This is a genomic window from Citrobacter sp. RHB20-C16 (assembly GCF_013890155.1).
In the GTDB taxonomy this organism is placed as follows: domain Bacteria; phylum Pseudomonadota; class Gammaproteobacteria; order Enterobacterales; family Enterobacteriaceae; genus Citrobacter_A; species Citrobacter_A amalonaticus.
The window spans coordinates 4,833,452-4,885,668 of record NZ_CP057630.1 but is presented as its reverse complement, the minus strand read 5'-3'; the positions used below and the strand labels follow the sequence as shown (position 1 = coordinate 4,885,668).

Sequence of the window (52,217 nt, the reverse complement as noted above, 5' to 3'; positions counted from 1 at the left end):
GGCGGACTCCACTCGAACAAAAGTCGATAAATGACAAAGGCTGAAACATTCATGATTGTTGACGCACGTCGGCTAGACCCTATGCAAAGGGTGACGTGCGAATTGCTATCTGCAATTTTAACCCGATCAGGATCCTTTGAAACGATCGGGACCGCGGATCATAGCGTAAACTGCGCAAGAGATCTTCTGTTTCTCACAGATTCTTCCCGATTTATCCACAGGCCTTCACAGGACCGGATAAGTGTAAACGATCCTGGAGAAGTGCTGCACGATTTCGCCCGCATATTGGAAAAATTAATGAGTAAAGACGCTATACTGCTAAAACGATCTCATAAAGATCCCGAGCGATCCTTGCGCTTTGTTCATCAGCCCGTATAATCTTTCCCCCGTCGCGCGATGCCCGTAACACGGTGTCAACGCTGCCTGTTTTTCACGCGAAAACGTGCGGAAATACGCGGGAAATAAGGAAAGAGAATTGACTCCGGAGTGTACAATTATTACAATCCGGCCTCTTTAATCACCCACGCTGAGGCGTTAGTCGTTCGAAACTCGTTCGGGTATACGCAAAAGTCAGTGAATTTATTCAAGTTTAGGTAGAAATCGCCATGAAACGCACTTTTCAACCGTCTGTACTGAAGCGCAACCGTTCTCACGGCTTCCGTGCTCGTATGGCTACTAAAAATGGTCGTCAGGTTCTGGCACGTCGTCGTGCTAAAGGCCGCGCTCGTCTGACCGTTTCCAAGTAATAAAGCTAACCCCTGAGTGGTTAAGCTCGCATTTCCCAGGGAGTTACGTTTGTTAACTCCCGCTCATTTCACTTTCGTCTTCCAGCAGCCACAACGGGCTGGCACGCCGCAAATCACCATCCTCGGCCGCCTGAATTCGCTGGGGCATCCCCGTATCGGTCTTACTGTCGCCAAGAAAAACGTTCGACGCGCGCATGAACGCAATCGGATTAAACGTCTGACGCGTGAAAGCTTTCGTCTGCGTCAACACGAATTGCCAGCAATGGACTTCGTAGTGGTGGCGAAAAAAGGGGTTGCCGACCTCGATAACCGTGCTCTCTCGGAAGCGTTGGAAAAATTATGGCGCCGCCATTGTCGCCTGGCTCGCGGGTCCTGATAGCCCTTATTCGGGTCTATCAACGCCTGATCAGTCCGCTGCTTGGGCCGCATTGCCGTTTCACTCCAACGTGTTCAAGCTACGGAATTGAGGCATTGCGCAGGTTTGGAGTGATAAAAGGCAGTTGGTTGACGGTGAAACGCGTATTAAAATGCCACCCTTTACACCCTGGTGGTGACGATCCCGTCCCGCCCGGACCATTTGATACCAGAGAACACTAACGATGGATTCGCAACGCAATCTTTTAGTCATCGCTTTGCTGTTCGTGTCTTTCATGATCTGGCAAGCCTGGGAGCAGGATAAAAATCCGCAACCTCAGACCCAACAGACCACGCAGACAACGACCACCGCAGCGGGTAGCGCCGCCGACCAGGGCGTACCGGCCAGTGGCCAGGGGAAACTGATTACGGTTAAGACTGACGTGCTTGATCTGACCATTAACACCCGTGGTGGTGATGTGGAACAGGCCCTGCTGCCAGCTTACCCGAAAGAACTCGGTTCCAGCGAACCGTTCCAACTGCTGGAAACCACGCCGCAGTTTATCTATCAGGCTCAGAGCGGTCTGACAGGTCGTGACGGCCCGGACAACCCGGCTAACGGCCCACGTCCGCTGTACAACGTCGAAAAAGACGCCTTTGTACTGGCTGATGGTCAGAACGAACTGCAGATCCCGATGACCTATACGGATGCCTCGGGTAACACCTTTACCAAAACGTTTGTCCTCAAACGTGGCGACTATGCGGTTAACGTTAACTATAGCGTGCAGAACGCCAGCGAGAAACCGCTGGAGATCTCCACCTTTGGTCAGCTGAAGCAATCCATCAATCTGCCGTCTCATCGCGACACCGGAAGCAGCAACTTCGCGCTGCATACTTTCCGTGGCGCTGCGTATTCCACGCCAGATGAGAAGTATGAAAAATACAAATTCGACACCATCGCGGATAACGAAAACCTGAACGTCAATGCGAAAGACGGTTGGGTGGCGATGCTGCAACAGTATTTTGCAACGGCATGGGTGCCACGTAACGACGGTACCAATAACTTCTATACCGCGAACCTGGGTAACGGCATTGCCGCTATCGGCTATAAATCTCAGCCGGTACTGGTTCAGCCGGGTCAGTCTGGCGCGATGACCAGCACCCTGTGGGTTGGCCCGGAAATTCAGGACAAAATGGCGGCCGTTGCACCGCACCTGGATCTGACCGTGGATTACGGTTGGTTGTGGTTCATCTCTCAGCCGCTGTTCAAACTGCTGAAATGGATCCATAGCTTTGTCGGTAACTGGGGCTTCTCCATTATCATCATCACCTTTATCGTTCGTGGCATCATGTACCCGCTGACTAAAGCGCAGTACACCTCCATGGCGAAGATGCGTATGCTGCAGCCGAAGATTCAGGCAATGCGTGAGCGTCTGGGCGATGACAAACAGCGTCAGAGCCAGGAAATGATGGCCCTGTACAAAGCTGAGAAGGTTAACCCGCTGGGCGGCTGCTTCCCGCTGATCATCCAGATGCCTATCTTCCTGGCGTTGTACTACATGCTGATGGGCTCCGTGGAACTGCGTCATGCGCCGTTCGCCCTGTGGATCCATGACTTGTCTGCACAGGACCCGTACTACATCCTGCCGATCCTGATGGGCGTAACGATGTTCTTCATCCAGAAGATGTCGCCGACCACCGTGACCGACCCGATGCAGCAGAAGATCATGACCTTTATGCCGGTCATCTTTACCGTGTTCTTCTTGTGGTTCCCGTCAGGTCTGGTGCTGTACTATATCGTCAGCAACCTGGTGACGATCATCCAGCAGCAGCTGATTTACCGTGGTCTGGAAAAACGTGGCCTGCATAGCCGCGAGAAGAAAAAGTCCTGATACTCTTCATTCTTCAAGCCGCAGGTGCGTTGGCTGCATTTGCTTGCCCCAGTCACTTACTTCAGTAAGCTCCTGGGGCTCACAAACTTGCCGCCTTCCTGCAACTTGAATTATTTCGAGTATTCACGTTAAAGTTAATGCCAGAGAAGGCGGTCATTAGACCGCCTTTTTTACATTTACGAAGAGACATATCATGAGCCATAACGACACTATCGTCGCCCAGGCAACCCCACCGGGACGCGGTGGTGTGGGTATTCTGCGCATTTCCGGCCTGAAGGCGCGTGAGGTGGCCGAAGCTGTTCTGGGCAAGCTGCCCAAACCCCGTTACGCCGACTATCTGCCGTTTAAAGATGCCGACGGTACCGCGCTGGACCAGGGGATCGCCCTGTGGTTTCCCGGCCCGAACTCGTTTACAGGTGAGGATGTGCTGGAACTTCAGGGACACGGCGGCCCGGTCATTCTCGACCTGCTGTTAAAACGCATCCTGACGCTGCCCGGCCTACGCATTGCCCGCCCCGGCGAGTTCTCTGAGCGCGCGTTTCTCAACGATAAACTCGACTTAGCCCAGGCCGAAGCGATTGCCGACCTGATTGATGCCAGTTCTGAGCAGGCGGCTCGTTCAGCGTTGAACTCATTGCAGGGAGCGTTTTCCACCCGCGTAAACCATCTGGTGGAAGCACTCACTCACCTGCGCATCTACGTAGAAGCGGCCATCGACTTTCCGGATGAAGAGATCGACTTCCTGTCCGATGGCAAAATTGAAGCGCAATTGAATGGCGTGATTGCCGATCTCGATGCCGTTCGCGCTGAAGCGCGTCAGGGCAGCCTGCTGCGTGAAGGGATGAAGGTGGTCATTGCCGGACGCCCTAACGCCGGTAAATCAAGCCTCCTGAATGCGCTGGCGGGCCGTGAGGCGGCCATTGTCACCGACATCGCCGGTACCACGCGCGATGTGCTGCGTGAGCACATCCATATCGATGGTATGCCGCTGCACATTATCGATACCGCCGGTCTGCGTGAGGCCAGCGACGAAGTGGAGCGTATCGGTATCGAACGGGCCTGGCAGGAAATTGAGCAAGCGGATCGCGTGTTGTTTATGGTCGATGGCACTACCACGGATGCCGTTGACCCGGCTGACATCTGGCCGGACTTTATCGCCCGTTTACCGTCAAAACTGCCCATTACCGTGGTACGGAACAAAGCGGATATCACCGGCGAACCGCTGGGCATCAGCGAGGTGAATGGTCACTCACTGGTTCGTCTTTCGGCGCGCACCGGTGAAGGCGTGGATGTACTGCGCAACCATCTCAAACAGAGCATGGGTTTTGATACCAACATGGAAGGAGGCTTCCTGGCCCGTCGTCGTCACTTACAGGCGCTGGCCGACGCCGCTGAGCATCTCCAGCAGGGCAAGGCCCAACTGTTAGGTGCATGGGCCGGTGAGCTACTGGCTGAAGAGCTCCGTCTGGCGCAGCAAAGCTTAAGTGAGATCACCGGTGAGTTTACCTCCGACGATCTGCTGGGAAGAATTTTCTCCAGCTTCTGTATCGGTAAGTAATCCCGTAGCCCTGAATTAACTGACGGTTAATTCAGGGCATTATCGTTTTATAAGAGGGTCTCTTTTTATGGAACATAAACGTTTACTTGACTGTAGTGCTTCTGATTTCGTGTGCATGGATAAAACGGCGCTGCTGTACGCAATCCGCGCCAGTGAAGGCCGCGTCCTGGTCAGTGAAACCATCGCCATTACCCAACCATTGCTCAATAACGTCACTAATGCCGAACTTGCCGCGTCGCAGGGGGCGGACATTCTGCTGATCAACATGTTCGATAGCGAAGCACCGCTAATCCAGGGAATGCCTGCCGGTACTGCACCTGATCAGACGTTGCATGAACTGCAGCGCCTGACCGGACGCATCATAGGCGTCAACCTTGAGGCCGTCGATCCTGAATTTGCCAGTGCGCATGATGACATCTGGAAGATGAAACCAGGCCGTGCCGCAACCGCAGAGAATGCTCGCAAACTGGTAGAAATGGGAGCGAAGATCCTGGTACTGACGGGAAATCCCAACAACGGCGTTAGCAATCTCGCTCTGGGAAAAGCGGTGAAAACGATTCGTGAGGCCGTTGGCGACAAGGCCATTATCATCACCGGTAAAATGCACGGCGCAGGGATTGTGCGGGAAAGCGGCAGCGCAATTATCAGTGAAAGTGACGTCGCCGCCTTTGCCGGACAGGGCGCAGATATCGTGCTTATTCCAGCACCAGGAACAGTACCGGGTATGAGCCAGCAAAAAGTAGAGTCGCTGATCGCGTGTGCACACGCGCACGGTGCGCTGGCAATGACGGCAATCGGCACCTCTCAGGAGGGCGCAGACGTCAGTACAATTCGCCAGATAGCCCTGATGAGTAAAATGGCAGGGGCGGATCTCCATCATATTGGCGATACTGGCTATATGGGAATGGCGTTGCCGGAAAATATACTGGCCTACAGCGTGGCGATTCGTGGCGTCAGACATACTTATACACGTATTGCCCGTTCGGTAAATCGCTAGCGGAATATTGTATTTTCTTGAATGATCCTTAATTAATTAAATGTTAATTTAACTGTGATTTTTATCACAGTTAAATTATTCTCTCATAGACAAATATTTTCATTGCCATAATGTAGCATTGTGTCTACAGAGGATAACTCAATCATGATTATCTTACATGCATACATCATTTCAAAATGGTTTAATGTTGACAATAAAATTGTCAATCATCACCCTTAAATTTCCCTGCCTTTATTTTGCCAGAACATAGGCTATTCGTAGTCTGTTCATTTGGCACATCTCAAACATAGCTCAATTTCTCATTGTGGTTGCATATCGCAACGCCACGTATGCCTGTTCGTTTTTTAAAACGAAAATACAGTCATGACTGGAATAAATGAGAGATGAATTATGCCGGGTATATTTATACCCGCGTGCAGACGTATTGAGTCAATACAGTGAAATAAATTAAAGGATTATGTCATGGATAACTTTAAACATTTACCAGAACCCTTCCGTATTCGTGTTATTGAACCGGTAAAACGTACAACGAGAGAACATCGGAATAACGCAATTATTAAATCCGGGATGAACCCTTTCCTGCTGGATAGTGAAGATGTCTTTATTGATCTGCTAACCGACAGCGGTACTGGCGCAGTGACACAGAATATGCAAGCAGCCATGCTACGTGGGGATGAAGCCTACAGCGGCAGCCGTAGCTATTATGCGTTATCTGAAGCAGTGAAAAACATTTTTGGTTATCAATATACAATTCCAACGCACCAGGGCCGCGGTGCAGAACAAATTTATATTCCGGTTCTCATCAAAAAACGTGAGCAGGAAAAAGGGTTAGACAGAAGTAAGATGGCGGTTTTCTCCAACTACTTCTTCGATACCACTCAGGGACACAGCCAAATCAACGGCTGCGCCGTGCGTAACGTGTACATCAAAGAGGCATTTGATACTGGTGTTCGTTATGACTTTAAGGGAAATTTCGATCTCGATGGATTAGAGCGCGGCATTCAGGAAGTCGGCCCCAACAACGTTCCGTATATTGTGGCGACCATTACCAGTAACTCTGCAGGCGGGCAACCGGTTTCATTAGCCAACCTGAAGGCCATGTATAATATCGCTAAAAAATATGACATTCCGGTAGTCATGGACTCCGCGCGCTTTGCCGAGAATGCGTATTTTATCCAGAAACGCGAAGCAGAATACCGGGACTGGAGCATCGAAGAAATTACCCGCGAGACTTACAAATATGCCGATATGTTGGCAATGTCCGCGAAAAAAGATGCGATGGTGCCAATGGGCGGCTTACTGTGCATTAAAGACGACACCTATTTTGACGTCTATACCGAGTGCAGAACCCTGTGCGTCGTACAGGAAGGCTTCCCGACATACGGTGGTCTGGAAGGCGGGGCAATGGAGCGTCTTGCGGTGGGTCTGGTGGATGGTATGAACCAGGACTGGCTGGCCTATCGTATCGCGCAAGTGCAATATTTAGTCGATGGCCTCGAGGCGATTGGCGTCACTTGCCAACAAGCTGGCGGCCACGCGGCCTTTGTCGATGCGGGTAAATTATTGCCGCACATTCCGGCAGAACAGTTCCCGGCTCAGGCTCTCGCTTGCGAACTCTATAAAGTGGCCGGTATCCGCGCCGTTGAGATTGGTTCATTCTTATTAGGCAGAGATCCTAAAACCGGTAAGCAATTACCTTGCCCGGCCGAGCTTCTGCGTCTAACCATCCCAAGAGCAACGTATACGCAATCTCATATGGACTTCATTATTGAAGCCTTTGAACACGTCAAAGAAAACGCGATGAATATTAAAGGGTTGACCTTCACCTACGAACCGAAAGTATTACGTCACTTCACCGCTAAACTGAAAGAAGTTTAATTATAAGCATCAGGGGGGTTATACGATGTAACCCCCCAGCGATAAATCCACTTCCTTTATATTGTTGCATAATTAAAACCTTATAGGTTCACTATAATTAATGAGGCATCATGGAAGAAAATTCGAATGCTAAACACTCCTCCTTTTGGGGGATTATGGTCATAGCCGGTACGGTGATTGGTGGGGGGATGTTTGCTCTCCCCGTTGATTTGTCCGGCGCGTGGTTTTTTTGGGGGGCGTTTATTTTAATAATCGCCTGGTTTTCAATGATGCATTCCGGACTCCTGTTATTAGAGGCAAATTTAAATTACCCCGTTGGATCCAGTTTTAATACCATTACTAAAGATCTTATTGGCAACAAATGGAACATTGTGAGTGGATTTACCGTTGCCTTTGTTCTCTACATTCTCACGTATGCCTATATTTCTGCTAATGGCGCCATCATTAGCGAAACGATCTCCATGAATATGGGATATCGCGTTAACCCCCGAATTGTCGGAATCTGTACTGCCATTTTTGTCGCCAGCGTGTTGTGGATCAGTTCACTGGCAGCCAGTCGAATTACCTCCTTGTTCCTCGGGATTAAAATCATCTCTTTTATTATCGTTTTTGGGTCATTCTTCTTCCAGGTCGATTTTTCTATACTGCGGGATACGGCAGGCCAGGCTCAAAACAACGTCTCTTACTTCCCCTATATTTTTATGGCATTACCGGTATGCCTGGCTTCATTTGGCTTTCACGGAAACATTCCCAGTCTGATCATCTGCTATGGCAAAAGAAAAGATAAATTAATTAAAAGCATTGTCTTTGGTTCTTTGCTGGCACTGGTGATTTATCTGTTCTGGTTGTATTGCACCATGGGTAACATTACACGGGAAAGCTTCAGTGAGATCATTGCGTCGGGCGGTAATGTTGATTCATTAGTAAAATCATTTCTCGGCACCAGGCAAACCGGAATCATCGAATTTTGTCTGCTGGTTTTTTCAAACCTGGCCGTCGCCAGTTCCTTTTTTGGCGTGACTCTGGGGCTATTTGATTATCTTGCGGATCTGTTCAAATTCGACAATTCGGCAATGGGACGTTTTAAAACCGTCTTGTTAACCTTCCTGCCTCCGGCGCTTTTATACTTAATCTTCCCGAACGGTTTTATCTATGGCATCGGCGGTGCAGGGCTGTGCGCAACGATATGGGCCGTGATCATCCCTGCGGTACTGGCCCTGAAAGCCCGCCAGAAGTTCCCCAATAAAATGTTTACCGTCTGGGGCGGTGTCTTTATCCCGACTATCGTGATCCTGTTCGGCGTAGCGGTTATTGTTTGCTGGTTCGGCAACGTCTTCAACCTGTTACCCCGATTCAGTTAAATTGCTGTTCCTCCATGCTGACATGCCGCCTCATTCAGGGCGGCATGTCAGTCAGGAATTCACTGTTGTCCAAATGGCAATTCGCCTTCTTCCCTGGGAGACCATCAAACAACCTCTCCTGACGCAAAAACAGCCAATCCGTACCAGGAAATGTAAATGCGCGTAAGGGAGGCTGATTCATTCGTACTTTTTGGCTATTTACTCTGTCTATAAACCGAGTAAATGTTACTCTCGTCATTATCACCGACCATTAATCATGGAGAGAAAAATGGCGACCCATTTTGCCAGAGGGATCCTGACGGAAGGACACTTGATTTCGATGCGCCTACCGTCATCCTGCCATCATGAAGCACGAAGACTCCCCACACATCGCCAGACCCGTTTTCTGGCATCCCGAGGACTTCTCGCCGAGCTGATGTTTATGCTGTATGGCACACTCGATTTACCGGAAATCGTATACAAAGCCAAAGGCAAACCGGTATTTCGCGATAAAAATTTACCCAGCTTTTCCATCGCCTATGCCGGTAATATGGTCGGTGTTGCGCTGACAACCGAAGGGGAATGCGGACTGGATATGGAACTCCAGCGCGCCCCCCGTGGATTTATTAGCCCCCATACCGCCGACGTCCCGACCTTCTCCAGCAACGAAAGCCTGTGGATCAGCAAGCAAAACGATCCGGACGAAGCGCGCGCACAGATGATCACCTTACGCCAGAGCGTCCTGAAACTGACGGGTGACGTCCGCAACAACGATCCGCATGAGCTGCAATTGCTGCCAGTCTCCGGGCGTCTGAAATGTGCCCGTGTTGCTCAGATTGAGGCTATTTGCGATGCCGAAGACCTGCTGGTGTGGTCGGTTGCGGTTACGCCAGCCATTGATAAACTTCAACTTTGGGAGTTTGATGTTAAGCAGGGCTGGAAAAGCCTGCCTGATATCCAGACCCGCGCGAATGCGCCGATGGGTCGTCTGATGCGATTCGCGCAATTATCTGCCGCGACGTCTTATACGCACAACTGATGGAGTTACCATGTCTGAAACGTTGAATGTTGTTACGTTACTGGGAAGCCTGCGCAAAGGTTCGTTTAACGGTATGGTTGCCCGTACGCTGCCGAAAATCGCCCCGGCGGGTATGAAAGTCAGTGCGTTACCGTCTATCGGTGATATCCCGCTTTACGATGCTGACGTGCAGCAGGAAGAGGGGTTTCCGGCAAGCGTCGACGCGCTGGCTGAACAAATTCGCCAGGCTGATGGCGTGGTTATCGTTACGCCGGAATATAACTATTCGGTACCGGGTGGTCTGAAGAACGCCATCGACTGGCTGTCACGCCTGCCCGATCAGCCGCTTTCAGGCAAACCGGTGCTCATCCAGACCAGCTCGATGGGGGCGATTGGCGGCGCGCGCTGCCAGTATCATCTGCGTCAGATCCTGGTTTTCCTGGATGCCATGGTCATGAACAAGCCGGAATTTATGGGTGGCGTGATACAGAACAAAGTAGACCCGCAGACGGGTGAAGTGATTGACCAGAGTACGCTGGACCATCTAACCGGCCAGCTCACCGCGTTTGGTGACTACATCGAGCGCGTGAAGGCGTAAGCCAGAAACAAAAAACCCGGTAGCGTGATGCTTACCGGGTTTTTTTATGTCCTGACGGACTTAGTGCGCGTCGATAAACACAATCTTCAGCACAAACAGCAGCGCCACAACGACCACGCACGGGCTCAGCTCACGCAGACGACCGGTACCGATTTTCATCACACAGTAAGAGATAAAGCCCAGCGCGATCCCTTCGGTAATGGAGAAGCTGAACGGCATCATCACGGCAGTGATAAACGCCGGTACCGATTCAGTGAGATCGTCCCACTTCACGCGCGCCAGACTGGACGTCATTAACACGCCGACGTAAATCAACGCGCCTGCGGCTGCATAGCCCGGCACCATCCCCGCCAGCGGTGACAGGAAGATCACCAGCAGGAACAGCAGACCAACCACCACCGCGGTCAGGCCAGTACGCCCCCCAACAGAAACGCCGGAAGAGGACTCGATATAAGCAGTGACGGAAGACGTACCGATAAATGCCCCGGTCACAGAGGAGACGCTATCGACAAACAGCGCCTGCTTCATGCGCGGAAATTTCCCTTTTTCATCCGCCAGACCGGCTTTATCAGTTACGCCGATCAATGTGCCGGAGGAGTCAAACAGGTTAACCAGCATGAAGGAGAAAATCACCCCAGCCAGACCAATGTTAAACGACCCCGCCAGATCGACATGCCCAATCACCGACGAGACGCTCGGCGGCGCAGAGACAATGCCGTTATAGTGCACATCACCCAGCATCCAGCCCAACAGCGTAGTGACGATGATGGATACCAGCACGGCGGCGTGAATATTACGTGACGCCAGGATAGCGATGATAAAGAAACCGAGCACGCCCAGCAGGACGCTATGGGAGGTCAGATTACCAATGCTGACCAGCGTTTCCGGATTCGCAACGATGACACCCGCGTTTTTAAGCCCCATCATGCCGATGAATAGACCGATACCGCTGGTGATCCCCACGCGCAGACTGACCGGGATATTGGCAATCATCCAGTAACGCACGCGGAAAATAGTCAGCAGCAGCAGACCGACGGCGCCCCAGAAAATCGCCCCCATACCGACCTGCCACGACAGGCCCATCGCGCCAACCACAACGAAGGCAAAGAACGCATTCAGCCCCATCGCGGGCGCCAGTGCCACCGGCAGGTTAGCGAACAGCCCCATCAGAATGCTGCCGAACGCGGCAATCAGACAGGTGGTCACGAAGACGGCGCTGGTGTCCATGCCAGCAACGCCCAGAATTTGCGGGTTAACAAAAACGATGTAAACCATCGTCAGGAAGGTGGTAAAACCGGCGATCACTTCGGTTCGTGCCGTTGTGCCATGTTCGCGCAGTTTGAACACGCGTTCCAGCATCCCCTGACCAGACGTCTGGGTTGTGTGTTGTTGACTCATTATCAATTTCCAAACAAGGAGGGAAAATTCGTCGCTATCCTATACCAAAATGCGACAATAGGGGGTGATTGCGTGAGGTTTTTTTCATTGAATTTGCTTATACGGCAACGATTGCGTTGCACAATCAGGCAGTACGTAAACGTTAAACTAGTGAAAAGGGAAAGGCATGTCCGGAATTGAAGCGGTATTTTTTGACTGTGACGGTACGCTGGTCGACAGTGAAGTGATCTGTTCCCGCGCGTACGTCGCAATGTTCCAGGAATTCGGTATCACCCTCGATCTCGAAGAAACTTTTAAACGCTTTAAGGGCGTAAAACTCTACGAAATCATTGATATCATTAACGAGGAGCATGGGGTGACGTTGGCCAAAGCCGACTTAGAACCCGTCTACCGCGCCGAGGTCGCACGCCTGTTCGACTCGGAACTGGAAGTGATCCCTGGTGCGAATACCCTGCTGGACAGCATGACGGTGCCGATGTGCGTGGTCTCTAACGGTCCGGTCAGCAAAATGCAACACTCGCTGGGTAAACTGGGCATGCTGCATCATTTCCCGGACAAACTGTACAGCGGCTACGATATTCAACGCTGGAAGCCCGATCCGGCGCTGATGTTCCACGCAGCAAAAGCGATGAACGTCAACGCACAGAACTGCATTCTGGTCGATGACTCTTCCGCTGGCGCGCAGTCAGGGATTGATGCGGGAATGGAAGTGTTCTACTTCTGTGCCGATCCGCACAACAAGCCTATCGAACATCCCAAAGTGACGACTTTTACCGATTTGGCACAGTTGCCGGCGTTGTGGAAAGCACGCGGCTGGAATATTACCCGGTAATTTTTGTAGGCCCGGTAAGCTTGCGCCACCGGGCAATTGCCGGATGGCGCTAACGCTTATCCGGCTTATTTTCTACGTTTTATCACTCTTTTGGATCTTTACCCGCCAGCAACTTATCCAGCTCATCGCCGCCCACGTGACGGAAATCCTGGCCCTTCACGAAGTAGAAGATGTATTCGCAGATATTCTGGCAGCGGTCGCCGATACGCTCGATAGAGCGCGCGCAGAACAACGCGGTTAACACGCTGGGAATGGTGCGGGAATCTTCCATCATGTAGGTCATCAGCTGACGCACGATCCCTTCGTATTCCTGGTCTACTTTCTTGTCTTCACGGTAGATACGCACTGCTTCATCCAGATCCATCCGCGCAAACGCATCCAGCACGTCGTGCAGCATCTGTATGGTGTGACGCCCCAGTGACTCCAGGCTCACCAGCAGCGGCTGATGTTGCTGGGAGAACTTCTCCAGCGCGGTACGACAGATTTTATCCGCCACGTCGCCAATACGTTCCAGTTCGGCGATGGTTTTGATGATCGCCATCACCAGACGCAGATCGCTCGCCGTCGGCTGGCGCTTGGCGATGATGCGAACACAGGCTTCATCAATCGCCACTTCCATCATATTGACGTGCTTATCGCCATCAACAACGCGTTTCGCCAGCTCGCTGTCCTGATTGTGCATCGCGGTGATGGCATCAGAAAGCTGCTGCTCGACCATGCCGCCCATCGTCATTACCTGAGTGCGGATGCTTTCCAGTTCGGCGTTGAACTGACCGGAAATGTGTTTATTAAGGTTTAAATTGTCCATCATTTCTCCAGATGCCCGGGCATATCAACCGTAGCGGCCAGTAATGTAATCTTCGGTTTGTTTCTTCGCGGGCTTGGTGAACAGGTCGTCCGTGTTGCTGAACTCAATCAACTCGCCCAGGTACATAAACGCCGTATGATCGGAACAACGCGCAGCCTGCTGCATGTTGTGGGTCACTATCACCACGGTGTAATCCTGTTTCAGCTCGGTAATCAGCTCTTCGATACGACCGGTTGAGATCGGATCCAGTGCTGAGCACGGCTCATCCAACAGCAAGACTTCCGGGCGAATGGCGATACCTCGCGCAATGCACAGACGCTGCTGCTGACCACCGGAGAGAGAATATCCGCTCTGGTGCAATTTATCTTTGGTTTCATTCCATAGTGCGGCCTTGGTCAACGCCCACTGCACACGCTCGTCCATATCCGCCCGGGACAGCTTCTCAAACAGACGCACGCCAAAGGCGATGTTGTCGTAGATAGACATCGGGAACGGCGTCGGCTTCTGGAACACCATCCCGACTTTGGCACGCAGCAGGGCGATATCCTGGGTATTGGTGAGAATATTGTCACCATCGAGCAGAATTTCACCTTCCGCACGCTGTTCCGGGTAGAGTTCAAACATTTTGTTGAACGTACGCAACAGCGTCGATTTACCGCAGCCAGAAGGCCCGATGAATGCCGTTACCTGGTTCTTTGCAATATCCAGGTTGATGTTCTTCAGGGCATGGAATTTGCCGTAGTAGAAGTTCAAATCACGAACCTGAATCTTACCCGGAGCAGTATCAACCATACTCATTTTACTCTTTTCCTTATCATGCCTGATGGCGCTTCGCTTATCAGGCCTACAACAAATAGGTTCAACCGTAGGCCGCACGCCGCCATCCGGCAACGTGTTAACCGTGTTTGCTCTTGGCGAAAATTACGCGCGCCAGAATGTTCAGCAGCAATACGCACAGCGTGATAATCAGCACCCCGGCCCACGCCAGTTGCTGCCATTCCGCAAACGGGCTCATCGCAAATTTAAAGATGGTGACCGGCAGGTTGGCGATCGGCTGCATCATGTCGGTACTCCAGAACTGATTGGAGAGCGCGGTAAACAGCAGCGGAGCGGTTTCACCTGCGATACGCGCAATCGCCAGCAGGATACCGGTCATGATCCCGGAGACAGACGCTTTCAGCGTAATCGCGGAGATCATTTTCCACTTCGGCGTCCCCAGCGCATAAGCCGCTTCACGCAGACTATCCGGCACCAGCTTCAACATGTTTTCGGTGGTTCGAATCACGATAGGCACCTGCAGCAGCGCCAGCGCAATCACGCCCGCCCAACCGGAGAAGTGCTCCATCTGCGCCACCACAATGGTGTACACGAACAGACCAACCACAATAGACGGGGCGGAAAGCAGAATGTCATTGATGAAGCGAATCACTTCCGCCAGCCAGGATTTGCGACCATATTCCGCCAGATAAATCCCGGCCATGATGCCCAGCGGCGTACCAAACACGGTTGCCCAGAGGATCAACAGACCACTGCCCGCCAGGGCGTTCGCCAGACCGCCACCCGCCGTGTTCGGCGGCGGCGTCATTTCGGTGAACAGCGCCAGCGACATCCCGTCGATACCACGGAAAATGGTGGACATCAGGATCCAGACGAGCCAGAACAGACCAAACGCCATCGTCGCCATAGAAAGCGTCAGGGCGATGCGGTTTTTCATCCGGCGCTTAGCCTGCATTTTGCGGCGGGATTCCGCCAGTTCCGCGCTGGTTTGCATTTCAAGCGTAGCCATTAGCGTGCCCCCTCGTTCTTCGCAAGGCGCAAAATCATAAACTTAGACGCTGCCAGCACGATGAAGGTAATCACGAACAGAATCAGACCCAGTTCCATCAACGCTGCAACGTGCAGGCCAGACTCCGCTTCCGCAAATTCATTCGCCAGCGCCGAGGTGATGCTGTTACCCGGCATATACAGCGATGCGCTGTCGAGCTGGTAGGTGTTGCCGATGATGAAGGTCACCGCCATCGTTTCACCCAGTGCTCGTCCCAGACCCAGCATGATGCCGCCAATTACCCCATTTTTGGTGAACGGCAACACGATGCGCCAGATAACCTCCCAGGTGGTACAGCCGATACCGTAGGCAGACTCTTTCATCATCACCGGCGTCTGTTCAAATACATCACGCATTACAGCTGCAATGTAAGGGATGATCATGATGGCGAGGATCACGCCAGCCGCCAGAATACCGATACCAAACGCCGGGCCGGAGAACAGCGCGCCAACAAACGGAATGTTGGAAAGGATATTACCGACCGGTTCCTGAAAATAAGTGGCAAACAGTGGAGCAAAGATAAACAGGCCCCACATGCCGTAGACGATACTCGGGATCGCCGCCAGCAGTTCAATCGCAATCCCCAGCGGACGACGCAGCCAGCCCGGCGCGAGTTCGGTCAGAAACAGGGCAATGCCGAAGCTCACCGGAACGGCGATCAGCAGTGCGATAAAAGAGGTGACCAGCGTACCGTAGATCGGTACCAGCGCCCCGTAGATATCGTTTGGCGCGTCCCAGTCTTTGGTCCACAGGAAAGAGAAACCAAATTTCTCAATGCTGGGCCAGGAGGAGATGATCAGAGAGACAATAATGCCACCCAACATCAATAGCACAATCAGCGCAGCCAGTTTTACCAGCGCGCTGAAGATTTTGTCACCCTTTTTACCCGGTGGGTTAAAAGCAGGCTTGGTTGCAGCCATAAATCACTCTTTAAGTTTGGGCCAGGAAGCGCGCATTTTATCGCGCTTCCTGGCTAACGTAATGCCATACCCTAAATAATTCGAGTTGCAGCAAGGCGGCAAGCTTGTGAATCCCCAGGAGCATAGATTCACTATGTGACTGGGGTGAACAAACGCAGCCAACACAGCTGCGGCTCGAAGTATGACGGGTATTTAGTACAGCGCTTTACCGCTGCTGTCTTTCACGTTGGTTTTCCATGCAGCACGAACCTGCTCAACCACGCTGTCTGGCAGTGACGCATAATCCAGTGCGTTTGCTTCTTTGGCGCCGTTTTTGTATGCCCAGTCGAAGAATTTCAGCACTTCAGCACCCTGCTCAGGTTTCTTCTGCTCTTTATGAATCAGAATAAAGGTGGTGGAGGTAATCGGCCACGCATCATCACCTTTCTGGTTCGTCAGATCCTGTGCGAAGGATTTACTCCAGTCAGCGCCTTTCGCGGCGTTAGCGAAGTTCTCTTCAGTCGGACTAACCGGTTTACCGTCAGCAGAAACCAGTTTGGTGTATGCCAGGTTGTTCTGCTTAGCGTAAGCGTATTCAACGTAGCCGATGGAACCTGGCAGACGCTGTACGAACGCGGCGATACCGTCGTTACCCTTACCGCCCAGACCGGTTGGCCAGTTAACGGTAGAGCCAGCGCCCACTTTGGTTTTCCACTCTTCGTTCACTTTCGCCAGATAGCTGGTGAAGACGAAGGAGGTACCAGAACCATCGGCACGACGCACAACGGCGATGTTCTGAGAAGGCAGTTTCACGCCTGGGTTCAGTTTGGTGATGGCTTCATCATCCCACTTCTTGATTTTACCCAGGTAGATGTCACCCAGCGTTTTACCATCCAGCACCAGTTCGCCAGACTTCAGACCTGGGATGTTCACCGCCAGTACCACGCCGCCAATCACGGTCGGGAACTGGAACAGGCCTTCCTGATTCAGTTTTTCGTCAGACAGCGGCGCATCAGAGGCACCGAAATCAACAGTATTCGCTGTAATTTGTTTAACACCACCGGAGGAGCCGATACCCTGGTAGTTAACTTTACTACCGGTCTCTTTCTGATAAGTATCAGCCCATTTGGCATACACCGGCGCAGGAAAAGTTGCACCTGCGCCTGTCAGACTTGCTGCTGCTAATGCAGAGAAAGCGCTCATAGATAAGGTCGCGGCGACAACAGTTGCGACAGTGGTACGCATAACTTTCATAATGTCTCCTGCAAGATTTTCGTAAATCATTGTTAAGTGGCTACGATGAGCAAAATAGGACAAACAGGTGACAGTTAAATGTACGAAATATGACAGTTTTATGACAATGAAAATTTCCGTTAAATCAGAATGATTTTTTTCCTGTTTATCATTAAGTTAACTGAAAATATGACAATAGCTTTTCAGGAAAATTTTCTTTTTGTGACACTGAAAAAAGTAGCTGAAGATGACGATTTGTCACAGTAAAACGGCGGGAAAATTGATTAAAAACAGCACAGGAATGAAAAAAAATGCCCCGCTTTCGCAGGGCATGAGCGTTTTACTCGACGGTAACTGATTTTGCCAGGTTACGCGGCTGATCCACGTCGGTACCTTTAATCAGCGCCACGTGATAAGCCAGCAGTTGCAGCGGCACGGTATAGAAGATCGGTGCAATCACCTCTTCCACATGCGGCATCTCAATGATGTGCATATTGTCGCTGCTGGCAAAACCGGCGTCCTGATCGGCGAAGACATACAGCTGACCGCCACGGGCGCGCACTTCTTCAATGTTGGACTTCAGTTTTTCCAGCAGTTCGTTGTTTGGTGCAACAACGATAACCGGCATATCGGCATCAATCAGCGCCAGCGGGCCGTGTTTCAGCTCACCTGCCGCATAGGCTTCTGCGTGGATATAGGAGATCTCTTTCAGCTTCAACGCGCCTTCGAGAGCGATCGGATACTGATCGCCACGGCCCAGGAACAGGGCATGGTGTTTGTCAGAGAAATCTTCAGCCAACGCTTCAATGCGTTTGTCCTGAGAGAGCATTTGCTCGATACGGCTCGGCAGCGCCTGCAGGCCATGAACAATGTCATGCTCAATGGACGCATCCAGACCTTTCAGACGCGCCAGTTTCGCCACCAGCATCAGCAGAACGGTTAACTGAGTGGTAAAGGCTTTCGTCGACGCCACGCCGATTTCCGTGCCGGCATTGGTCATCATCGCCAAATCCGATTCACGTACCAGAGAAGACCCCGGAACGTTACAGATGGCGAGTGAACCCAGATAGCCCAGTTCTTTCGACAAACGCAGGCCTGCCAGCGTATCCGCCGTTTCACCCGACTGAGACAGCGTGATCATCAGGCTATTACGGCGTACTGCTGATTTGCGGTAGCGGAATTCAGAAGCGATTTCGACGTCGCACGGAATACCGGCCAAAGATTCAAACCAGTAGCGAGAAACCATCCCGGAGTTGTAAGACGTGCCACACGCGATGATCTGGATATGCTCAACCTGAGACAACAGCTCGTTAGCTTTTGGCCCAAGTTCGCTTAAATCCACTTCGCCGTGGCTGATGCGCCCGGTCAGAGTGTTTTTAATCGCATTCGGTTGTTCGTAAATCTCTTTCTGCATGTAGTGGCGATAGATACCTTTATCACCCGCGTCATATTGCAGATTAGATTCGATATCCTGACGCTTCACGTCCGCGCCCGTTTTATCAAAAATCGCGACGGAACGGCGAGTCACTTCCGCAATATCGCCTTCTTCCAGGAAGATAAAGCGACGGGTCACCGGCAGCAGCGCCAACTGATCGGAGGCGATAAAGTTTTCGCCCATTCCCAGACCGATAACCAGCGGGCTACCTGAACGTGCAGCCAGCAGCGTATCTGGATGACGGGTATCCATGATTACCGTACCGTACGCGCCGCGAAGTTGCGGGATGGTACGCAGCACAGCATCACGCAGCGTACCGCCCTGTTTCAGCTCCCAGTGCACTAAGTGAGCAATTACTTCGGTGTCGGTTTCTGAAACGAAGGTATAGCCACGCGCTTTAAGTTCTTCACGCAGTGGTTCATGGTTTTCGATGATGCCGTTATGCACCACCACAATGTGTTCAGAAACATGCGGATGCGCGTTTGCTTCTGAAGGTTCGCCATGCGTAGCCCAACGGGTGTGAGCAATACCAGTACCGCCATGCAGCGGATGTTCTTCCGCAGCCTGAGACAGCATCTGTACTTTACCCAGACGACGCAGACGGGTCATATGACCTTCTGCATCTACCACGGCCAGACCCGCAGAGTCGTAACCACGGTATTCCAGACGACGTAAACCTTCGAGAAGGATTTCAGCTACATCACGTTGCGCGATAGCGCCAACAATTCCACACATAGTTTTTTATTCCGAATCAAGGCATTATGCCTGTCGTTGTCTTTCGACCTGTATGCCCGTATTTTCGGGCGCCCCGAGCCTTGTAGAGAGTGGGGTTATTTTTATAGGTACTGCTGGGGGGAAATACATTTTTATTTCCTCACCCGGGTTGGCCTGATGCAGGCAACGCCTTATCCGGCCAACAAAACATCACTGAACGTAGACCGGATAAGCGAAAGCGCCATCCGGCAAAAATATCTACTTTTTCTTCACCGGGCGTTTCCAGCCCTGCTTATTCACCTGCGGAACACGGCTGATGACCAACTCATTATCAGCCACGTTACGGGTGACGGTGGTCCCGGCAGCGATGGTTGCCCCATGGCCTACGGTCACCGGCGCCACCAACTGAGTATCGGATCCGACAAACACATCGTCGCCAATAATGGTTTTAAACTTGTTCGCGCCGTCGTAGTTGCAGGTAATGGTGCCTGCGCCAATGTTCACGTTGTCGCCAATTTCCGCATCGCCCAGATAGGTCAGGTGACCGGCTTTTGAACCTTTGCCGAGACGCGCTTTCTTCATCTCGACGAAGTTACCGACGTGAGCACCTTCCATCAGTTGCGCACCAGGGCGCAGACGAGCAAAGGGTCCAATGGTGCAGGCCGCGTCCAGATGGGCATCTTCCACTACGCTGTACGGGCTGATTTCACAGTCATCACCAATAACGCTGTTTTTAATGACGCAGCCCGCGCCAATCTTCACGCGATGGCCCAACGTGACCTGACCTTCGATGATAACGTTAGTATCAATTTCAACATCTCGCCCGTGAACGAGCGTTCCGCGCAGGTCAAAACGCGCCGGATCGCGCAGCATCACGCCCGCCAGCAGCAGTTTTTCTGCCTGCTCGGACTGGTAAACACGCTCCAGGCGGGAGAGCTGAAGACGGTTATTTACCCCTTCAGTTTCGCTAATACGCGCCGGATGTACCGCCGCAATCTCACGCCCTTCCTGGTAGGCCATCGCAATGATGTCGGTGATGTAGTATTCACCCTGCGCGTTGTTATTGGTCAGTTTAGACAGCCAGCGTTTCATGTCCGCGCCATTGGCAATCAGGATCCCGGTGTTGATCTCCTGAATCCTGCGCTGTTCCTCGCTGGCATCTTTATGCTCAACGATGCCGGTCACTTTGCCGTTTTCACGGGTGATGCGACCATAGCCGCTCGGATCGTCCAGCACGACGGTCAACAAACCGATGCCGCCCTGGGGTTTAGCTTCACGCAGGCGAGTCAGGGTTTCAACGGAGATCAGCGGGACATCACCGTAGAGCATTAAAATGTCTTCATCATCGCCAAAGAACGGCGCTGCCTGCTGCATCGCATGGCCGGTGCCCAACTGCTCCGCCTGTAACACCCAGTTAAGGTTGTCTTCTTTCAGGCTTTCTTTAAGCAGATCGCCGCCGTGCCCGTAGACCAGATGAACCTGAGAAGAGCCCAATTCATTTGCTACATCAATGACATGCTGAACCATCGATTTCCCGGCAAGGGTGTGCAGCACTTTTGGAAGATCGGAATACATACGTGTGCCTTTGCCTGCGGCAAGGATCACTACGCTCATCGCTTTATTCAACATACGCGCCCTGACTGTAATTTGAGAACGAATTTATACCGTTTCACGTTGAAAATACTACATTTTTTTCGTCGTGAAATGGGCAGAGGATAAAACACACAATCGCGAATTTTCCCCAACGAAGATAGAGACATTTTCGTCCATTGCTGCGACTTTTGTCTTCTGAAATGTCACCTGATATCGCGATTAACGCGCCAGGCTAATGTTTTTGCTCTTTTTTTGATCCCTAAAGAAAGATGACGCAAACAGCACATTAATGACAGACAAAAAAAAACCAGCCTGAAATCAGACTGGTTTTCATTTTTTCAACCCGGTGTTACATCGCTTTTTTGGTCAACTCGATAACGCGCAGTTTCGCGATCGCTTTGGCCAGTTCCGCAGATGCCTGAGCGTAATCCACGTCACCATGAGAGCTCTTAATGTGCTCTTCAGCCTTACGTTTCGCTTCCAGGGCTCTCGCTTCATCGAGATCCTGCCCGCGAATCGCGGTATCAGCCAGTACGGTCACGCTGCCTGGTTGCACTTCAAGAATGCCGCCAGACAGATAGATAAACTCTTCATGACCGAACTGTTTAACGATGCGGATCATACCAGGCTTAATGGCGGTGAGCAGTGGGGCGTGCCCTGGGAAAATACCCAGTTCACCTTCACTACCCGTTACCTGGATTTTCTCGACCAGACCAGAGAACATTTGTTGCTCTGCGCTGACGACGTCCAGGTGGTAAGTCATTGCCATATCACCCTCCGATTAAGGCGTTAAAGTTTTTTGGCTTTTTCTACGGCTTCGTCGATAGAACCAACCATGTAGAACGCCTGCTCTGGCAGGTGGTCATACTCGCCTTCCATGATGCCTTTAAAGCCACGGATGGTGTCTTTCAGGGAAACGTATTTACCCGGAGAACCGGTGAATACTTCCGCAACGAAGAACGGCTGGGACAGGAAGCGCTGGATCTTACGCGCACGTGCTACCACCAGTTTGTCTTCTTCAGACAGTTCATCCATACCCAGGATGGCGATGATGTCTTTCAGTTCCTGGTAACGCTGCAGCAGGGACTGTACGCCACGCGCGGTGTCGTAGTGTTCCTGACCAACCACCAGAGGATCCAACTGACGGCTGGTAGAATCCAGCGGGTCAACGGCCGGGTAGATACCCAGAGACGCGATCTGACGGCTCAGTACCACGGTTGCATCTAAGTGAGCAAAGGTGGTGGCTGGCGACGGGTCAGTCAAGTCATCCGCAGGTACGTATACCGCCTGAACGGAAGTGATAGAACCGGTTTTGGTAGAAGTGATACGTTCCTGCAGAACACCCATCTCTTCCGCCAGGGTCGGCTGGTAACCTACCGCTGATGGCATACGACCCAGCAGTGCGGAAACTTCCGTACCGGCCAGGGTGTAACGATAGATGTTATCGACGAACAGCAGTACGTCACGACCTTCGTCACGGAATTTCTCTGCCATGGTCAGACCGGTCAGTGCAACGCGCAGACGGTTTCCCGGCGGCTCGTTCATCTGGCCATATACCAGGGATACTTTATCCAGAACGTTGGAGTCGGTCATTTCGTGGTAGAAGTCGTTACCCTCACGAGTACGTTCACCTACGCCCGCAAACACGGAGTAACCGGAGTGCTCGATCGCGATGTTACGGATAAGCTCCATCATGTTTACGGTTTTACCTACACCCGCACCACCGAACAGACCAACTTTACCGCCCTTCGCGAACGGACACATCAGGTCGATAACTTTGATACCGGTTTCCAGCAGTTCCTGAGAGCTGGACAGCTCTTCATAGGACGGTGCTGCGCGGTGGATAGCCCAACGCTCTTCTTCACCGATATCGCCTTTCATGTCGATCGGGTGACCCAGGACGTTCATGATACGACCCAGGGTTGCTTTACCTACCGGGACTTCGATCGGGTGCTCGAGGTCTTTGACTTCCAGACCACGACGCAGACCGTCGGAAGAACCCATTGCGATGGTACGTACGATACCGCCGCCGAGCTGCTGCTGAACTTCCAGCACCAGACTCTCTTTACCATTCATAACCTCAAGAGCATCGTACACGCGCGGTACGGCATCCTGAGGGAATTCGACGTCAACCACGGCGCCGATTACCTGGACAATTTTTCCAGTAGCCATCTTGAATCCTCTACGAATTAACCTGGTTATACCGCGGATGCACCACCGACGATCTCGGTGAGTTCCTGAGTAATGCTGGCCTGACGAGCTTTGTTGTATACCAACTGCAGCTCTTTAATCAGGCTGCCGCCATTGTCGGTCGCGGCTTTCATCGCCACCATACGTGCGGCCTGCTCGCTGGCCAGGTTTTCTACCACGCCCTGATAAACCTGAGATTCAACGTAACGACGCAGCAGGGTATCCAGCAGCGGTTTCGGATCAGGTTCATACAGGTAATCCCAGGCTTTTTGTTTTAACTCTTCATCTTCTGATGCCGGTAATGGCAGCAGTTGAGTCAGCGTCGGAACCTGAGACATGGTGTTGATAAATTTGTTACTGACAACGTACAGTCTGTCCAGACGACCTTCATCGTAAGCCTGCAGCATCACTTTAACCGGACCGATCAGTTCGGACAGGGAAGGGTTATCCCCCATACCGGTTACCTGCGCAACCACATTACCGCCAACGGAATTAAAGAAAGACACGCCCTTAGAGCCGATCATTGCGATGTCGCACTGAACGCCTTTATCGGACCATGTTTTCATATCCGCCAGCAGCTTTTTGAACAGGTTAATGTTCAAGCCACCGCACAGACCACGGTCAGTCGACACCACCAGGTAGCCCACGCGTTTAACGTCGCGTTCTTCCAGGTACGGGTGCTTATATTCCAGATTACCATTCGCAAGGTGACCAATCACTTTGCGCATGGTCTCTGCATAAGGACGGCTGGCCGCCATGCGATCCTGCGATTTACGCATTTTGGAAGCGGCGACCATCTCCATCGCTTTAGTGATCTTCTGCGTGTTCTGGACGCTTGCGATCTTACTACGTATCTCTTTTGCGCCGGCCATGAGCTTCTCCTCAATGCCTTGCGGCCTGTCCTAAGACAAGCCGCCAGACGTTACCAGGACTGGGTTGCTTTGAAGGAATCGAGGATAGCTTTAAGCTTGCCTTCGATTTCGTCGTTATAGTTACCAGTCTGGTTGATTTCTTGCATCAGCGGAGCATGGTCACGGTCGACATAAGCCAGCAGAGCGGCTTCGAAGCTACCGATTTTCGCCAGTTCCACATCTTCGAGGTAACCGCGTTCAGCCGCGAACAGAACCACACCCTGTTGTGCTACAGACATAGGGGCATACTGTTTCTGCTTCAGCAGCTCGGTCACTTTCTGACCGTGGCTCAGCTGTTTACGGGTTGCTTCGTCCAGATCGGATGCGAACTGAGAGAACGCTGCCAGTTCACGGTACTGTGCCAGCGCGGTACGGATACCACCGGACAGTTTCTTGATAATCTTGGTCTGAGCAGCACCACCTACACGAGATACAGAGATACCCGGGTTAACCGCCGGACGAATACCGGAGTTGAACAGGTTAGTTTCCAGGAAGATCTGACCATCGGTAATAGAAATTACGTTGGTCGGAACGAACGCAGAAACGTCACCCGCCTGGGTTTCGATAATCGGCAGAGCGGTCAGGGAGCCGGTTTTACCTTTCACTTCACCCTTGGTGAAGTTCTCAACGTATTCCGCGTTAACGCGGGATGCGCGCTCCAGCAGACGGGAGTGGAGGTAGAACACGTCGCCCGGGAATGCTTCACGTCCTGGCGGACGACGGAGCAGCAGGGAAACCTGACGGTAAGCAACAGCCTGTTTAGACAGGTCATCATAAACGATCAGCGCATCTTCACCGCGATCACGGAAGTATTCGCCCATTGCGCAACCGGCATACGGCGCCAGGTATTGCAGTGCGGCAGATTCAGACGCGGTCGCTACCACAACGATGGTGTTAGACAGGGCGCCGTGTTCTTCCAGTTTACGAACCACGTTAGAAATGGTGGACGCTTTCTGGCCGATAGCCACGTACACACATTTAATGCCGGAATCACGCTGGTTGATGATGGCATCGATTGCCATCGCGGTTTTACCGGTCTGACGGTCACCGATGATCAATTCACGCTGACCACGACCGATTGGGATCATGGCATCAACGGATTTATAACCAGTCTGCACCGGCTGATCGACGGACTGACGTTCGATTACGCCTGGTGCGATAACTTCGATTGGCGAGAAGCCATCGTTATCAACCGGACCTTTACCGTCAATCGGAGAACCCAGTGTGTTAACCACACGGCCCAGCAGACCACGGCCAACCGGAACTTCCAGAATACGACCCGTACACTTAACCTTCATACCTTCGGCGAGGTCAGCGTATGGACCCATCACCACTGCACCTACGGAGTCGCGCTCCAGGTTCAGTGCGATAGCGTAACGGTTACCCGGCAGGGAAATCATCTCACCCTGCATACAATCGGCCAGGCCGTGAATGCGGATAACACCGTCACTTACAGAAACAATAGTACCTTCGTTGTGAGCTTCACTCACAACATTGAACTGAGCAATGCGCTGCTTGATCAGTTCGCTGATTTCGGTGGAATTCAGTTGCATGCTCCAGTCCCCTTAAGACTGCAAGACGTCTGCAAGACGTTCAAGACGGCCGCGTACGCTGCCATCAATGACCATATCACCCGCACGGATGATTACGCCCGCCATTACAGACTTATCGATTTTGCAATTCAGCTTAACTTTGCGTGACAGACGTTTTTCCATCGCAGCGCTAATCTTCGCAAGCTGTTCTTCACTCAGTTCGTTCGCGGAAGTGACTTCTACCTCAGAGATAGACTCACTCGCGGCACGCAGGTGAATAAACTGCTCAAGAACATCCGGGAGCGCGTTCAGACGGTTATTCTCAGCCATCACCTTAATCAGGTTCTGACCGTTTTCGTCCAGTTGCTCACCGCAAACTGCGATAAACGACCCGGCGAGCGTTTCCGGCGCCAGTGCGCCAGAGAGAAGCTCTGCCATTTGTTCGTTCTTAGTCACCTCGGCGGCAAACGCCAGCATGTCCTGCCAGCGCTCTACACTTTGGTGTTCGACGGCAAAGTCAAAAGCTGCTTTGGCGTAGGGGCGAGCTACCGTAACAAATTCAGACATCAGCCCCTCCCTCCTTACAGTTCAGCGACAAGTTTATCCACGATGTCGCTGTTAGCAGCTTCATCCACGGAACGTTCGATGATCTTCTCGGCGCCAGCAACAGCCAGGATAGCAACTTGCTTACGCAGCTCTTCACGGGCACGTTTACGCTCGGCATTAATTTCCGCCTGCGCCTGGGCCACGATTTTAGTACGTTCCTGTTCTGCTTCCGTTTTGGCTTCGTCCAGGATCTGAGCGCGACGTTTGTTCGCCTGCTCGATGATTACCTGAGCTTCCGCCTTCGCTTTTTTCAGCTGGTCGGTCGCGCTGGCCTTTGCAAGGTCAAGATCCTTGTGTGCGCGTTCAGCAGAAGCAAGACCGTCAGCAATTTCTTTTTGACGCTTCTCGATGGCAGCCATTAACGGCGGCCATACATACTTCATGCAGAACAGAACAAACAGGACAAACGCGATGGCCTGGCCGAGGATTGTTGCGTTAAGATTCACAGCACAATGCCTCTATCTAGTTAACGTTCTGATATTGCTCTTAATTCAAGCAACGCTTACTACGCGACAGCGAACATCACGTACAGACCCAGACCTACAGCGATCATCGGGATAGCATCCACCAGACCCATAACGATAAAGAACTGAGTACGCAGCAGAGGAATCAGATCAGGTTGACGCGCTGCGCCTTCCAGGAATTTACCCCCGAGGATGCCGATACCGATCGCAGCACCGATTGCCGCCAGACCCATCATCACAGCGGCAGCCATGTACAGCAGATCCATATTCAGGTTTTCCATGACAGTCTCCAGTTTGTTTCAGTTAAAACGTAGTAGTGTTGGTAAATTAATGCTCTTCAGACGCCATCGACAGATAGACGATCGTCAGAACCATGAAGATGAAGGCTTGCAGCGTAATAATCAGGATGTGGAAAATGGCCCACGGCACATTCAGGATCCACTGTGACCACCACGGCAACAGACCAGCAATCAGAATGAAAATCAGCTCACCGGCATACATGTTGCCGAACAGTCGCAGACCGAGAGAAACCGGTTTAGACAGCAGACTTACCCCTTCAAGGATTAAGTTGACAGGGATGAACGCCCAGTGATTGAACGGCTGCAGCGTCAACTCTTTCGCGAAGCCACCGATGCCTTTCATTTTGATGCTGTAGAACAGAATGAGGATAAATACGCCGAGCGCCATGGACAGGGTAACGTTCACGTCAGCAGACGGAACCACGCGCAGTGCAGGCAGACCGAAGATATGCTCGCCGATGTACGGCAGCAAGTCGATTGGCAGTAAGTCCATCAGGTTCATCAGGAATACCCAGACGAAGATCGTCAGGGCCAGTGGTGCAATCAGCTTGCTTTTGCCATGGTACATGTCTTTCACGCTACCATGCACAAAGCCGATTATCAGCTCAATCGCGGTCTGAAACTTGCCTGGTACGCCGCTGGTCGCCTTTTTGGCCACGCTGCGGAACAAAGCCAGGAACAACAGACCCAGCACCACCGAGAAAAACATGGAGTCAATATTGAGCGTCCAGAAGGTGGCTGGGGGGTTATGCGGATCCACCAGCGAGAATGTACGCAGGTCCAACTGAAGGTTGTTCAGATGGTGTCCTATGTAATCCTGCGGCGTCATATTTTCTGAAGCCATGATGCCTTTTACCCTTTGTTGTTAATTACAGCCGGCGCCAGTATCTGAACCACCAGCACCAAAACCCACGTAACGATCAGCGGCAAAAATACCGCCTTGAAAACCGCCAGCGCCACCACCAGCAAAATCAGCATCGCTAACACCTTGAAGGCTTCGCCGAAGGCGAACGTCCAGGCCACTCGGCCTTTAGCAGGTGTATGCGCCTGGTGACGCCAGGCAAATATCATAAACAACACGTTAGGCAGAAAGACTGCCATACCTCCGCATATTGCGGAAGTGCCCCAGAAGAGGTCTTTGAGGCTGAACAGCAATCCACTTGCTACTACCGCCAGAAACTGAATGAACAGAAGCTTACGAGCAACGTTTCGACTCAAGAGCGACACAGACATCACGTTTTTAACTCCTGCTCCCTTCGAGGTATGCCGCGTGTCGTATAAAACGTTCTTTGAGGCTTAGAGTCAAGCATCAAAAAGCGGTCAAATTATACGGTGCGCCCTCGTGATTTCAAACAATAAGTAGCTAAAAGGTGAATAAATGTTTAAATATTTTTCCCTGGCCCACATTTATGACTTTTAGCCAAACTGTGAACGATCATGCAAAACTGCAAATAGCGCGTAAACACTGGTGTTAAAGCGTGCTTCAGATCACATATTGAGCATATTCGCCCCGACGGTATTTATTTACTTGGCAAATGATGCCTTTTCAACTTTCTGATATTTAAGCCTAAAATCACTCACTCTTTTAAAAACGACCGATTACATCTCAAAAACCAACCATTGACATTTTTAATAAAAATTCAACACTCGAGAGTGATTCTACGCCTGGATTTTTAGCAGCCTGATATTTTCAGTGTTGACTAATTTTGTCTTTAGCCAAAAAAGCCACGTTGCCCTGTTGATAATAGACAGTAAATGTGGCGTTAAGTGTAACGACTTATATCGGCAAAAATGTCTCAGTGTTTTAACAATAAAAAGACCGATTTTTCTCTATTTTTTTTGATAAATATTAAATTTTGTTTGGCTTAATCACCACCAGATGGCGCTCACCTTCCAGATGCGGAACCTGCAGTTTAACTACCGATTCAACACAAAACGCAGGAGGAAGCGACGCTATTTCGTCTTCCGGTAGCTGGCCTTTCAGCGCATAAAAACAGCCCTTCTCGCCCGGAAGGTGGTGACACCAGCTCACCATGTCATTGAGTGAAGCGAACGCCCGGCTGATCACACCATCAAACGGTGGCTCTGCGGGAAATTCTTCCACGCGACTTTGCACTGGCGTGATGTTAGCCAGCTTCAGCTCATGCTGGACCTGACGCAGGAAACGCACGCGTTTACCCAGACTATCGAGCAGGGTGAAATGCGCTTGCGGACGCACAATGGACAACGGAATGCCCGGCAACCCCGGTCCAGTTCCGACATCAATAAAACGCTCACCCTGCAAATACGGCGCCACGATAATACTGTCGAGAATGTGACGAACCAGCATCTCGTTGGGATCCCGCACAGAGGTCAGGTTGTACGCTTTGTTCCATTTGTGCAGCATTTCAACATACGCAATCAGCTGATTTTTCTGATGATCGGTAAGCGAAATGCCGGCATCTGCCAGCAGGCGTGAGAGTTTGTTGAGCACGGTGATTACCTGTTTTAACTAATTTGCCCGGTAAGCAATGCGCCACCGGGCAACGTTCAACACATTAAGCGCTGCGGCGCAGCATACCCTGTTTTTTCAGCCACACCAGCAGAATGGAGATAGCGGCAGGCGTGACGCCAGAAATGCGCGATGCCTGGCCGATCGAAACCGGCTTGTGATCGTTTAGCTTGGCAATCACTTCATTCGACAGGCCAGATACCTGGCGGTAATCCAGCGTGGCAGGCAGCAGCGTGTTTTCATTGCGCAGCTGTTTTTCAATCTCATCCTGCTGACGAGCGATATAACCTTCGTACTTCACCTGGATTTCAACCTGCTCAGCAGCCTGCGCGTCTTCCAGTGCGGGGGCAAACGGCGTCAGGGTCGTGAGCTGTGCATAGGTCATTTCCGGACGACGCAGCAGATCTTCACCACTGGCTTCACGAGACAGCGGCGCAGTAAGGTGAGCATTCACTTCGTTGGCCGATTCCGCCGCAGGCGTCACCCAGGTAGATTTCAGGCGCTGGCGTTCGCGTTCGATGTTCTCCAGCTTCTCGTTGAAGCGAGCCCAACGCACGTCATCCACCAGCCCCAGTTCACGCCCCATTTCGGTCAGACGCAGATCGGCGTTGTCTTCGCGCAGCATCAGACGGTATTCGGCACGCGAGGTGAACATGCGGTACGGTTCTTTGGTACCCAGCGTGCACAGGTCGTCGACCAGTACGCCGAGATAGGCCTGAGAACGCGCCGGTGCCCACCCTTGTTTGTCTGCGGACAGACGCGCGGCATTGAGCCCAGCAAGCAGGCCCTGGGCAGCAGCCTCTTCGTAGCCGGTGGTACCGTTAATTTGTCCGGCGAAGAACAGGCCCTGGATAAATTTGCTTTCCAGCGTCGGTTTCAGGTCGCGCGGGTCGAAAAAGTCATACTCAATGGCATAACCCGGACGGACGATTTTCGCGTTCTCCATCCCTTCCATTGAGCGGACAATCTGCATCTGCACGTCGAAAGGCAGGCTGGTGGAGATCCCGTTCGGGTAAATTTCATTTGAGGTAAGCCCTTCCGGCTCCAGGAAGATCTGGTGCTGGTTACGATCGGCAAAGCGCATCACTTTATCTTCGATCGACGGGCAGTAACGTGGCCCGATCCCTTCGATCACGCCTGCATACATCGGGCTACGATCGAGGTTATTACGGATCACGTCATGGGTTTTCTCGTTGGTATGCGTGATATAGCACGGCACCTGTTGTGGGTGCTGGGCAGCATTGCCCATGAACGAGAAGACCGGCATTGGGTTGTCGCCATGCTGCTGCGCCAGCACGCTGAAATTAATCGTGCGTGCATCGATACGCGGCGGAGTGCCGGTTTTAAGACGGCTTACGCGCAGCGGCAGTTCGCGCAGACGGCGAGAGAGCGGAATGGACGGCGGATCGCCAGCACGGCCACCGCTGTAATTATCCAGACCAATATGAATTTTGCCGTCAAGGAAAGTTCCAACGGTCAACACTACCGCTTTAGCGCGGAATTTCAGCCCCATCTGGGTCACTGCGCCAACGACACGATCGTTTTCAACAATCAGATCTTCAACCGCCTGCTGGAAGATCATCAGGTTGGGTTGGTTCTCCAGCGCGGTACGCACCACCTGACGGTACAGCACACGATCCGCCTGAGCACGGGTAGCGCGAACCGCCGGTCCTTTGCTCGCGTTTAGTATCCTAAACTGGATACCTGCCTGGTCGATTGCTTGTGCCATCAGCCCGCCGAGCGCATCCACTTCTTTTACCAGGTGTCCCTTCCCAATACCGCCAATCGCCGGGTTGCAGCTCATCTGCCCCAGCGTGTCGATATTGTGTGTCAAAAGCAGGGTTTGTTGACCCATACGCGCTGCGGCCATCGCGGCCTCAGTGCCTGCATGACCCCCGCCAATGATGATGACGTCAAAAGGATCCGGATAAAACATGGTAATTGCCTCGCATAACGCGGTGTGAAAATGGATTGAAGCCCGGGCGGTGGATTCTACTCAACTTTGTCGGCTTGAGAAAGACCCCGGGATCCTGGCTATTAAAAAGAAGATCTTTTTATTTAGAGATCTGTTCTATTGTGATCTCTTATTAGGATCGCCATTGGCTGTGGATAAGCCGGATCCCGGTATTAAGATCAATACCTTGGTAAGGATCATTAGCTGTGAATGATCGGTGATCCTGGTCCGTATAAGCTGGGATCAGAATGAAGGGTTATACACAACTCAAAAACTGAACAATGGTTATTCTTTGGATAACTACTGGTTGATCCAAGGTTCCTGACAGAGTTATCCACACACGATCGCACGATCTTTACACTTATTTGAGTAAATTAATCCAGGATCCCAGCCAGGCTTCTGCCGGATCTTCCGGAATATCGTGTTCAAGGATATTGATCTTCAGCGTTTCGCCGATCTGTCTGGCTCCGGAATGCTTCAGTTCAGCTTCGATCTTCTCGATAGCGCCACAGAAGGTGTCATACTCGCGACTGCCGATACCGATCGCACCGAAACGAACCTGCGACAGATCTGGTTTTTGCGATTGAAGATCTTCATATAAAGGAACAAGGTTATCCGGAATGTCTCCCGCACCGTGCGTGGAGCTAATGACCAACCAGATCCCGGAGGCAGAAAGATCCTCTAACAGCGGGCCGTGCAGGGTTTCAGTAGAAAAACCGGCATCTTCCAGCTTTTCAGCCAGGTGTTCTGCAACATATTCAGCGCCGCCGAGGGTGCTGCCGCTAATAAGAGTTATGTCAGCCATACGAGCCCATCCTGTTAAAGAAGGGCTATTGTACGCTGTGAGTGAGCTGGGATCTACCTGTGGAAAAATGTGGGATTAAAAAAGGCGATCACGGCTTGATGGTACGCATAATCGGGTTTTGCAGGACGATCAGCGTCTCGGTGGACTGAATTTCATCAATTGTTTGGATCTTGTTGATAAGTACATGCTGGAGGGCATCGATCGACCGGCACATGACCTTAATAAAGATGCTGTAGTGGCCGGTGGTGTAGTACGCCTCAGTGACTTCATCCAGGCTTTCCAGTCTGGCCAACGCCGAAGGATAGTCTTTGGCGCTTTTGAGAATGATGCCGATAAAGCAGCCGACGTCATAACCGAGTTGCTTCGGGCTGACGTCAATGCGCGCACCGGTGATGATCCCCGCCTGTTTCATTTTCTCCACACGCACGTGAATGGTCCCCGGACTGACGCCAAACTGTTTTGCCAGTTCGGCGTAGGCGGTACGGGCATTTTCCATTAAGGCATCAAGAATGCCGCGGTCCAGATTGTCGATCTGATAATTTTCCATAGTTTTTTCTTATGTGTATTAATGATTCACTCTATTTTAGCGGTTAATTTTAATGAATCAAAATTGAATGCGGCTTTTTATTTGTTGATTATTGAATATCACCCCCATTTTGTTGCTTAATCATAGGCAACAGGACGCAGGAGTAAAAAAATGAAAACCGCTTACATTGCCAAACAACGCCAAATTAGCTTCGTGAAATCTCACTTCTCTCGTCAACTGGAGGAGCGTCTGGGTCTGATTGAAGTCCAGGCACCGATCCTCAGCCGTGTAGGGGATGGCACGCAGGATAACTTGTCGGGCTGTGAAAAAGCGGTGCAGGTGAAAGTGAAAGCGCTGCCAGATGCCCAGTTCGAAGTGGTTCATTCGCTGGCGAAGTGGAAGCGTCAAACACTGGGACAACACGACTTCAGCGCTGGCGAAGGGCTCTACACGCACATGAAAGCCCTGCGCCCGGATGAAGATCGTCTCTCCCCGCTCCACTCAGTGTATGTCGATCAGTGGGACTGGGAACGCGTGATGGGCGACGGTGAGCGTCAGTTCTCCACTCTGAAAAGCACGGTAGAGGCTATCTGGGCGGGAATTAAAGCGACCGAAGCAGCGGTAAGCAAAGAATTTGGTCTGGCACCGTTCCTGCCAGAGCAGATCCACTTTGTTCACAGCCAGGAATTACTGAGCCGTTATCCGGGTCTTGATGCAAAAGGTCGTGAACGTGCGATCGCCAAAGAGTTAGGCGCGGTCTTCCTGGTGGGGATCGGCGGTAAGCTCAGCGATGGCCACCGCCATGACGTTCGTGCGCCGGACTATGATGACTGGAGTTCCGCATCCGAGTTGGGGTATGCCGGTCTGAACGGCGATATTCTGGTCTGGAACCCGGTGCTGGAAGATGCGTTTGAACTCTCTTCCATGGGCATCCGTGTCGATGCCGACGCGCTGAAACATCAGCTTAAGCTTACCGGTGATGAAGATCGTCTGAGTCTGGAATGGCACCAGGCGCTGCTGCGCGGTGAAATGCCGCAGACTATCGGCGGCGGCATTGGTCAGTCGCGCTTAACCATGCTGCTGCTGCAACTGCCGCACATTGGTCAGGTTCAGTGCGGCGTATGGCCTGCACAGGTCCGTGAAAGCGTAGCTTCGCTGCTGTAATCTTATCGCCGCCAGCGTCTGAGCAGGCGGCTTCGCATCCCGGTATCAAAGCGCCAGATATGATCGAAAATGCGCATGATGCCGGGTTTGCCATGTGCTGACATCGCCACCGCGTGAAAGCGATGTTGATGAACCCGCTGCAGCTCTCCGACTTTACTCACCACTTCGTCAGGCAACCGCTGGGCGATAAAATCTGAAATCACCACCGCATCGGCATCAAACCACTCTCGTCCCTGCATGCGTTCAATAATGGCGCGAAAACAGCTGGCGATATCCGTACCGCCGCGAAAGCGTTGGCTCAGAAAGCGGATAGCCTGCTCAATGCCTTGTTGGCCGGAAAGCTCATAGCGCACCACTTCGGTGGAAAACAGCATGATGAAGCAACGACGGTTATCGGCAAGGGCAATGCGCATCAGGGCCAGGCAAAAGGCCTTTGCGCACTGTTCATTAAAGCCCCCCATTGAGCCGGAGGTGTCAACGCACACAATGAACGGCCCGCGCGGCTGTTCATCGAAATCCTGATGAATCACCGGTCGTTCAGTGACCTTCTCGCGCCAGGCTTCACCGTGCAGACGATAAGTGAGCAGTTGTTTTTCCACCAGCCGCCGGTAGAACTCATATTCCAGTTCTGTTATGCCGAGCGTGGCCAGTTCCGGTGGCAACAGACGCAGAATATCGTCACTTTGCTGAATACCATCAACCTGCTCAGGCACCGTGGCGGGCTCGCGCACCAGCGTGCGAAAGGTCTCCATCGGCGCATCTTTTCGCGGAACGGATTTGGCTTCCCTGGAACGCCCCAGTTGCTCTGCCAGTCGCATCAACTCCGGCTGTTCGCGCAGAAAATCACCATACTTCACGATCAACTGATAATCACCGCGTCTGAGCTGACCGGCGCTCATATCCCACAGGCGGCCTGCGGCGGTTTCGTTTTCTGCCAGAACCGGATCCAGTTGCCCGCTCAGGGTCATTCGTTCCTGAACTTCACTCAGTAACTGCTCACGCTCTTCTTCAAGCAATTGCTGATTCAGTGTCGTGGTCTGCACCACCAGACTTAAGCGCCAACGCTGTAAAAAGAGCGTATGCAGAGCGGGGGTGAATATCGTGTTGCTGTCCACCAGTTGCTGCGCCTGTTCGGCATACGGCGAGTGCAGCCGGTGTAATAGCGTCAATATTTGCGGAAGCTGGACGATGAACTGCGCGGTAGAGAGAAGCTGGCTCTGCTGGTAGCACATCACCTCTTCCGTCAGCTCTGGCGGTACGCGTGCATCTTTAAGCCGCCGACGAAGCGCTTCGCGCCAGCGCGGTAGATCGTCCGTGATTGCCGCTTTCAGACGGGGAAATTTTTCAAAAAAGACCGCCAGCTGTGGCGAGGCCAGCAGCGCGAGGATCATCTCTTCGATCATCCCCTCTTCACTGACGGCTAACATGACATTGAGTGTATCCAGTGTCAGCATTGTTGCGCCTGACGGATCTGCTCACCGACATCCTGAAGGCTGGCCTCAATACGACCTAACCAGTCGCTATGAATAAACAGGCACTTTTGCTGTTCGCTAAAGCGGGTATGCTGCTGGCGCCAGTCGTTTTCCAGCGCCTCCAGCTGCTGCTTGATTTCGCCGGGCATGGCTTCTTCCGAAGAACCAGGAAGCGCCAGGCGCGTGCCCTGTAGACTCACATCGCGCACAACCAGATGCTGGGCGCTATCGACTTCCATATTCAGCGTCTGAGCAAACCCGATCCCGTTGAGTTTACCGCGGATCTCGCCCCCTTTCGCCAGCCATTGCTCCAGCGCGCTGCGATCAAAAGCGATGTGGATCACTTCCATATCATGCAATTTCAAGGGTTTTTGCAGAAGTAGTGTCAGAGTTGTCGCAGTGACCTCTGCGGGCAAATCGTAATGCGGACGACGGCTGAACATGCCCCCCTGACGCAGCACGGTAAACGCGGTTTTATCGCTTTGTTGTTGCTGCAACTGAATGCGTTGCTGGACGATACCGCCGAGGCGTGTCAGCATGGTTTGCTGTTGCCAGGCGTGTCCGGTCATCAATATTTCGAGCTGTTGCTGCATCAGGTTCAGGCTCTGGGCGTCGTACCACAGGCAGTCCTTTAGCAGAATGAGATCGATAGGGGCAACGGCGTCACGCCCGCTAAAGAAGGCGCTGGCCTGTAACAGACGAATCGCTTTTTTCCAGCGACGGTCTGAGACGTAAGGCGCATTCGGCAGATTATCCAACTGCTGGCGCAGCGTAAAAATCAGCTCAAAAACATGATCGGGCAGCGTAATTGCGCCAATGTCTTTCTGCCAGCGGTAATACTCTTCATCGCTCACCTGTAGTGAGGCGGGAACCGGGTTTTCGCTTTCGTCCTGTTGGCTTACCAGCAAGGAGCGAAAGTTAGCTTTGTCCTGCACTTTGTCCAGCCACAGACGGATCAGCATACGGTCGTACAGCGCTTCCAGACTGCTGTCTGCTTCCGGTAGTTCGTTGGAGGCGGCCACCAGCAGACGCATAGGGATTTTTTCTTCGTGCGCGCCGTTGCGAAAGTGACGTTCGTTAATCGCAGTCAGCAGGGTATTGAGGATTGCCGGACCCGCTTTCCAGATTTCATCGAGAAAGACGATTTCCGCTTCGGGAAGATAACCGGCGGTTAAGCGTTCGTAACGACCTTCATCTTTAAGTGCCTGAATAGAGAGTGGGCCAAAAACCTCTTCCGGCGTGGAAAAACGCGTCATCAGATATTCAAACGCCCGCGCATTCTGGAAGGCAAATTTCAGCCGACGGGCAATCAGGCTTTTGGCGATCCCTGGAGGGCCAAGTAAGAAAACGCTTTCGCCGCTCAGGGCGGCCAGCAGGCAAAGCCGAATGGCGTGACTGCGCTCATAGAGACCTTTTTCCAGCGCGCTGCTCAGGCGGGAAATTCTTTCCGCTAATAAATGTGGGTGAGCCATAATAGAGTGGCGTCCTTTCATAAATGTACTGCGTTAACAGCGAGTATAGACGTTTCGGTTCACAGGCTGAACTTGTTCGGGAGGCTGTTTATTTTTCTTTGAGCCAGGTTAATCTGGTCTCATTTAGGGGTACGATTTTGCTTGGAATCGTGCATACTGTGCGCTTTTTGTGGGCCAAGGGACTACGCACACATTTCTTTATATATGAAAGACTAGTCTATGAGCACTGATAATAAGCAATCATTGTCTGCGATTACCCTCGCAGCCATTGGGGTTGTCTACGGTGATATTGGTACCAGCCCACTTTATACACTTCGTGAATGTTTGTCCGGTCAGTTTGGTTTTGGCGTTGAACGTGATGCCGTTTTTGGTTTTTTGTCGCTGATTTTCTGGCTACTCATCTTTGTTGTTTCGATTAAGTATCTGACTTTCGTCATGCGTGCTGATAACGCTGGTGAAGGGGGGATCCTGACGCTGATGTCGCTGGCGGGGCGTAATACCTCCGCGCGAACGACCTCTATGCTGGTCATCATGGGCTTAATCGGCGGCAGCTTCTTTTATGGTGAGGTGGTGATCACCCCGGCCATCTCGGTGATGTCGGCCATTGAGGGTCTGGAGATTGTTGCGCCGCAGCTGGATACCTGGATTGTCCCGCTGTCGATAATCGTCCTGACGCTGCTGTTTATGATTCAGAAGCACGGTACCGGGATGGTGGGGAAATTATTTGCGCCTATCATGCTGGCCTGGTTTTTGATTCTGGCCGTGCTTGGCCTGCGCAGCATTATTGCCAACCCCGAAGTGCTGCAGGCGTTGAACCCGATGTGGGCGGTGCATTTCTTTCTGGAATATAAAACCGTCTCCTTTGTTGCGCTTGGCGCGGTGGTTCTGTCGATTACCGGTGTCGAAGCGCTGTATGCCGATATGGGGCACTTTGGTAAGTTCCCCATCCGCCTGGCGTGGTTCACCGTGGTACTGCCTTCGCTGGTGCTCAACTACTTTGGTCAGGGCGCGCTGCTGTTAAAGCATCCGGAAGCGATTAAAAACCCGTTCTTCTTGTTGGCACCGGACTGGGCGTTGATTCCGCTGCTGATCATTGCGGCGCTGGCGACGGTGATCGCCTCTCAGGCGGTGATTTCAGGCGTCTTCTCGCTGACGCGTCAGGCGGTTCGCCTGGGATATCTGTCGCCCATGCGTATCATTCATACGTCAGAAATGGAGTCCGGGCAGATCTACATTCCGTTCGTCAACTGGATGCTTTATATCGCAGTGGTCATTGTGATTGTCAGCTTCGAACACTCCAGTAACCTGGCGGCGGCGTATGGGATTGCTGTGACCGGCACGATGGTGCTGACCTCGATTCTCTCAACCACCGTGGCGCGTAAAAACTGGCACTGGAATAAGTATTTCGTGGCGCTGATTCTCGTCGCGTTCCTGTGTATTGATATTCCGTTGTTCTCGGCAAACCTCGACAAACTGCTGTCTGGTGGTTGGTTACCGTTATCGCTGGGTCTGGTGATGTTCACCATCATGACCACCTGGAAGAGCGAACGTTTCCGCCTGCTGCGTCGTATGCACGAGCACGGTAATTCTCTGGAAGCGATGATTGCCTCGCTGGAGAAATCCCCGCCGGTACGCGTACCGGGAACTGCGGTATATATGTCTCGCGCGCTGAATGTGATCCCCTTTGCTCTGATGCACAATCTCAAGCACAACAAGGTATTGCATGAGCGAGTGATCCTGCTGACGCTGCGGACTGAAGATGCGCCGTACGTGCATAACGTCCGTCGTGTGCAGATTGAACAGCTGTCGCCAACCTTCTGGCGCGTCGTTGCCAGCTACGGCTGGCGTGAAACGCCGAATGTTGAAGAAGTCTTCCATCGCTGCGGTCTGGAAGGGTTGAGCTGCCGGATGATGGAAACGTCGTTCTTTATGTCGCACGAGTCGTTAATCGTCGGCAAACGCCCCTGGTATTTGCGTCTGCGTGGCAAGCTGTATCTGCTTCTCCAGCGTAACGCGCTGCGCGCGCCTGACCAGTTTGAGATCCCGCCTAACCGCGTGATTGAACTGGGGACACAGGTCGAGATTTAACGTGCTCATCCAGCCGGGCAGCGCAACGCTTGCCCGGCATTTTTCTTCCCGTCCAGCTCTGCTTTGTCTCTCTTTCCATTTCACTTAGCGAAACGTTTCGACGGTGATCACAAATCTGTTACGTAATGATGGTTATTTGCTCACTTCTCAGACTACACTCAATACCAGCGAAACGTTTCGCTAGTGGAGTAAGAAAATGAAGAAAGGCACTGTACTCAATTCAGAGATTTCATCGGTGATCTCCCGTCTGGGGCATACCGATACGCTGGTGGTGTGTGATGCAGGTTTACCCATCCCGAACAGAACTACGCGTATTGATATGGCATTAACCCAGGGCGTACCTTCTTTTATGCAGGTACTGGATGTGGTGACCCGTGAAATGCAGGTTGAGTCGGCCATTCTCGCGACGGAAATTAAACAACATAATCCGCAGCTCCACGAAACGTTGCTCAGCCATATCGAGCAACTGCAACAACACCAGGGAAATACCATAGAAATTCGTTACACCACGCATGAACAATTTAAAAAACAAACCGCAGACAGTCAGGCGGTAATTCGCAGCGGGGAGTGTTCCCCGTATGCGAATATCATTCTCTGTGCTGGCGTCACTTTCTGAGGCTGTCATGGACGCATTACTGCAACTCAAAGGGATCGATAAAGCGTTCCCGGGCGTGAAAGCGCTATCCGGCGCCGCACTCAATGTTTATCCCGGCCGCGTGATGGCGCTGGTGGGGGAAAATGGTGCCGGCAAATCCACCATGATGAAAGTGCTGACCGGTATCTATACCCGTGATGCGGGTTCGCTGTTGTGGCTGGGTAAAGAAACCACCTTTAATGGCCCTAAATCGTCCCAGGAAGCCGGTATCGGCATCATCCATCAGGAACTTAACCTGATCCCGCAACTCACCATTGCGGAAAATATTTTCCTCGGCCGCGAATTCGTTAACCGCGTTGGCAAGATTGACTGGAAGAAAATGTATGCCGAAGCGGATCTCCTGTTAGCTAAACTCAATCTGCGCTTTAAGAGCGACCGCCAGGTTGGTGAATTGTCGATTGGCGACCAGCAGATGGTCGAGATCGCCAAAGTGCTGAGCTTTGAGTCGAAAGTCATCATTATGGATGAGCCAACGGATGCGCTCACCGATACCGAAACTGAATCCCTGTTCCGCGTGATCCGCGAACTGAAGTCGCAGGGGCGCGGTATTGTCTATATTTCTCACCGCATGAAAGAGATCTTCGAGATTTGCGATGACGTGACCGTTTTCCGCGACGGGCAGTTTATTGCCGAACGTGAAGTGGCCTCGCTGACCGAAGACTCCCTGATAGAGATGATGGTGGGACGTAAGCTCGAAGAGCAGTATCCGCGCCTGGATAAAGCGCCTGGTGACATCCGTCTGAAGGTCGATAACCTGTGCGGACCTGGCGTGAACGATGTCTCTTTTACGCTGTGTAAAGGTGAAATATTAGGGATCTCGGGCCTGATGGGAGCCGGGCGTACCGAACTGATGAAGGTTCTGTATGGCGCGCTGCCACGCACCAGTGGTTATGTCACGCTCGACGGGCATGAAGTGATCACTCGTTCTCCGCAGGACGGACTGGCGAACGGTATCGTCTATATTTCTGAAGACCGCAAGCGCGACGGTTTAGTGCTCGGTATGTCGGTAAAAGAGAATATGTCGCTGACCGCGCTGCGCTATTTCAGTCGCAGCGGCGGCAGTCTGAAGCATAAGGATGAGCAACAGGCGGTAAGCGATTTTATCCGCCTGTTCAACGTGAAGACGCCGTCGATGGAACAGGCTATCGGTCTGCTGTCCGGTGGCAACCAGCAGAAAGTGGCGATTGCCCGTGGGTTGATGACCCGTCCGAAGGTGCTGATCCTCGATGAGCCTACCCGCGGCGTGGACGTGGGGGCCAAGAAAGAAATTTATCAGTTAATTAACCAGTTTAAGGCCGACGGCCTGAGCATCATTCTGGTCTCCTCTGAGATGCCAGAAGTATTAGGCATGAGCGATCGCATTATCGTCATGCATGAAGGGCATCTCGGCGGTGAATTCACTCGCGAGCAGGCCACCCAGGAAGTTCTGATGGCTGCCGCTGTAGGCAAGCTTAATCGCGTGAATCAGGAGTAAAAAAGATGACTACCCAGGCTGTTTCTGGTCGCCGTTATTTCACCAAAGCGTGGTTGATGGAGCAGAAGTCGCTCATCGCCCTGCTGGTGCTGATCGCGATTGTCTCGACGTTGAGCCCTAACTTTTTTACCGTCAATAACCTGTTCAACATTCTTCAACAGACATCCGTGAACGCCATTATGGCGGTGGGGATGACGCTGGTGATCCTGACATCGGGTATCGATCTGTCTGTCGGTTCCTTGCTGGCGCTCACCGGCGCGGTGGCGGCTTCAATTGTAGGGATTGAAGTTAACGCGCTGGTGGCCGTTGCTGCTGCCCTGGCATTAGGTGCCGCTGTTGGCGCAGTCACAGGTGTGATTGTGGCGAAAGGCCGCGTGCAGGCGTTTATCGCCACGCTGGTCATGATGCTACTGCTGCGCGGCGTGACAATGGTGTACACCAACGGGAGTCCGGTTAATACGGGCTTTACCGATAATGCCGATCTGTTTGGCTGGTTCGGTATCGGTCGTCCGCTGGGGGTTCCAACGCCGGTCTGGATCATGGGTATTGTTTTCCTGGCGGCATGGTACATGTTGCACCACACTCGTCTGGGTCGCTATATCTATGCGCTGGGTGGTAACGAAGCGGCAACGCGTCTGTCTGGCATTAGCGTCAGTAAAATCAAGATCATCGTCTATTCACTGTGTGGGCTGCTGGCATCGCTGGCGGGCATCATTGAAGTGGCGCGCCTCTCCTCTGCCCAGCCGACTGCCGGTACGGGCTATGAGCTGGATGCCATCGCAGCCGTTGTGCTGGGTGGGACCAGTCTGGCGGGCGGCAAAGGTCGTATTGTTGGGACCTTGATCGGCGCATTAATTCTGGGTTTCCTCAATAATGGTTTGAATTTGTTAGGTGTTTCCTCCTATTACCAGATGATCGTCAAAGCGGTGGTGATTTTGCTGGCGGTACTGGTAGACAACAAAAAGCAGTAACAACGACTACAGGACATCTTAAATATGAACATGAAAAAACTGGCTACCCTGGTTTCTGCTGTTGCGCTAAGCGCCACCGTGAGCGCGAACGCAATGGCGAAAGATACCATTGCGCTGGTGGTCTCCACGCTTAATAACCCGTTCTTTGTCTCGCTGAAAGACGGGGCGCAGAAAGAGGCTGACAAGCTGGGTTACAACCTGGTGGTACTGGATTCTCAGAACAACCCGGCGAAAGAGTTGGCGAACGTTCAGGATTTAACCGTACGTGGTACTAAAATTCTGCTGATCAACCCGACGGATTCCGACGCGGTGGGTAACGCAGTGAAGATGGCGAACCAGGCGAATATCCCGGTGATTACCCTTGACCGACAGGCAACTAAAGGTGACGTCGTCAGCCATATCGCATCTGATAACGTGCTGGGCGGGAAAATCGCCGGTGATTACATCGCCAAAAAAGCCGGTGAAGGCGCAAAAGTCATTGAACTGCAAGGTATTGCCGGGACTTCCGCGGCGCGTGAGCGTGGTGAAGGTTTCCAGCAGGCCGTTGCGGCACACAAATTTAACGTTCTGGCCAGTCAGCCGGCAGATTTCGACCGCACTAAGGGTCTGAACGTTATGCAGAACCTACTGACTGCGCATCCGGACGTGCAGGCTGTTTTTGCACAGAACGATGAAATGGCGCTGGGTGCGCTGCGTGCTCTGCAAACCGCAGGTAAATCTGATGTGATGGTGGTCGGATTTGACGGTACGCCTGATGGCGAAAAAGCGGTAAATGATGGCAAACTGGCTGCGACTATCGCACAGTTACCGGACCAGATCGGCGCGAAAGGCGTTGAGACAGCGGATAAGGTGCTGAAAGGCGAGAAAGTTCAGGCCAAATATCCAGTTGACCTGAAGCTGGTCATCAAGCAGTAACTGGCGATTCAGGCGACCGCGTGTCGCCTGAGGGACTAAATATAAAGAAAAGTGTGGCATACGCCACCGGGTAATACCGGTGGCGATCTCAGATGGACACCCCGAACATGAAAACCGCAGGCAGTCTTGTCGTTCTAGGCAGCATTAATGCCGACCATATCCTGAACCTTGAAACATTCCCTACGCCAGGCGAAACCGTCACCGGAAATCACTATCAGGTGGCTTTTGGCGGTAAAGGGGCGAATCAGGCGGTGGCTGCGGGTCGCAGTGGGGCTAATATTGCGTTCATTGCCTGTACGGGCGATGACGATATCGGAAGTAACATCCGTAAACAGCTTGTCAGTGACAACATTGACGTCGATTCGATCAGTGTCATTAGCGGTGAGTCCACCGGCGTGGCGCTGATTTTTGTGAACGGCGACGGTGAAAACGTTATTGGTATTCATGCTGGCGCTAATGCGGCGCTTTCCCCTGCATTCGTTGAGGCGCAGCGTGAGCGCATTGCTCAGGCATCTGCATTGTTGATGCAACTGGAGTCGCCGATAGAAAGCGTGTTGACGGCCGCGAAGATCGCAAAGCAAAACAATACGATTGTGGCGCTGAACCCGGCTCCGGCGCGTGAGTTATCCGACGAACTGCTGGCGCTGGTGGATATCATCACCCCCAACGAAACTGAAGCGGAAAAGCTGACGGGGATCCGTGTCGAAACTGATGCTGACGCAGCGAAAGCATCCCAGGCACTGCATGCAAAAGGCATTCGTACCGTATTGATTACATTAGGAAGCCGGGGTGTCTGGGCCAGTGTGAATGGCGAAGGCAGTCGGATACCTGGATTTAAAGTTGACGCTGTCGATACTATCGCTGCGGGCGATACCTTCAACGGCGCGCTGATCACCGCTCTGCTGGAAGAAAAACCGTTGTCTGACGCAATCCGCTTTGCGCATGCCGCTGCGGCAATTGCGGTGACCCGTAAAGGAGCACAGCCTTCCGTGCCGTGGCGTGAAGAAATTGAGGCGTTTTTAGGTCAGCAGAGGTAACGCTTGGCTACCATGAAGGATGTTGCCCGCCTGGCGGGCGTTTCCACTTCAACCGTTTCGCATGTCATTAATAAGGATCGCTTTGTCAGTGAAGCGATAACTCAAAAAGTCGATGCGGCGATCAAGTCATTAAATTACGCCCCTTCTGCGCTGGCGCGCAGCCTGAAGCTGAATCAGACGCGCACCATCGGCATGCTGATTACAGCGAGTACCAACCCCTTTTATTCCGAACTGGTGCGTGGCGTTGAGCGCAGCTGTTTTGAACGCGGCTATAGCCTGGTATTATGCAATACTGAAGGCGATGAGCAGCGCATGAACCGTAATCTGGAAACCCTGATGCAAAAGCGGGTGGATGGTTTATTGTTGCTCTGTACCGAAACACACCAGCCATCGCGTGAGATCATGCAGCGCTATCCTTCTATCCCTACTGTTATGATGGACTGGTCGCCTTTTGATGGCGATGGGGATAGCGATCTTATTCAGGATAACTCGTTGCTTGGCGGCGACCTGGCTACACAGCATTTGATTGATAAAGGTTTTACCCGTATCGCCTGCATTACCGGGCCATTGGATAAAACCCCGGCGCGATTGCGTCTGGAAGGGTATCGCGCAGCGATGAAGCGTGCCGGGCTGGATATCCCGGACGGTTACGAAATTACCGGTGATTTTGAATTTGGCGGTGGGTTTGAGGCCATGCAGAAACTGCTTTCGCATCAACATCGGCCCCACGCTGTGTTTACCGGCAATGATGCCATGGCCGTCGGCGCCTATCAGGCGTTGTACCAGGCCGGATTGCGAATTCCGCAGGACATGGCGGTGATTGGCTACGATGACATCGAACTGGCGCGTTACATGACGCCGCCGCTTACCACGATTCATCAGCCGAAAGATGAACTGGGTGAGCTGGCCATCGATGTTCTGATTCATCGGATGGCGCAACCCGCCCTACAACAGCAGCGTTTGCAACTTACTCCTGTTTTGATGGCGCGGGGTTCCGTGTAGGTTTGTGTCGCTCTTTGATCAGGTTGCGGCCATCTTTGGCTCTCAGCAACAGGAACATCAGGGCTGACACGATCGTAATCGCACCCATCGTTATAAAGGTGTAGTGGAACTGTTCGACCGTATTGGTTCCTTCCATCCCTTCATAAATGCGTAACACCGCCGCGCTTATCGCTACCCCTAAACTGATGGACAGTTGTTGCGTAACGGCCAGTACGCTGTTGCCACTGCTGGCGTTATCATCGGTCAGATCGGCCAGCGTAATGGTGTTCATTGCGGTGAATTGCGTCGACATCGCCATCCCGAGAATGAATAACGGCAGAATCAACATCCAGACGGGCATGGCGGGAGATTGCAGAGAAAACTGCGCAATCATCAATCCGATAAAGACCGTAATGCCCACCAGGGTGGTTCGATAACCCAGACGGCGCAGTACCTGCGTCACCATCGACTTCGCCAGTATTGAACCCAGCGCGGTTGGCGCCATCATGCAACCGGCAATCAGCGCCGGAAAGCCAAATCCTACCTGTAGCATCAATGGCATCAGGAACGGCACACATCCTGTTCCCAGACGGTTTGCCAGGTTACCGGAAATGCCGACGGAGAAAGTGCGCGTCTTAAATAGTGACAACGAAATAAGCGGGGTGGGATGGCGTCGCGCATGACGAATATAAGCCAGCAGTAACACAATACTCAGCAGAATAATGGTCAGTGCTATCCAGGTGGCGACAATTTTCTCGCCAAATAACTCCATCCCGCTGGAAAAGAGCACCAGACTCAGGCCGAAAAGAAAGAAGCCAGTCATATCAAATTTGCGCCGAGGGGTGGTGAAGTTCGGCATATATTTGCGCGCATATAAAATACCGGCGATTCCTATCGGAATATTGATCAGGAAAATCCAGTGCCAACTGGCCCAGGTGACCAGAACGCCTCCCAGTACGGGACCCAGAATGGGGCCGACCAGTCCAGGCATCGTCACAAAATTCAGCACCGGCAGCAGTTCACTGCGTGGGTAAGCTCTTAATAATGCCAGGCGAGCAACGGGCATCATCATTGCGCCACCAATCCCCTGAATCACGCGAAAGATAACCAACTCCGGTAACGTACTTGAAAGCGCACAGGCTAGTGAGCCGAGCGTGAACAAGCTCACAGCGATCATGAATACGCGTCGGGTACCAAAGCGATCGGCCAGCCATCCGCTCACCGGAATTAGCATGGCTACCGTCAGGGTATAACTGATAATTGCGGACTGCATTGCCAGTGGGGAGCGATTGAGACTCTGGGCAATGGCGGGTAAAGCGGTATTTAGAATAGTGGCGTCCAGTGCCTGCATGAAGAAAGCCATTGCCGCTATCCACGGCAATCCGGCCATACTGCGTGCTTTTTTGTTGGTCATGCACAATCCTGGTTATTTTCTGGACGTTCATTTGGGGCGAACAGTAGCGCCTGACAGGCCTTAAACGCACCGTCACCGTCGCTTTGTGCAATGGCATCGACAATCGCCTGATGCAAATCCAGCTTCACAACGGTGTTGTAAGTAATTGAATTAAAATAGGTATGGTAGACAGAATGAAACAACGAGGCAAAAGAGGTTAAGAACGGGTTCGCGCTCATTTCATAAATGTGTTCATGCCAGGCCATGTCCACTTCAATCCAGCGCTCGCGCTTAAAGTTCTTTTTCAACGCCACCATCTCTTCCATTAATGTATTTAGATGCGCTTTTTGTTCTGCGGTACCGATTGTTGCCGCCAGCGAGCACGCCTGAGGCTCCAGGCTAATACGCATCACCAGAAAGTGTTCAATAACTTGCTGAAAATTCTCTTCAGTCATCCACCAGGTGAGTAATTCCTGATCGAGGAAATTCCAGTTTGCCTGTGGCATCACTCGGGTGCCAATGCGAGGGCGCGGGAGCACCATCCCTTTGGCCGTTAATGTTTTAACTGCTTCCCGAACGGCGGTCCGACTCACACCAAACTGTTCGCCAAGCTCAATTTCGCCAGGAAGAATGGCACCAGGGGCATATGCACCTTTGAGGATCTGCTGCGCCAGCTTCTCAGCCAGGACATAGGAAAGGTTTTTCTGTGCAGCCAACTGTTGTGCGCTTAAAGGCATGACTCTTTGTCCTTTATCTTTTTCTTACTCATTAGTATGCCACCAGGAAGTGTGATTGCGGCTGCAAAAACAGCAAAACGCTTATTTTATGGCACGTTAATACCGGTTTTGGTGAAAAAAAGAACACTCGGAAAATTATTTTAAATTTCCTCTTGTCAGCCCGAAATAACTCCCTATAATGCGCCTCCACTGACACGGAACAACGGCACACAAGCCGCCGGGTCAGCAGGGTTCTCCGGTGAAAACCAGTGATGAACACCGACAGAGAAAAGCGAAATAAATGCTTGACTCTGAAGCGGGAAAGCGTATTATGCACACCCCGCGCCGCTGAGAAAAAGCGAAGCGGCACTGCTCTTTAACAATTTATCAGACAATCTGTGTGGGCACTCAGAGTGACATGGATTCTTAACGTCGCAAGACGAAAAATGAATACCAAGTCTCAAAGAGTGAACACGTAATTCATTACGACGTTTAATTCTAGGAGCATCAAACTTAAATTGAAGAGTTTGATCATGGCTCAGATTGAACGCTGGCGGCAGGCCTAACACATGCAAGTCGAACGGTAACAGGAAGCAGCTTGCTGCTTTGCTGACGAGTGGCGGACGGGTGAGTAATGTCTGGGAAACTGCCCGATGGAGGGGGATAACTACTGGAAACGGTAGCTAATACCGCATAATGTCGCAAGACCAAAGAGGGGGACCTTCGGGCCTCTTGCCATCGGATGTGCCCAGATGGGATTAGCTAGTTGGTGAGGTAACGGCTCACCAAGGCGACGATCCCTAGCTGGTCTGAGAGGATGACCAGCCACACTGGAACTGAGACACGGTCCAGACTCCTACGGGAGGCAGCAGTGGGGAATATTGCACAATGGGCGCAAGCCTGATGCAGCCATGCCGCGTGTATGAAGAAGGCCTTCGGGTTGTAAAGTACTTTCAGCGGGGAGGAAGGTGTTGTGGTTAATAACCGCAGCAATTGACGTTACCCGCAGAAGAAGCACCGGCTAACTCCGTGCCAGCAGCCGCGGTAATACGGAGGGTGCAAGCGTTAATCGGAATTACTGGGCGTAAAGCGCACGCAGGCGGTCTGTCAAGTCGGATGTGAAATCCCCGGGCTCAACCTGGGAACTGCATTCGAAACTGGCAGGCTTGAGTCTCGTAGAGGGGGGTAGAATTCCAGGTGTAGCGGTGAAATGCGTAGAGATCTGGAGGAATACCGGTGGCGAAGGCGGCCCCCTGGACGAAGACTGACGCTCAGGTGCGAAAGCGTGGGGAGCAAACAGGATTAGATACCCTGGTAGTCCACGCCGTAAACGATGTCTATTTGGAGGTTGTGCCCTTGAGGTGTGGCTTCCGGAGCTAACGCGTTAAATAGACCGCCTGGGGAGTACGGCCGCAAGGTTAAAACTCAAATGAATTGACGGGGGCCCGCACAAGCGGTGGAGCATGTGGTTTAATTCGATGCAACGCGAAGAACCTTACCTGGTCTTGACATCCACAGAACTTGGCAGAGATGCCTTGGTGCCTTCGGGAACTGTGAGACAGGTGCTGCATGGCTGTCGTCAGCTCGTGTTGTGAAATGTTGGGTTAAGTCCCGCAACGAGCGCAACCCTTATCCTTTGTTGCCAGCGGTTAGGCCGGGAACTCAAAGGAGACTGCCAGTGATAAACTGGAGGAAGGTGGGGATGACGTCAAGTCATCATGGCCCTTACGACCAGGGCTACACACGTGCTACAATGGCATATACAAAGAGAAGCGACCTCGCGAGAGCAAGCGGACCTCATAAAGTATGTCGTAGTCCGGATTGGAGTCTGCAACTCGACTCCATGAAGTCGGAATCGCTAGTAATCGTGGATCAGAATGCCACGGTGAATACGTTCCCGGGCCTTGTACACACCGCCCGTCACACCATGGGAGTGGGTTGCAAAAGAAGTAGGTAGCTTAACCTTCGGGAGGGCGCTTACCACTTTGTGATTCATGACTGGGGTGAAGTCGTAACAAGGTAACCGTAGGGGAACCTGCGGTTGGATCACCTCCTTACCTTAAAGAACCTGCCTTTGTAGTGCCCACACAGATTGTCTGATGAAAAGTAAAAAGCAAGGCGTCTTGCCGAAGCAGACTTCAGTGTCCCCTTCGTCTAGAGGCCCAGGACACCGCCCTTTCACGGCGGTAACAGGGGTTCGAATCCCCTAGGGGACGCCACTTGCTGGTTTGTGTGAGTGAAAGTCGCCGGCCTTTGTATCTCAAAACTGACTCAGCGAGTCATGTTTGAGATATTTGCTCTTTAAAAATCTGGATCAAGCTGAAAATTGAAACGACACACTGTTAATGGTGTGTTCGAGTCTCTCAAATTTTCGCAACACGATGATGAATCGAAAGAAACATCTTCGGGTTGTGAGGTTAAGCGACTAAGCGTACACGGTGGATGCCCTGGCAGTCAGAGGCGATGAAGGACGTGCTAATCTGCGAAAAGCGTCGGTAAGGTGATATGAACCGTTATAGCCGGCGATGTCCGAATGGGGAAACCCAGTGCAATTCGTTGCACTATCGTTAACTGAATCCATAGGTTAACGAGGCGAACCGGGGGAACTGAAACATCTAAGTACCCCGAGGAAAAGAAATCAACCGAGATTCCCCCAGTAGCGGCGAGCGAACGGGGAGCAGCCCAGAGCCTGAATCAGCATGTGTGGTAGTGGAACGGTCTGGAAAGGCCGGCGATACAGGGTGACAGCCCCGTACACAAAATTGCATGTGTTGTGAGCTCGATGAGTAGGGCGGGACACGTGGTATCCTGTCTGAATATGGGGGGACCATCCTCCAAGGCTAAATACTCCTGACTGACCGATAGTGAACCAGTACCGTGAGGGAAAGGCGAAAAGAACCCCGGCGAGGGGAGTGAAAAAGAACCTGAAACCGTGTACGTACAAGCAGTGGGAGCCTCTTTATGGGGTGACTGCGTACCTTTTGTATAATGGGTCAGCGACTTATATTCTGTAGCAAGGTTAACCGAATAGGGGAGCCGAAGGGAAACCGAGTCTTAACTGGGCGTTAAGTTGCAGGGTATAGACCCGAAACCCGGTGATCTAGCCATGGGCAGGTTGAAGGTTGGGTAACACTAACTGGAGGACCGAACCGACTAATGTTGAAAAATTAGCGGATGACTTGTGGCTGGGGGTGAAAGGCCAATCAAACCGGGAGATAGCTGGTTCTCCCCGAAAGCTATTTAGGTAGCGCCTCGTGAATTCATCTCCGGGGGTAGAGCACTGTTTCGGCTAGGGGGCCATCCCGGCTTACCAACCCGATGCAAACTGCGAATACCGGAGAATGTTATCACGGGAGACACACGGCGGGTGCTAACGTCCGTCGTGAAGAGGGAAACAACCCAGACCGCCAGCTAAGGTCCCAAAGTCATGGTTAAGTGGGAAACGATGTGGGAAGGCTCAGACAGCCAGGATGTTGGCTTAGAAGCAGCCATCATTTAAAGAAAGCGTAATAGCTCACTGGTCGAGTCGGCCTGCGCGGAAGATGTAACGGGGCTAAACCATGCACCGAAGCTGCGGCAGCGACACTAAGTGTTGTTGGGTAGGGGAGCGTTCTGTAAGCCTGTGAAGGTGTGCTGTGAGGCATGCTGGAGGTATCAGAAGTGCGAATGCTGACATAAGTAACGATAAAGCGGGTGAAAAGCCCGCTCGCCGGAAGACCAAGGGTTCCTGTCCAACGTTAATCGGGGCAGGGTGAGTCGACCCCTAAGGCGAGGCCGAAAGGCGTAGTCGATGGGAAACAGGTTAATATTCCTGTACCAGGTGTTACTGCGAAGGGGGGACGGAGAAGGCTATGTTGGCCGGGCGACGGTTGTCCCGGTTTAAGCGTGTAGGTGTGTGTTCCAGGTAAATCCGGTTCACTTTAACACTGAGGCGTGATGACGAGGCACTACGGTGCTGAAGCAACAAATGCCCTGCTTCCAGGAAAAGCCTCTAAGCATCAGGTAACATCAGATCGTACCCCAAACCGACACAGGTGGTCAGGTAGAGAATACCAAGGCGCTTGAGAGAACTCGGGTGAAGGAACTAGGCAAAATGGTGCCGTAACTTCGGGAGAAGGCACGCTGATATGTAGGTGAAGCGATTTACTCGTGGAGCTGAAATCAGTCGAAGATACCAGCTGGCTGCAACTGTTTATTAAAAACACAGCACTGTGCAAACACGAAAGTGGACGTATACGGTGTGACGCCTGCCCGGTGCCGGAAGGTTAATTGATGGGGTTATCCGTAAGGAGAAGCTCTTGATCGAAGCCCCGGTAAACGGCGGCCGTAACTATAACGGTCCTAAGGTAGCGAAATTCCTTGTCGGGTAAGTTCCGACCTGCACGAATGGCGTAATGATGGCCAGGCTGTCTCCACCCGAGACTCAGTGAAATTGAACTCGCTGTGAAGATGCAGTGTACCCGCGGCAAGACGGAAAGACCCCGTGAACCTTTACTATAGCTTGACACTGAACACTGGTCCTTGATGTGTAGGATAGGTGGGAGGCTTTGAAGCGCGGACGCCAGTTCGTGTGGAGCCGTCCTTGAAATACCACCCTTTAATGGCTGGTGTTCTAACGTGGGCCCGTAATCCGGGTTGCGGACAGTGTCTGGTGGGTAGTTTGACTGGGGCGGTCTCCTCCTAAAGAGTAACGGAGGAGCACGAAGGTTAGCTAATCCTGGTCGGACATCAGGAGGTTAGTGCAAAGGCATAAGCTAGCTTGACTGCGAGCGTGACGGCGCGAGCAGGTGCGAAAGCAGGTCTTAGTGATCCGGTGGTTCTGAATGGAAGGGCCATCGCTCAACGGATAAAAGGTACTCCGGGGATAACAGGCTGATACCGCCCAAGAGTTCATATCGACGGCGGTGTTTGGCACCTCGATGTCGGCTCATCACATCCTGGGGCTGAAGTAGGTCCCAAGGGTATGGCTGTTCGCCATTTAAA

At 52.3% G+C, this 52,217-nt stretch carries 44 protein-coding genes, 1 tRNA gene and 2 rRNA genes (1 of these 47 cut by a window edge); 22 read left to right on the top strand and 25 right to left on the bottom strand.

Annotation, left to right across the window (positions count from 1 at the left end; all coding sequences use genetic code 11):
* The first annotated feature begins 605 nt into the window (after positions 1-605).
* From rpmH to HVX64_RS23285, 10 genes are all read left to right on the top strand, one after another.
* Positions 606-746 (top strand): 50S ribosomal protein L34, encoded by a 141-nt coding sequence (gene rpmH / locus HVX64_RS23335; protein ID WP_000831330.1) that lies wholly within the window; start codon positions 606-608, stop codon positions 744-746.
* Positions 747-762: 16 nt separating this feature from the next.
* Positions 763-1,122 (top strand): ribonuclease P protein component, encoded by a 360-nt coding sequence (gene rnpA / locus HVX64_RS23330; RefSeq protein WP_000239725.1) that lies wholly within the window; start codon positions 763-765, stop codon positions 1,120-1,122.
* Positions 1,086-1,343 (top strand): membrane protein insertion efficiency factor YidD, encoded by a 258-nt coding sequence (gene yidD, locus HVX64_RS23325; protein ID WP_001307474.1) that lies wholly within the window; start codon positions 1,086-1,088, stop codon positions 1,341-1,343. The genes rnpA and yidD overlap by 37 nt, the downstream gene beginning before the upstream one ends.
* 2 nt (positions 1,344-1,345) lie before the next feature.
* The gene (yidC, locus tag HVX64_RS23320) at positions 1,346-2,992 is read left to right on the top strand and encodes a membrane protein insertase YidC (protein ID WP_044256162.1); all 1,647 of its coding nucleotides are present in this window, start codon (positions 1,346-1,348) and stop codon (positions 2,990-2,992) included.
* A 193-nt stretch (positions 2,993-3,185) separates the two neighbouring features.
* Positions 3,186-4,550 (top strand): tRNA uridine-5-carboxymethylaminomethyl(34) synthesis GTPase MnmE, encoded by a 1,365-nt coding sequence (gene mnmE / locus HVX64_RS23315; RefSeq protein ID WP_042998736.1) that lies wholly within the window; start codon positions 3,186-3,188, stop codon positions 4,548-4,550.
* Between the two features lie 67 nt (positions 4,551-4,617).
* Positions 4,618-5,547, top strand: coding sequence for a hypothetical protein (locus tag HVX64_RS23310; RefSeq protein ID WP_044256164.1), 930 nt, complete (start codon positions 4,618-4,620; stop codon positions 5,545-5,547).
* Positions 5,548-6,009: 462 nt separating this feature from the next.
* Entirely contained in the window at positions 6,010-7,425 is a 1,416-nt protein-coding gene (tnaA, locus tag HVX64_RS23300; RefSeq protein WP_042998738.1) for a tryptophanase, read from the top strand.
* A 110-nt stretch (positions 7,426-7,535) separates the two neighbouring features.
* Positions 7,536-8,786 (top strand): low affinity tryptophan permease TnaB, encoded by a 1,251-nt coding sequence (gene tnaB / locus HVX64_RS23295; protein WP_044256168.1) that lies wholly within the window; start codon positions 7,536-7,538, stop codon positions 8,784-8,786.
* A 268-nt stretch (positions 8,787-9,054) separates the two neighbouring features.
* Positions 9,055-9,804, top strand: coding sequence for a 4'-phosphopantetheinyl transferase superfamily protein (locus tag HVX64_RS23290; RefSeq protein WP_181825200.1), 750 nt, complete (start codon positions 9,055-9,057; stop codon positions 9,802-9,804).
* Positions 9,805-9,814: 10 nt separating this feature from the next.
* Entirely contained in the window at positions 9,815-10,381 is a 567-nt protein-coding gene (locus tag HVX64_RS23285) for an NADPH-dependent FMN reductase (protein ID WP_044256170.1), read from the top strand.
* Positions 10,382-10,441: 60 nt separating this feature from the next.
* Here HVX64_RS23285 and adeP read toward each other — a convergent pair whose 3' ends face one another.
* Positions 10,442-11,779: an adenine permease AdeP gene (adeP, locus tag HVX64_RS23280; RefSeq protein ID WP_042998744.1), complete on the bottom strand. Its 1,338-nt coding sequence runs from the start codon at positions 11,777-11,779 to the stop codon at positions 10,442-10,444.
* A 166-nt stretch (positions 11,780-11,945) separates the two neighbouring features.
* Here adeP and yieH point away from each other — a divergent pair, with 166 nt between their 5' ends.
* Positions 11,946-12,611 (top strand): 6-phosphogluconate phosphatase, encoded by a 666-nt coding sequence (gene yieH / locus HVX64_RS23275; protein WP_042998745.1) that lies wholly within the window; start codon positions 11,946-11,948, stop codon positions 12,609-12,611.
* Between the two features lie 82 nt (positions 12,612-12,693).
* Here yieH and phoU read toward each other — a convergent pair whose 3' ends face one another.
* The 20 genes from phoU to asnC form a co-directional block, all read right to left on the bottom strand.
* Entirely contained in the window at positions 12,694-13,419 is a 726-nt protein-coding gene (gene phoU, locus HVX64_RS23270; RefSeq protein ID WP_042998746.1) for a phosphate signaling complex protein PhoU, read from the bottom strand.
* 24 nt (positions 13,420-13,443) lie between these two features.
* A complete protein-coding gene (pstB, locus tag HVX64_RS23265; RefSeq protein WP_042998747.1) occupies positions 13,444-14,217 on the bottom strand; it encodes a phosphate ABC transporter ATP-binding protein PstB in 774 nt (257 codons plus the stop codon).
* Between the two features lie 97 nt (positions 14,218-14,314).
* Positions 14,315-15,205, bottom strand: a complete 891-nt coding sequence (gene pstA / locus HVX64_RS23260) for a phosphate ABC transporter permease PstA (protein WP_044256174.1) — start codon at positions 15,203-15,205, stop codon at positions 14,315-14,317.
* Positions 15,205-16,164, bottom strand: a complete 960-nt coding sequence (gene pstC, locus HVX64_RS23255; RefSeq protein WP_042323550.1) for a phosphate ABC transporter permease PstC — start codon at positions 16,162-16,164, stop codon at positions 15,205-15,207. Before pstC ends, pstA begins: the two co-directional genes overlap by 1 nt.
* Before the next feature lie 192 nt (positions 16,165-16,356).
* Entirely contained in the window at positions 16,357-17,397 is a 1,041-nt protein-coding gene (gene pstS / locus HVX64_RS23250) for a phosphate ABC transporter substrate-binding protein PstS (protein ID WP_044256176.1), read from the bottom strand.
* A 319-nt stretch (positions 17,398-17,716) separates the two neighbouring features.
* On the bottom strand, positions 17,717-19,546 hold the full coding sequence (glmS, locus tag HVX64_RS23245) for a glutamine--fructose-6-phosphate transaminase (isomerizing) (protein WP_044256178.1): 1,830 nt from the start codon (positions 19,544-19,546) through the stop codon (positions 17,717-17,719).
* 237 nt (positions 19,547-19,783) lie between these two features.
* Positions 19,784-21,154, bottom strand: a complete 1,371-nt coding sequence (glmU, locus tag HVX64_RS23240; RefSeq protein ID WP_044256180.1) for a bifunctional UDP-N-acetylglucosamine diphosphorylase/glucosamine-1-phosphate N-acetyltransferase GlmU — start codon at positions 21,152-21,154, stop codon at positions 19,784-19,786.
* Positions 21,155-21,467: 313 nt separating this feature from the next.
* The gene (locus tag HVX64_RS23235; protein ID WP_003023809.1) at positions 21,468-21,887 is read right to left on the bottom strand and encodes a F0F1 ATP synthase subunit epsilon; all 420 of its coding nucleotides are present in this window, start codon (positions 21,885-21,887) and stop codon (positions 21,468-21,470) included.
* A 20-nt stretch (positions 21,888-21,907) separates the two neighbouring features.
* The gene (gene atpD, locus HVX64_RS23230; protein WP_003023806.1) at positions 21,908-23,290 is read right to left on the bottom strand and encodes a F0F1 ATP synthase subunit beta; all 1,383 of its coding nucleotides are present in this window, start codon (positions 23,288-23,290) and stop codon (positions 21,908-21,910) included.
* Positions 23,291-23,316: 26 nt separating this feature from the next.
* Complete coding sequence (atpG, locus tag HVX64_RS23225) at positions 23,317-24,180, bottom strand: F0F1 ATP synthase subunit gamma (protein WP_005121458.1); 864 nt, start codon at positions 24,178-24,180, stop codon at positions 23,317-23,319.
* 50 nt (positions 24,181-24,230) lie between these two features.
* Positions 24,231-25,772, bottom strand: a complete 1,542-nt coding sequence (atpA, locus tag HVX64_RS23220) for a F0F1 ATP synthase subunit alpha (RefSeq protein ID WP_042998753.1) — start codon at positions 25,770-25,772, stop codon at positions 24,231-24,233.
* 12 nt (positions 25,773-25,784) lie between these two features.
* Entirely contained in the window at positions 25,785-26,318 is a 534-nt protein-coding gene (gene atpH / locus HVX64_RS23215; protein WP_042998754.1) for a F0F1 ATP synthase subunit delta, read from the bottom strand.
* Between the two features lie 14 nt (positions 26,319-26,332).
* Entirely contained in the window at positions 26,333-26,803 is a 471-nt protein-coding gene (gene atpF, locus HVX64_RS23210; protein ID WP_044256184.1) for a F0F1 ATP synthase subunit B, read from the bottom strand.
* Between the two features lie 59 nt (positions 26,804-26,862).
* Entirely contained in the window at positions 26,863-27,102 is a 240-nt protein-coding gene (gene atpE, locus HVX64_RS23205) for a F0F1 ATP synthase subunit C (RefSeq protein WP_000429386.1), read from the bottom strand.
* 46 nt (positions 27,103-27,148) lie between these two features.
* Positions 27,149-27,964, bottom strand: a complete 816-nt coding sequence (gene atpB, locus HVX64_RS23200) for a F0F1 ATP synthase subunit A (RefSeq protein ID WP_042998755.1) — start codon at positions 27,962-27,964, stop codon at positions 27,149-27,151.
* An 8-nt stretch (positions 27,965-27,972) separates the two neighbouring features.
* Positions 27,973-28,353 carry a F0F1 ATP synthase subunit I gene (gene atpI, locus HVX64_RS23195; protein WP_042323565.1) on the bottom strand — a complete coding sequence of 127 codons (381 nt, stop codon included), beginning with the start codon at positions 28,351-28,353 and terminating at the stop codon, positions 27,973-27,975.
* Positions 28,354-28,969: 616 nt separating this feature from the next.
* A complete protein-coding gene (gene rsmG, locus HVX64_RS23190; protein WP_044256189.1) occupies positions 28,970-29,593 on the bottom strand; it encodes a 16S rRNA (guanine(527)-N(7))-methyltransferase RsmG in 624 nt (207 codons plus the stop codon).
* Positions 29,594-29,657: 64 nt separating this feature from the next.
* On the bottom strand, positions 29,658-31,547 hold the full coding sequence (gene mnmG / locus HVX64_RS23185) for a tRNA uridine-5-carboxymethylaminomethyl(34) synthesis enzyme MnmG (RefSeq protein WP_044256194.1): 1,890 nt from the start codon (positions 31,545-31,547) through the stop codon (positions 29,658-29,660).
* 379 nt (positions 31,548-31,926) lie between these two features.
* Positions 31,927-32,370, bottom strand: a complete 444-nt coding sequence (mioC, locus tag HVX64_RS23180; protein WP_042998758.1) for an FMN-binding protein MioC — start codon at positions 32,368-32,370, stop codon at positions 31,927-31,929.
* A gap of 88 nt (positions 32,371-32,458) precedes the next feature.
* Complete coding sequence (gene asnC / locus HVX64_RS23175; protein ID WP_042323573.1) at positions 32,459-32,917, bottom strand: transcriptional regulator AsnC; 459 nt, start codon at positions 32,915-32,917, stop codon at positions 32,459-32,461.
* Between the two features lie 150 nt (positions 32,918-33,067).
* Here asnC and asnA point away from each other — a divergent pair, with 150 nt between their 5' ends.
* Positions 33,068-34,060 carry an aspartate--ammonia ligase gene (asnA, locus tag HVX64_RS23170; RefSeq protein WP_044268167.1) on the top strand — a complete coding sequence of 331 codons (993 nt, stop codon included), beginning with the start codon at positions 33,068-33,070 and terminating at the stop codon, positions 34,058-34,060.
* A 2-nt stretch (positions 34,061-34,062) separates the two neighbouring features.
* On the opposite strand, the gene viaA is transcribed toward asnA, so the two are convergent.
* Positions 34,063-35,514 carry an ATPase RavA stimulator ViaA gene (viaA, locus tag HVX64_RS23165; RefSeq protein ID WP_044256201.1) on the bottom strand — a complete coding sequence of 484 codons (1,452 nt, stop codon included), beginning with the start codon at positions 35,512-35,514 and terminating at the stop codon, positions 34,063-34,065.
* On the bottom strand, positions 35,508-37,004 hold the full coding sequence (ravA, locus tag HVX64_RS23160; RefSeq protein WP_042998761.1) for an ATPase RavA: 1,497 nt from the start codon (positions 37,002-37,004) through the stop codon (positions 35,508-35,510). Before ravA ends, viaA begins: the two co-directional genes overlap by 7 nt.
* Positions 37,005-37,223: 219 nt before the next feature.
* On the opposite strand from ravA, the gene kup reads away from it, so the two are divergent.
* The 7 genes from kup (at position 37,224) to rbsR (ending at position 45,146) form a co-directional block, all read left to right on the top strand.
* Positions 37,224-39,092, top strand: coding sequence for a low affinity potassium transporter Kup (kup, locus tag HVX64_RS23155; RefSeq protein ID WP_042998762.1), 1,869 nt, complete (start codon positions 37,224-37,226; stop codon positions 39,090-39,092).
* Positions 39,093-39,288: 196 nt separating this feature from the next.
* Positions 39,289-39,708, top strand: a complete 420-nt coding sequence (gene rbsD, locus HVX64_RS23150; protein WP_042998763.1) for a D-ribose pyranase — start codon at positions 39,289-39,291, stop codon at positions 39,706-39,708.
* A 7-nt stretch (positions 39,709-39,715) separates the two neighbouring features.
* Positions 39,716-41,221, top strand: a complete 1,506-nt coding sequence (gene rbsA / locus HVX64_RS23145) for a ribose ABC transporter ATP-binding protein RbsA (protein ID WP_044256204.1) — start codon at positions 39,716-39,718, stop codon at positions 41,219-41,221.
* A gap of 5 nt (positions 41,222-41,226) precedes the next feature.
* On the top strand, positions 41,227-42,192 hold the full coding sequence (gene rbsC, locus HVX64_RS23140) for a ribose ABC transporter permease (protein WP_042998765.1): 966 nt from the start codon (positions 41,227-41,229) through the stop codon (positions 42,190-42,192).
* Positions 42,193-42,216: 24 nt separating this feature from the next.
* On the top strand, positions 42,217-43,107 hold the full coding sequence (gene rbsB / locus HVX64_RS23135) for a ribose ABC transporter substrate-binding protein RbsB (RefSeq protein ID WP_042998766.1): 891 nt from the start codon (positions 42,217-42,219) through the stop codon (positions 43,105-43,107).
* 107 nt (positions 43,108-43,214) lie between these two features.
* Positions 43,215-44,144: a ribokinase gene (rbsK, locus tag HVX64_RS23130; RefSeq protein ID WP_044256214.1), complete on the top strand. Its 930-nt coding sequence runs from the start codon at positions 43,215-43,217 to the stop codon at positions 44,142-44,144.
* A gap of 3 nt (positions 44,145-44,147) precedes the next feature.
* The gene (rbsR, locus tag HVX64_RS23125; RefSeq protein ID WP_080721904.1) at positions 44,148-45,146 is read left to right on the top strand and encodes a ribose operon transcriptional repressor RbsR; all 999 of its coding nucleotides are present in this window, start codon (positions 44,148-44,150) and stop codon (positions 45,144-45,146) included.
* Here the strand turns inward: rbsR and mdtD are convergent.
* Together mdtD and HVX64_RS23115 are read right to left on the bottom strand one after the other, a co-directional pair.
* A complete protein-coding gene (mdtD, locus tag HVX64_RS23120; RefSeq protein WP_181825199.1) occupies positions 45,112-46,539 on the bottom strand; it encodes a multidrug transporter subunit MdtD in 1,428 nt (475 codons plus the stop codon). The two genes, rbsR and mdtD, sit on opposite strands and share 35 nt — an antisense overlap.
* The gene (locus HVX64_RS23115; RefSeq protein ID WP_042998769.1) at positions 46,536-47,255 is read right to left on the bottom strand and encodes a FadR/GntR family transcriptional regulator; all 720 of its coding nucleotides are present in this window, start codon (positions 47,253-47,255) and stop codon (positions 46,536-46,538) included. The genes mdtD and HVX64_RS23115 overlap by 4 nt, the downstream gene beginning before the upstream one ends.
* A 494-nt stretch (positions 47,256-47,749) precedes the next feature.
* On the opposite strand from HVX64_RS23115, the gene HVX64_RS23110 reads away from it, so the two are divergent.
* From HVX64_RS23110 to HVX64_RS23100, 3 genes are all read left to right on the top strand, one after another.
* Positions 47,750-49,291, top strand: a 16S ribosomal RNA gene (locus HVX64_RS23110).
* Between the two features lie 86 nt (positions 49,292-49,377).
* Positions 49,378-49,453, top strand: a tRNA-Glu gene (locus tag HVX64_RS23105).
* Between the two features lie 196 nt (positions 49,454-49,649).
* Positions 49,650-52,217, top strand: a 23S ribosomal RNA gene (locus HVX64_RS23100); it runs 338 nt beyond the window's last position.
* Together the 16S and 23S rRNA genes with 1 tRNA gene alongside form the textbook arrangement of a ribosomal RNA operon.

Excerpts from the sequence above, each read along its gene's own strand:
- HVX64_RS23285 (WP_044256170.1), top strand. The coding sequence starts at position 9,815 with ATGTCTGAAACGTTGAATGTTGTTACGTTACTGGGAAGCCTGCGCAAA.
- rbsB (WP_042998766.1), top strand. The coding sequence starts at position 42,217 with ATGAACATGAAAAAACTGGCTACCCTGGTTTCTGCTGTTGCGCTAAGC.
- tnaB (WP_044256168.1), top strand. The coding sequence starts at position 7,536 with ATGGAAGAAAATTCGAATGCTAAACACTCCTCCTTTTGGGGGATTATG.
- HVX64_RS23235 (WP_003023809.1), bottom strand. The coding sequence starts at position 21,887 with ATGGCAATGACTTACCACCTGGACGTCGTCAGCGCAGAGCAACAAATG.
- HVX64_RS23115 (WP_042998769.1), bottom strand. The coding sequence starts at position 47,255 with ATGCCTTTAAGCGCACAACAGTTGGCTGCACAGAAAAACCTTTCCTAT.
- glmU (WP_044256180.1), bottom strand. The coding sequence starts at position 21,154 with ATGTTGAATAAAGCGATGAGCGTAGTGATCCTTGCCGCAGGCAAAGGC.
- rbsK (WP_044256214.1), top strand. The coding sequence starts at position 43,215 with ATGAAAACCGCAGGCAGTCTTGTCGTTCTAGGCAGCATTAATGCCGAC.
- yidD (WP_001307474.1), top strand. The coding sequence starts at position 1,086 with ATGGCGCCGCCATTGTCGCCTGGCTCGCGGGTCCTGATAGCCCTTATT.
- atpA (WP_042998753.1), bottom strand. The coding sequence starts at position 25,772 with ATGCAACTGAATTCCACCGAAATCAGCGAACTGATCAAGCAGCGCATT.
- phoU (WP_042998746.1), bottom strand. The coding sequence starts at position 13,419 with ATGGACAATTTAAACCTTAATAAACACATTTCCGGTCAGTTCAACGCC.
- HVX64_RS23290 (WP_181825200.1), top strand. The coding sequence starts at position 9,055 with ATGGCGACCCATTTTGCCAGAGGGATCCTGACGGAAGGACACTTGATT.
- asnC (WP_042323573.1), bottom strand. The coding sequence starts at position 32,917 with ATGGAAAATTATCAGATCGACAATCTGGACCGCGGCATTCTTGATGCC.
- pstC (WP_042323550.1), bottom strand. The coding sequence starts at position 16,164 with ATGGCTGCAACCAAGCCTGCTTTTAACCCACCGGGTAAAAAGGGTGAC.
- adeP (WP_042998744.1), bottom strand. The coding sequence starts at position 11,779 with ATGAGTCAACAACACACAACCCAGACGTCTGGTCAGGGGATGCTGGAA.
- pstS (WP_044256176.1), bottom strand. The coding sequence starts at position 17,397 with ATGAAAGTTATGCGTACCACTGTCGCAACTGTTGTCGCCGCGACCTTA.
- rpmH (WP_000831330.1), top strand. The coding sequence starts at position 606 with ATGAAACGCACTTTTCAACCGTCTGTACTGAAGCGCAACCGTTCTCAC.
- asnA (WP_044268167.1), top strand. The coding sequence starts at position 33,068 with ATGAAAACCGCTTACATTGCCAAACAACGCCAAATTAGCTTCGTGAAA.
- atpE (WP_000429386.1), bottom strand. The coding sequence starts at position 27,102 with ATGGAAAACCTGAATATGGATCTGCTGTACATGGCTGCCGCTGTGATG.
- rbsA (WP_044256204.1), top strand. The coding sequence starts at position 39,716 with ATGGACGCATTACTGCAACTCAAAGGGATCGATAAAGCGTTCCCGGGC.
- atpG (WP_005121458.1), bottom strand. The coding sequence starts at position 24,180 with ATGGCCGGCGCAAAAGAGATACGTAGTAAGATCGCAAGCGTCCAGAAC.
- atpD (WP_003023806.1), bottom strand. The coding sequence starts at position 23,290 with ATGGCTACTGGAAAAATTGTCCAGGTAATCGGCGCCGTGGTTGACGTC.
- mnmE (WP_042998736.1), top strand. The coding sequence starts at position 3,186 with ATGAGCCATAACGACACTATCGTCGCCCAGGCAACCCCACCGGGACGC.
- atpI (WP_042323565.1), bottom strand. The coding sequence starts at position 28,353 with ATGTCTGTGTCGCTCTTGAGTCGAAACGTTGCTCGTAAGCTTCTGTTC.
- HVX64_RS23310 (WP_044256164.1), top strand. The coding sequence starts at position 4,618 with ATGGAACATAAACGTTTACTTGACTGTAGTGCTTCTGATTTCGTGTGC.
- atpB (WP_042998755.1), bottom strand. The coding sequence starts at position 27,964 with ATGGCTTCAGAAAATATGACGCCGCAGGATTACATAGGACACCATCTG.
- yieH (WP_042998745.1), top strand. The coding sequence starts at position 11,946 with ATGTCCGGAATTGAAGCGGTATTTTTTGACTGTGACGGTACGCTGGTC.
- ravA (WP_042998761.1), bottom strand. The coding sequence starts at position 37,004 with ATGGCTCACCCACATTTATTAGCGGAAAGAATTTCCCGCCTGAGCAGC.
- mnmG (WP_044256194.1), bottom strand. The coding sequence starts at position 31,547 with ATGTTTTATCCGGATCCTTTTGACGTCATCATCATTGGCGGGGGTCAT.
- viaA (WP_044256201.1), bottom strand. The coding sequence starts at position 35,514 with ATGCTGACACTGGATACACTCAATGTCATGTTAGCCGTCAGTGAAGAG.
- kup (WP_042998762.1), top strand. The coding sequence starts at position 37,224 with ATGAGCACTGATAATAAGCAATCATTGTCTGCGATTACCCTCGCAGCC.
- glmS (WP_044256178.1), bottom strand. The coding sequence starts at position 19,546 with ATGTGTGGAATTGTTGGCGCTATCGCGCAACGTGATGTAGCTGAAATC.
- pstB (WP_042998747.1), bottom strand. The coding sequence starts at position 14,217 with ATGAGTATGGTTGATACTGCTCCGGGTAAGATTCAGGTTCGTGATTTG.
- tnaA (WP_042998738.1), top strand. The coding sequence starts at position 6,010 with ATGGATAACTTTAAACATTTACCAGAACCCTTCCGTATTCGTGTTATT.
- atpH (WP_042998754.1), bottom strand. The coding sequence starts at position 26,318 with ATGTCTGAATTTGTTACGGTAGCTCGCCCCTACGCCAAAGCAGCTTTT.
- pstA (WP_044256174.1), bottom strand. The coding sequence starts at position 15,205 with ATGGCTACGCTTGAAATGCAAACCAGCGCGGAACTGGCGGAATCCCGC.
- mdtD (WP_181825199.1), bottom strand. The coding sequence starts at position 46,539 with ATGACCAACAAAAAAGCACGCAGTATGGCCGGATTGCCGTGGATAGCG.
- mioC (WP_042998758.1), bottom strand. The coding sequence starts at position 32,370 with ATGGCTGACATAACTCTTATTAGCGGCAGCACCCTCGGCGGCGCTGAA.
- yidC (WP_044256162.1), top strand. The coding sequence starts at position 1,346 with ATGGATTCGCAACGCAATCTTTTAGTCATCGCTTTGCTGTTCGTGTCT.
- rbsC (WP_042998765.1), top strand. The coding sequence starts at position 41,227 with ATGACTACCCAGGCTGTTTCTGGTCGCCGTTATTTCACCAAAGCGTGG.
- rbsD (WP_042998763.1), top strand. The coding sequence starts at position 39,289 with ATGAAGAAAGGCACTGTACTCAATTCAGAGATTTCATCGGTGATCTCC.